Source organism: Klebsiella sp. 4_1_44FAA, assembly GCF_000238715.1.
Taxonomy (GTDB): domain Bacteria; phylum Pseudomonadota; class Gammaproteobacteria; order Enterobacterales; family Enterobacteriaceae; genus Klebsiella; species Klebsiella pneumoniae.
In genome coordinates this window covers 131674-187853 of record NZ_JH414806.1, presented here as the reverse complement: position 1 = coordinate 187853, position 56180 = coordinate 131674, and the positions used below count along the sequence as shown (strand labels likewise).

Here is a 56180-nt window from a genome sequence, read left to right as displayed (position 1 = left end):
GGTCGACGGCGCAAACCCTGCTGGGACTTATCGGCAATATTCTTGATATCGACAAGATTGAATCGGGAAAATACCAGGTTACCCCGCAGTGGAGCGATGTCGCACAGTTAGTGTCGCAGCAGTGTCATACCTTCGACGCGCTGGCGCAGCAAAAGGGCATCGATCTGCACTACCATAACGCGCTGCAGGAAGGGACCATGCTGTGGGTCGACCCGCAGGCGCTACGGCAAATCCTCAATAATCTCATTGGCAATGCGCTGAAGTTTACCGTCGAAGGCGCAATTCAGGTCTCCTGCCGGCTGACGCCGGCGAATGAGACACAGGGAGAGTTGGCCCTCATGGTTAGCGACAGCGGCTGCGGGATCAGTGAAGCAGAGCAGGCCACCCTCTTCCACCGCTATGCCCAGGCGCGCCAGGGACGCCAGCAGACCGGCTCCGGACTGGGGCTGGTCATTTGCAAAGAGCTGGTTGCGCTGATGCAGGGTCGCCTGGAGATGGTCAGCCGTCCGGGCGTGGGGACCACTTTCACCATCACGCTGCCGGTCAAGGCGAGCCGCTGCGCGATCCACGCGCCGCAGGCGTCGCCCGCCAGACCGCAGGCTCTACCCGGGCTGGCGATACTGATAGCGGACGATCACCCCACCAACCGGCTACTGCTCAAGCGCCAGCTCAGCACTATCGGCTATAGCGTCGATGAAGCCTGCGACGGTGAAGAGGCAGAGAATAAGCTCGCCAGCAAACATTACGATCTGCTGATAACGGACCTCAATATGCCGAAGAAAGATGGCCTGGCGCTGGCGGCCTCGCTACGCCGTCGCTATCCGGGCTTGGTAATTTGGGGCGTGACTGCCAGCGCGCTGCCGCAGTCGCGGGAGGCGTGTCTGGCCAGCGGCATGAATATGTGTCTGTTTAAGCCGGTGTCGGTCCAGACGCTGAGTCATGAGCTCAGCCGTTTAGCGGTGGGCCGCGCATCACCTCACGCTACCCGGCACCTGAAGCTCAGCGTGCTGAGCGAGAATACGGGGGGAGACCAGGCGCTGATGAATGAGATGCTGGAGACGTTCCGCGATGCGTCGGCCGCGGATTTACAGGCTGCCGGACAGGCAATCGCCCGGCATGAGCCGCAGACCTTTCTGCGGGCGCTGCACCGCCTGCACGGTTCAGCACAAATTCTGGGGATTACTGCGCTACAACAACTGTGCGCCCCTTTTGAGGCAAAGCGGCCTGATTCGCTGACGCCGGCAAGCTGTCTGGAGGTGGTACAGCGCATCACCGGCGTCATGCGCGAGATCGATGGCGAAATCGACGCCCTGATCGGCCGCTAGCCGTTCCGCTCGGGCAGTCCGCCTGCCCGAGCGTTAAGGGGACATCCTTGTCAGTTTTTTCCTCTGCGCTCTCTCAGGGTGGAACAAGTATCAGTTGCCTGCCACCAGCATCTCGCTATCCACCACAATGCCCTCTTCAGCGCCCTTCAGCACCAGATTCGCTTCGTAATATTTACCGGCTTTCAGCAGTTCTTGCGCCTGCGCTACCGCCTTACGGGTCTGGTTAAGCGGCATCAGATACTGGTTCTCAATCACGCCAATACCGGCCAGGCGCAGGGTATCGATAGCCCCTTTCTGATCGCCTTTCGCCAGCTTTTCGTTGGCGGATTGGATAGCGCTCTCTTTTTCCGGCGTGGCCACATAGTCTTCAGACAGGGCGATAGAGGCGTTAATGATCACATAGCGATCGGCGATCATTTTGGCTTTAGCATCAGTTTTCACAAACTTCGCCCAGCTGGCATCATCGGCGGCCAGCAGCGCGGCGGCGTCGTCTGTCAGTTTTTTGGCGCTATCCGGCTGGCCATGGAACAGCGCCAGACGGGCGAACTGGATGTCGCGCATCGCATTCGCGCCCTGCACCGCCACCTGCAGCACATCGGCGGCTTCTTTCTGTACCTGCGTCGTGGCTGCCGCGGCTGGCGCGGCTGGCGCTGCCGTCGCGCTATCTGTTGCCCATACCGGAGAGGTACTCATCATGGTTGCCAGCAGGCTCGCCAGAATGACTTTTTTCATCGTTGACTCCTGATTAAAATCGGTAAGCATCACCAAACGCAGCCAGCTTAAAAAATATCGCGGGCATTGAGAATCAGAGCCCGGAAGTAATATTGCGGGCCTGGTCTGACAGCTGTCAGACCAGGCGTATAAAGTGGCCTCGGCGCTCTTATTTACGCCTGCCGATCGCGCGGCCTACTATTTTCCTCAGACCTTTCTTTTGGCCCGCTGAATAAACCCTCACGCTTTTTATTCAGCGTCAGGCCGCCAACCGGGATCTGCGGAGCAATTATGTTTATGTTTAGCCATTACACCTTAAATGCGTTTAGCCCACGCGTCTTCATTCGATATAAACGGCATGCCTGCCTGATGGCGGTATTGCTGTTTATCTGCGGAGCCTGTTGTCTGGCCTGGCCGTTGGTCGCCGGCTGGTATCTCGCCACAGTAACCGGCATGTTATTGATGATCTGCGGCTTCTATTCGCTGTACAGCCTGATTGTCTTCCGCCAGCAGCACTGGAAATCACGCCTGGTGGCGCTGATCTTCGCCATCGCCTGGATCGTGCTCGGCCTGAGCTTTGTCGTCAATCCCCTCAACGGTATGAGCAGTCTGGCCATTTTATTTGGCTTTTTATTTGTTCTCGGCGGTATTTCCCGCATCGTTAACGGATGTCAAACCCGCAAACAAAGCGGCGCTGGCTGGAATATTTTTATCGGCCTGTTGGATTTACTTATCGCCTGCCTGTGGCTGGCCATGAACCCGCAGCAAAGCTGGTTATTTATTACCGCCTTTATCGGCGTTGAAATGATATTTAGCGCCATCGGCTTGTTGGTCCTGCGCAATAAAATGAAGCACGCTCAGGCTTAAGCCCTATTTTGACACTGGAGAAGAAAATGAATTTACCTAAAGCACTCGTATTGACCGTGGCGGCTACCACATTCTGTCTGATGACCAGCCCGGCGTTCGCGGTTGAGGAAACCACGCCGCAGAATATGACCTGTCAGGAATTTATGGATATGAACCCAAAAAGCATGACCCCGGTGGCCTTCTGGGTAGTGAATCGCAACACCGACTTTAGCGGCGGCGACTATGTTGACTGGCATGAAGTCGAGACCGTTTCGGTACCGAAAATGCTGCAGGAGTGCCACAAGAACCCCGCCGCTAAACTTGGCGATCTCAGCGCGGTCATCAAAAAATAACCCCCCCCGGCATCAGGCCGGGGAAACCCGCCGCGCTGCGGCGGGTCCCGCTTTACTCATCGATACCGCATTCGCACGGCAGATGGCGGCCGATAAGCTTGCGATACAAAAACGCCCCGATAATCGCCCCCACCACCGGCGCCAGCAGCGGCACCAGAAAGTAAGGGATCGCTAGGCCACCGGTAAAAGCGATCGAGCCCCACCCGGCCAGACTGGTAAACAGTTTTGGGCCGAAGTCGCGCGCCGGATTCAGCGCAAAGCCGGTTAGCGGCCCCATCGACGCGCCGATCACGGCGATCAGCAAGCCAATCAGCAACGGCGCCAGCGGCCCGCGCGGAATTCCGTTGCCGTCGTCGGTCAGGGCCATGATCATCGCCATCAGGATTGCCGTGATGGTGGTCTCCACGGCAAACGCTTGTATAAAAGTGATATGTGGATGCGGGTACGTGGAAAAGACCCCGGCCAGGTTAAGACTGGCGGCAGTGCCGCGCACGATATGCTGGCTCTGTTCAAGATCGAGAAACAGCTGGCGATAGAGCCCATACACCAGCGCGGCGGCGCAGAAGGCCCCGGCCGTCTGGGCAACAATAAACGGCAGCACCTTGCGGCGTTCAAAACAGGCGAACAGCCACAGGGCAATGGTCACCGCCGGATTAAGGTGCGCGCCGGAGACACCGGCCGTCAGGTAGATGGCCATGGCGACGCCAAGGCCCCAGATAATACTGATCTCCCACTGACCAAAGCTGGCCCCGGCGACCCGCAGCGCAGCGACGCAGCCCGCGCCGAAGAAAATGAGCAATCCGGTGCCAAGAAACTCGGCCACGCACTGCCCGGTTAAGGTAGAAGTCTGGTTCATTATCGGCATCCTGAAATAGCACGTTAAAGAGAGAGGCTGGCGCGAGCGCCCGTTTAATTCGCCTGACCGGCCAGTAGCAGCCCGGTGGCGACCGCATTGCGCGGCCCTTCTGTTCCCCGAATATTGCCCTGCCCGGCGACCACGCCATAGTGCGACAAGGCTTCCGTGATAAGCTGCGGGATCTCAAAGTCCAGCGATGAGCCGCCCACCAGCACCACAAAGGCGATATCGCGAATGGAACCGCCGGGTGAGACCTGGCGCAGCGCGCGCAGGCAGTTGGTGACAAACACTTTCTCTTTCGCCTGCCGGCGCACGAGACGAATTTTTTCCAGCGGGCTGGCGTTATCGATCGGCACCAGTTCGCCCTCCTTGATGTACACCACTTTGGCGAACACCGCCGGGCTGAGGGCTTCCCGAAAGAACTCCACCGCGCCATTCTCGTGACGAATACTGAACAGGCTTTCCACTTTGGCCAGCGGGTATTTTTTTATCGCTTCCGCCAGCGAAAGATCCTCGAGGCCCAGCTCGGTTTTAATCAACAGGCTGACCATATTCCCCGCCCCGGCGAGATGGACCGCCGTTATCTGCCCCTCCGCGTTGACGATCGCCGCATCCGTCGAGCCGGCGCCGAGATCGAGGATCGCCAGCGGCGCCGCACAGCCGGGAGTGGTTAACGCCCCGGCGATGGCCATGTTGGCCTCCACGCCGCCCACCACCACCTCGGTCTGCAGTCGGGCGCTCAGTTCGCGGGCGATAACCTGCATTTGCAGACGATCCGCTTTCACCATCGCCGCCATCCCGACGGCATTTTCCATGGCGCACTCGCCGGCCATCCCGCCCTGCACCTTGCGCGGAATAAACGTATCCACCGCCAGCAGATCCTGGATGTATATCGCGCTCATCTCATGGTCGGTCAGGGACGCCATTACCTTGCGCACCCGCTCAAGCATGCCGCCGGCGTGAGTGCCCGGTTCGCCGCGGATGTCGCGTACCGGAGCACAGGCGCTCATCGCCTGCATGATGGCTTCCGCGCCCTCGGCGACATCGGCCTCTCCGCGGCGCTTTTCGCCGCTAATGTAGAGGTTGCCCGCCGGGATCACCCGCGACTGCACGTCCCCCTGCGGGGTCTTGAGCACCACCGCGGAACGGTTGCCAATCAGGGCGCGGGCGATGGGGACGATGGCCTGGGTCTCTTCCGGGCTTAGCCCGAAGAAGGTGGCGATCCCGTAGGGATTCGACAGGATCCGCACCACCTGGCCCGGCGCGGCCACTTCCACCGCCGCCATCACCCCCTCGGGGACCTGCTCCAGCAGCGTCACTTCATCTACCACCGGCAGGGTTTTACGCAGGCGGTTGTTCACCAGCACGCCGTCGTCCTTTTTGAGGATCGCCGCCACCACGTTGATCCCCCGGTCGAGCGCCTCATTGAGCCACCACACGGCGTCAAGGAAATCGACGGCGTCGTCAATCAGTACGATCCACCCCTCGGCATACTGCGCCGCCGGCAGCGTCGCCAGCCGCCCGAGGGCGATAGTCGTCCCCACGCCAACGCCCACCCCGCCCGGCGTCTGCGGGTTATGACCGATCATGGTCGATTCGGTGATAATGGTCTCGGTGATGGTCTCCATCGCCACATCGCCAATCACCGGCGCGGCTTCGTTAAGATAGATGCGAGAGACATCGCTCATCGACCACGGTGTTTTCGCCAGGGCCTGCTCCAGCGCGGCGAGGGTCCCGGCGATATTGTCCCGCGTCCCTTTCATGCCCGTCGTCGCGACGATCCCGCTGGCAACAAACGCCCTCGCCTGCGGGTCGTCGGACGCCAGCGCCACCTCGGTGGTGGCGTTGCCGATATCAATCCCGGCTATTAACGGCATGCTGACCTCCGCTTAGCTTCCTTTACGCAGCTTATGCCGCTGCTGATACACTTCCGCCGACTCCCGGACAAAGGCGGCATTCACTGTCGCATGCCAGGTGTGCTCCAGCTCGTCGGCGATCGCCAGCAGCTCCGCCTGCGAGGAGCGGAACGGGCGCAGCGCGTTATAGATAGCCAGAATGCGCTCGTCAGGAATGGCGATAAGCTCCGCCGCGCGGCGGAAATTGCGCGCCACCGCATGGCGCTGCATCTGCTCGGCAATCTGCGCCTGGTACTCAAGGGTCTGGCGGGAGATCCGCACATCCTGCGGGCCCACCTCGCCAGAGAGCACCTTCTCGAGGGTAATATCGGTCAATGGTTTGCCGGTAGGCGTCAGGATATGCTCCGGGCAGCGGGTGGCTAACGGATAATCCTGCACGCGCATGGTTTTCTCGCTCATGGTCACTCCCTTACTAAGTCGACGTGCAGGGTGATGGGCTCGGCGTCCTGCACCACATGTTTGGTCTCTTTGATATGAAATAGCGCGGCTTTGGCCATAAATTTCGGCCGCACCATCTGATCGTTCACCACCGGCACCGGCGAAGGTGACTCTTTGCGCGCATAGCGCGCGGCATTTTTGCCAATCTGCCGGTAGGTCTCCAGCGTCAGCAGCGGCGCCTGGGAGAACAGCTCCAGGTTGCTGAGCGGCAGCAGATCGCGCTGATGGATGACCGTGGTCCCCTTCGACTGGATACCGATGCCGATCCCCGAGCCGCTCAGGTTGGCCGCATCCCAGGCCATAAAGGAGACGTCGGACGTGCGCAGAATGCGCACCACCCGGGCGTGAAGCCCCTCTTCTTCCACCCCGGCAATCAGCTCTTTGAGGATCGCGCCATGGGGCATATCGATCAGAGTGTGATGCTGGTGTTTATCGAAGGCAGGGCCGACGCCGATCACCACTTCATCGGCACGTTCATCGGCAGAAGCTACCCCGCCCTCGCGGGTTTTCAGGGTAAAAGAGGGCTGAATTTGGGTTGTCTGTTGCACAGGAATACCGCCTTATTCAATGGTGTCAGGCTGAACCACGCCCGGAATATTTTTGATCTCCGCCCAGCGTTCGGCAGAGATGCGATAGCCGGTGCCCGGCCCCTGATAGTCATTGATGTCGTTGACCGCACTCACCACCTCGAACTGCCGATCGAGAATGGCCGAGGTCTGCAGGTAATCGCCGGTGACCCGCTGGCGCAGCATATTGAGAATATTGCTGGCGATATCCTCAAAGCCGCTGCGGCTCAGCGCGCCGACAATATCGAGGCCGGTGATGTTGCGCTTCATCATCTCTTCCACCGCACTCAGATCCTCCACCACGTTACGCGGCGGCATCTCGTTGCTGCCGTGCGCGTAGGTGGCGGCCTCCACCTCCTCGTCGGCGATTGGCGGCAGCCCCAGCTCGCGGAAAACCGCCTGGATCGCCCGCGCAGCTTTCTGGCGAATGGCAATGGTTTCCGCCTCGGTCACCGGACGCAGGCCGCCGTCAACCATCAGGTCACGCTGCAGAATGTTGTAATCATCAAAATCTTCCGCATCGAAGTTCGAGCCGGCGAACATGTTGTCGTAGTTCGGCACCGCGCTGTAGCCGGAGAAAATAAAGTCGGTGCCCGGCAGCATCTGCATCAGGGTGCGCGCGGTGCGGCGAATATCCGAGTGGGAGAAAGTCTGGTCGTTGGCGGACGCCACTTCGAGGTCGAGCATAGAGGCGATCAGGTTTTCCGCCAGCACCGCCCGAATGCCCGACGGCACAGCGCCGGTCATGCCGATACAGCTCACCGCGCCGTTTTGCAGTCCCTGAACCCCGGCGCCTTTGGTAATGAAGATGCAGCGCGATTCGAGGTAGAGCATCGACTTGCTCTCCGAATAGCCCATCAGCGCTTCGGATCCGGTGCCGGAGGTGTAGCGCATTTTCAACCCGCGGGAGGCGTAGGCCGAGGCGAGGAACGCCTTTGACCACGGAGTATCATCGCCGTCGGTAAATACCGCTTCGGTGCCGTAGACCGACACCGTCTCGGCGTAGCTGGTTAAGCCACGCATGCCCAGCTCCAGCTCGGTGGCCTCTTCCACCGAGCACTGCGTCAACACGCCGGGACGGCCGCACTGCGAACCGACCAACAGCGCCAGGGCGTTAAACGGCGCATAGCGCGCGATACCGACCGTGGTCTCCTGTTCTGAGAAGCCGCGGATCCCGGCCTCGGCGGCGTCAGCGGCAATCTGCACCGGATTATCTTTGAGATTGGTGACGTGGCACTGGTTGGAGGGGGTCCGGCGGGCACGCATCTTCTGCAGCGCCATCATCATCTCCACCACGTTCATCTGCGCCATCACCTCGACCGCTTTGGCCGGCGTGATGGCGGTAGTGATGGCAATGATCTCCTCCCGGCTGACGTGAATATCCACCAGCATGCGGGCTATTTCCACCGCCTCCAGGCGCATTGCCTGCTCTGTGCGCTCAACGTTGATCGCGTAATCGGCGATAAATCGGTCGATCATGTCAAACTGGTCCCGGCGTTTGCCGTCCAGTTCGACGATCAGACCGTTGTCCACTTTTACTGAAGAGACCGGGTCAAAGGGGCTGTCCATGGCGATCAGCCCCTCTTCAGGCCACTCGCCAATCAGCCCGTCCTGATTGACGGGGCGCTGGGCCAGTACTGCAAATCGTTTTGATCTTTTCATTGTTCATCGGCTCAAAAGGTGAAATCCGCAGACGGTAGCGAATACGCCGGGCCAGCGTCGTTGCCGCCCGGCCATTACCGGCAATAGCGGAACTTTAAATGAGCCAGTGGTGAAAAAAATAAATTTAATTTCGTTTCAATTTGGCACACGAAATCTACCGACAGTTTCACTATGAAACTTTACTCCGGCGGCAAAAATAAAAAATGTGATCGCCCGCAATGATATAAATCAATTAATAAAAAACGCCCTTAATTACGTTTTGCCGACGCTATTTTAACCCTATTGACTAAATCATGGCGGGCGACAAAATAACGCTGACAAAAATAAAGCAAGCCAACCGAATGGTAATAGTTTTTTACTATCGCCCCCTACTGACTATTCGCGCCAGCGTTATCCTGGTGCGGGAGAGAATGATGAACAAGAGCCAACAAGTTCAGACAATCACCCTGGCCGCCGCCCAGCAAATGGCGGCGGCGGTGGAAAAAAAAGCCACTGAGATCAACGTGGCGGTGGTGTTTTCCGTGGTTGACCGCGGAGGCAACACGCTGCTTATCCAGCGGATGGACGAGGCCTTCGTCTCCAGCTGCGATATTTCTCTGAATAAAGCCTGGAGCGCCTGCAGCCTGAAGCAAGGTACCCATGAAATTACGTCAGCGGTCCAGCCAGGACAATCTCTGTACGGTCTGCAGCTAACCAACCAACAGCGAATTATTATTTTTGGCGGTGGCCTGCCAGTTATTTTTAATGAGCAGGTAATTGGCGCCGTCGGCGTTAGCGGCGGTACGGTCGAGCAGGATCAATTATTAGCCCAGTGCGCCCTGGATTGTTTTTCCGCATTATAACCTGAAGCGAGAAGGTATATTATGAGCTATCGTATGTTTGATTATCTGGTGCCAAACGTTAACTTTTTTGGCCCCAACGCCATTTCCGTAGTCGGCGAACGCTGCCAGCTGCTGGGGGGGAAAAAAGCCCTGCTGGTCACCGACAAAGGCCTGCGGGCAATTAAAGATGGCGCGGTGGACAAAACCCTGCATTATCTGCGGGAGGCCGGGATCGAGGTGGCGATCTTTGACGGCGTCGAGCCGAACCCGAAAGACACCAACGTGCGCGACGGCCTCGCCGTGTTTCGCCGCGAACAGTGCGACATCATCGTCACCGTGGGCGGCGGCAGCCCGCACGATTGCGGCAAAGGCATCGGCATCGCCGCCACCCATGAGGGCGATCTGTACCAGTATGCCGGCATCGAGACCCTGACCAACCCGCTGCCGCCTATCGTCGCGGTCAATACCACCGCCGGCACCGCCAGCGAGGTCACCCGCCACTGCGTCCTGACCAACACCGAAACCAAAGTGAAGTTTGTGATCGTCAGCTGGCGCAACCTGCCGTCGGTCTCTATCAACGATCCGCTGCTGATGATCGGTAAACCGGCCGCCCTGACCGCGGCGACCGGGATGGATGCCCTGACCCACGCCGTAGAGGCCTATATCTCCAAAGACGCTAACCCGGTGACGGACACCGCCGCCATGCAGGCGATCCGCCTCATCGCCCGCAACCTGCGCCAGGCCGTGGCCCTCGGCAGCAATCTGCAGGCGCGGGAAAACATGGCCTATGCCTCTCTGCTGGCCGGGATGGCTTTCAATAACGCCAACCTCGGCTACGTGCACGCCATGGCGCACCAGCTGGGCGGCCTGTACGACATGCCGCACGGCGTGGCCAACGCTGTCCTGCTGCCGCATGTGGCGCGCTACAACTTGATCGCCAACCCGGAGAAATTCGCCGATATCGCTGAACTGATGGGCGAAAATATCACCGGACTGTCCACTCTCGACGCGGCGGAAAAAGCCATCGCCGCTATCACGCGTCTGTCGATGGATATCGGTATTCCGCAGCATCTGCGCGATCTGGGGGTAAAAGAGGCCGACTTCCCCTACATGGCGGAGATGGCTCTAAAAGACGGCAATGCGTTCTCGAACCCGCGTAAAGGCAACGAGCAGGAGATTGCTGCGATTTTCCGCCAGGCATTCTGAGTGTAAACGAGGGGACCGTCATGTCGCTTTCACCGCCAGGCGTACGCCTGTTTTACGATCCGCGCGGGCACCATGCCGGCGCCATCAATGAGCTGTGCTGGGGGCTGGAGGAGCAGGGGGTCCCCTGCCAGACCATAACCTATGACGGAGGCGGTGACGCCGCTGCGCTGGGCGCCCTGGCGGCCAGAAGCTCGCCCCTGCGGGTGGGTATCGGGCTCAGCGCGTCCGGCGAGATAGCCCTCACTCATGCCCAGCTGCCGGCGGACGCGCCGCTGGCTACCGGACACGTCACCGATAGCGACGATCATCTGCGTACGCTCGGCGCCAACGCCGGGCAGCTGGTTAAAGTCCTGCCGTTAAGTGAGAGAAACTGAATGTATCGTATCTATACCCGCACCGGGGATAAAGGCACCACCGCCCTGTACGGCGGCAGCCGCATCGAGAAAGACCATATTCGCGTCGAGGCCTACGGCACCGTCGATGAACTGATATCCCAACTGGGCGTCTGCTACGCCACGACCCGCGACGCCGGGCTGCGGGAAAGCCTGCACCATATTCAGCAGACGCTGTTCGTGCTGGGGGCTGAACTGGCCAGCGATGCGCGGGGCCTGACCCGCCTGAGCCAGACGGTCGGCGAAGAGGAGATCACCGCCCTGGAGCGGCTTATCGACCGCAATATGGCCGAGAGCGGCCCGTTAAAACAGTTCGTGATCCCGGGGAGGAATCTCGCCTCTGCCCAGCTGCACGTGGCGCGTACCCAGTCCCGTCGGCTTGAACGCCTGCTGACGGCCATGGACCGCGCGCATCCGCTGCGCGACGCGCTCAAACGCTACAGCAATCGCCTGTCGGATGCCCTGTTCTCCATGGCGCGTATCGAGGAGACTAGGCCTGATGCTTGCGCTTGAACTGGCTGGCGTCAATATCGTACTGCTTCATTTTGCGCCACAGGGTGGTGCGGCCGATATTGAGCAGCTGCGACATCTCCTGCACCCGCCCGCTGGTCACCCGGGCGGCGTGAATAATAGCTTCCTTTTCGATGGCGCTAAAAGTCAGGCTGGCCGGCAGCAGCGATGACGCGCTATCCCCGCCCGGCCGCTCGGAAAAGAGATATTCCGGCAGATTACTCAGGCGAATGTGGCCGTTGTCGCTGCTGATGGCGATATTCTCAATGACGCTATTGAGCTCAAAATCATTCCCCGGCCACGAGTAGGCCACCAGCTGCGCCAGCGCGTCATCGTCCACTTTCAGTCGCGAAGAGAAACGCTTCTCCAGGCTCTTCAACCGGTTATGCACCAGCGACGGAATACTGTTGCGTCGGGCGCGCAGCGGCGGGATGACGATCTCAAAGGAGTGCAACGCATAGTACAGCTGGCGGCTAAAGCGGTTCTGTTCCACCAGATTGGCCAGATCGACGGTGGTGGTGGCAATCACCTTCACATCCACCGGGATCAGGCGCCGGGCGTCGAGGCGGGTGAGCACGCCCTGCTTAATGACCTGCAGCAGGGCCGACTGCAGCTCCGGCGCCAGATACTCGATCTTTTCCAGAAACAGGGTGCCGCCGTTGGCCAGCTCAAGGCGGCTCAGGCGGCCATTTTCATCGTCGGTAGGGGCGCTGCCCATAAAATCCTGGCCCAGCACGCTGTCGGCATACAGCTGGCAGTTGACGGCGATATAGGGGCCGCCCGCCCGTTCGCTTTCATTGTGGATAGCCTGGCTCAGCAGCTCTTTCCCAACCCCCTCTTCACCGCACAGCAGCACCGGGAAGCCACCGCGCGCCGCCTGGCGGCCAAAGTGGATCAGGCGTCGGGTTTCCGGATCGTCGGCAGACATCTGCTCAAAGGTGTGGCTCACTTTACCGAGCTGGCTGGTCATCAGCTGCCGCATCTGCTCCACCGGGTGCAGCAGCAGAATAAAACTGTTGCCTTGCGCCTCGACAATCGGTTTTAAGGTGATCACCGCGTCGACAAACTGATGCTGACTTTCAAAGGTGACTTCGACGTGATTCAGGCCGCGGGCGTGTTTGATGGCGCGGCGCAGCAGCGCCGGGAGGGTCACCAGATCGGCGATATTTTTCCCCTGGCTGGCCTGAGCATCAAGATGCAACAGTCTCGCCGCCTGAACATTGAGAAACTGCAGCACGCCCTGTTCGTTCCACGCCATCACCCCATCGTCCATGCTCTCCAGCAGGCCGTACATCTGATTGAGGTGGCGGTTGGATTCCGCCAGCAGGCTGTCGGTGAGCAGGGAGTTACCCACCTCGCGGGCGATGGCCAGCGTCAGGGAGAGGTCGGCGCTGGACTGGTGCTCGACCAGACAGCAAAGCGAAATAGAGCCGAACAGCCGCCCGTGGTTATCAAACACCGGCGTCGAGCAAAAACTCCATGGCTGTAGCGCCTGCTTAAAATGCCGATCGCCGGCGGTGTTGATCGGCTGGCCCTGCATCGCGGCCAGCGACAGCGCGCAGGTGCCGATAATGCTCTCCGCACAATAGCTGCCGTCGCGAAATCCCAGGGCAGCCAGCTGGGCCAGGGTTTGCGGCTCGCCGCAACGGCTGAGGATGCAGGCAGACTCATCAAGAATAAACAGCGCGCAGGGGCGACCGTCCATAAACTCCCAGGCGTCTTCCAGCGCCGCCTGACCGATGGTCAGCAGCGCGGTTTTACGCCGACAGATGGAGTCGAAGGTCAGGCCCTGGGCCTGGTGCGGCGTTTGCCAGGTTTCGCGCTGCATAAACTTGCTGCAGCGGTGCCATGACTGGGCGATGACGGAAGAGACCGCCTTCCCGGTTTCCTGAGTCTGAACAGTCATATCCTTTTCCGCGTTGTACCATAGAGAACCCCTCCGGCAGCGACTGCCGGAGGGGAGAAAGAAAAACCGCTGACCTGGGCCAGCGGTTTAGCCACCGCGATTTAACGCGCCAGCCACTGCTGGCCTAACAGATCGGCGGTGAGGATAGCGGCATGGACGCTCTCCGGGGTCACCGCAAACGGCATATTGTGGATGGTTTCCCCTTCCGCGCAGGTGGCTTTCGCCACCGCGGCGATTTTCTCGTCGATCCCCTCTTTGACGCCCATCTGCGCGAGCGTCACCGGCAGGCCGACGCGCTGGCAGAAGCCCAGCACCGTTTCAATCTCGTCCATCGGGCTGTTCTGCAGCACCAGCTGCGCCAGGGTACCGAAGGCCACTTTCTCACCGTGATACAGATGGTGGCACTCTTCAAGAATGGTGAAACCGTTGTGGATTGCATGGGCAGCGGCCAGGCCACTGCTTTCAAAGCCAATGCCGCTGAGGTAAGTGTTCGCCTCGATGATGCGCTCCAGCGCTTCGGTCACTACCCCGGCCTGCGCCGCCAGCCGGGCCTTTTCGCCCTCCGCCAGCAGCGTATCATAGCACAGGCGGGCGAGGCTCAACGCCGCCTCGGTGGACTGTCCTCCGGCCATGCTGGTGGCGCGCGCATCGTAGCAAGCTTTGGCCTCGAACCAGGTGGAGAGCGCATCGCCCATGCCGGAGACCAGCAGGCGTACCGGCGCTTTGGCGATAATCGCCGTGTCCATCACCACCATATCCGGGTTTTTCGGATAGATCAGATACTCTTCAAACTCGCCCGCTTCGGTGTAGATCACCGACAGCGCGCTGGTCGGCGCATCGGTCGAGGCGATGGTCGGGATCACCACCACCGGCAGCTTCTGGTAGTAACCGATCGCCTTCGCGGTATCGAGGGTTTTACCACCGCCGATCCCGACCACGCCGCGGCAGCCCTGTTTTTGCAAGATCGCCATCAGACGGTTGATTTCCGCATGGCTGCATTCGCCGTTAAACCGTTCCGCATGGCAGCGAATATCGTGGCTCTGCAGGCCATTCACCACTTTCTCTCCCGCCAGCTTCATTACGAAATCGTCGGCGATGACGAAGAAGCTCTCCGCCAGGTTTTTGGCATATTGACCGAACAGAACAGCAGCATCAGGACCCTGAAGATATTTGGCTGGAGATTGAATAACTTTTAGCATTCCTTTCACCCTCAAATAAGTGCGCATGTAAACATGATGAGCCCTGGCGTTATCCGCGCCGGCCAGTGAAGCGCGGCCTGAACGGAGCGTACCGGAGCAGTGCGATCACTGTAGGGCCGGCAGGGAACAAAAAAATCTTTCGCCTTTTTGTTCTGATATGAAACACAGGTTAATTTTTTACGTTCCATATTGGAACAAAAAACCCTAATCTCTGTCAGGATTGCGATCCCGATCCGCTACTTTGCCGCATAATGCCCTTGCAATCCTCCGTGTTTGACCGCCTTTTCTCCCGCAGTCGGCAGAAAATCAGCAAAAAATTTTTTTCCACCCGCTTCGCCAGCTATCCTGACCGCCGCTTATGGCAGAAGAAAAAAAGCGCGCCAGCTCGCATTTTCACCATATCCTCAGCAAAAACGTTCCATAAAGAAACAAAATCAGGAAGCAATGTTTCGTAATGAAACCCGATCGTCGGGGCATTCTTTTTTTCGTCCGCTCAGCCAGAATCATCATATCGCCAGGCACGCTCCACCGTCAGACGATACCCCTACGCGATGACCGCCTCCGCCAGCAGAGAGGCGGCATCGAACCTTCTCCAACGGAGCACTGAATAATGAAAAAGCTGATTAACCGTGTTGAAGATGTACTGAATGAACAATTACAGGGGCTGGCTAAAGCCCATCCGCAGCTGACCCTGCATCAGGACCCGCTGTATGTGACCCGCACCGACGCGCCGGTGGCTGGCAAGGTGGCCCTGCTCTCCGGCGGCGGCAGCGGACATGAACCGATGCACTGCGGCTATATCGGCCAGGGCATGCTCTCCGGCGCCTGTCCGGGGGAAATCTTCACCTCGCCGACGCCGGACAAAATGTTTGAATGCGCGATGCAAATTGACGGCGGCGAAGGCGTCTTGCTGATTATCAAAAACTATACCGGCGACATCCTGAATTTTGAGACCGCCACCGAGCTGCTGCATGAGAGCGGCATTAAAGTCACCACCGTGGTGGTCGACGACGACGTGGCGGTGAAAGACAGCCTCTATACCGCCGGTCGTCGCGGCGTCGCCAACACCGTACTGATCGAAAAACTGGTCGGCGCCGCCGCCGAGCGCGGCGACTCGCTGGAAGCCTGCGCTGAACTGGGCCGCCGCCTGAACAATCTCGGCCACTCGATTGGTATCGCCCTTGGCGCCTGCACCGTACCGGCTGCCGGGCAGCCATCCTTTACGCTGAAAGATGACGAGATGGAGTTCGGCGTCGGCATTCACGGCGAGCCGGGCATCGACCGCCGCCGCTTCAGCTCGCTGGACCAAACCGTCGATGAGATGTTCGATACCCTGCTGGAAAACGGCGCTTACAGCCGCACGCTGCGCCAGTGGGATACCGTCAAGGGCGCGTGGCAGGAAGTGCAGCAGAGCAAAACCGCGCTGCAAAACGGCGACCGGGTTATCGCGCTGGTTAATAACCTCGGCGCCACTCCGCTTTCCGAACTGTATGGCGTGTATAACCGCCTCGCCCAGCGCTGCGAAGCGTCCGGCATCATCATCGAACGCAACCTCATCGGCAGCTACTGTACTTCGCTGGATATGGCGGGCTTCTCCATCACTCTGCTGAAAGTGGATGACGAGACGCTGACGCTATGGGACGCCCCGGTTCACACCCCGGCGCTGAACTGGGGAAACTAAGGAGCACGACATGTCACTGAACAGAACGCAAATCGTCGACTGGCTGTACCGCTGCGGCGATATTTTCACCAAAGAGAGCGATTTTCTCACCGGCCTCGATAAAGAGATTGGCGACGCCGACCACGGTCTCAATATGCACCGCGGTTTCAGTAAAGTGGTCGAAAAGCTGCCGTCGATTGCCGATAAAGATATTGGCTTTATCCTCAAAAACACCGGCATGACGCTGCTCTCCAACGTCGGCGGCGCCAGCGGCCCGCTGTTCGGCACCTTCTTCATTCGCGCCGCGCAGGTGACCCAGGCCCACCAGAGCCTGACGCTCGACGAGCTGTACCTGATGATCCGCGAAGGTGCGGACGGTGTCGTCAACCGCGGCAAAGCGGAGCCAGGGGATAAAACCATGTGCGACGTCTGGCTGCCGGTGGTGGACTCCCTGCGCCAGTCCAGCGAGCAGCACCTGTCGATCGCCGCCGCGCTGGATGCCGCCTGCGAAGTGGCCGAGCGTGCGGCCCACGCTACCATCACTATGCAGGCGCGTAAAGGCCGCGCCAGCTATCTCGGCGAGCGCAGCATCGGACATCAGGATCCCGGCGCGACCTCGGTGCTGTTTATGGTTCAGATGCTGGCCGCCGCCGCCAAAGAGTAAGGAAATTGCGATGGTAAACCTGGTTATTGTTTCTCATAGCGCCCGGCTGGGCGAAGGTGTCGGAGAACTGGCCCGGCAGATGTTAATCAACGATGGCTGCAAACTGGCGATCGCCGCCGGGATCGACGATCCCGACAGCCCGATCGGCACCGATCCGCTTAAAGTCATGGAGGCGATCGAATCCGTGGCCGATACCGATCACGTGCTGGTGATGATGGATATCGGCAGCGCGTTGCTCAGCGCCGAAACCGCCCTCGATCTGCTCGATCCGGCGATTGCCGCGAAGGTGCGACTGTGCGCCGCGCCGCTGGTGGAAGGGACGCTGGCGGCCACCGTCAGCGCTGCCTCCGGCGCCGGGATCGACAAGGTGATCGCCGACGCCATGAGCGCCCTGGAGGCCAAGCGGGTTCAGCTGGGTTTACCTTCGCCAACTTCTGACGCCGCGCCGGCGCCGATGCTTGCCGACGACGGCGACACAAAATCGGTTTCAGTCATTATTAACAATCACAACGGCCTGCACGTGCGTCCGGCGTCGAAGCTGGTCGCCGCGCTGGCGGGCTTTAACGCCGATCTGCTGCTGGAGAAAAACGGGAAGTGCGTCAAACCGGACAGCCTCAACCAAATCGCGCTATTGCAGGTCCGCCGCAACGATAAGCTGCGCCTGCTGGCCCGCGGTCCGGATGCCGACGCGGCGCTGGCGGCGTTTCAGGCGCTGGCCGCCGATAACTTCGGTGAATCGCCTGCGGCGCAACCGGCAGCGGCTCCGGCAACGCCCGAGCGCGTCGAAGGCGCTGCCCTGCGCTATCCGCTGGCCCTGATCCAGCCGCTCCGCCCGGCTGCCGCCGATGCCGCCCGCGAGCAGCAGCGCCTGCGCCAGGCCATTGACCAGACGCTGGCGGATCTTATCGCCCTGACCGAGCTGGCGGAAAATAAATTTCACGCCGATATCGCGGCGATCTTCGCCGGGCACCACACCCTGCTCGACGATGACGATCTGTTTGATGCCGCCAACGATCGCCTGCTCACCGAACAATGCTCGGCGGAATGGGCATGGCATCAGGTGTTGATGGAGCTCAGCCAGCAGTATCGCCAGCTGGATGACCCCTACCTGCAGGCGCGCTATATCGATATCGAAGATATTTTGCAGCGCACCCTGCGCCATCTGCAGGGCGTTCAGGAGAAAGTGCCGACGCCCGGCGAGCCAACAATTATTATTGCCGACAACATTTATCCCTCAACCGTCTTACAGCTGGATGCCAGCTTCGTTAAAGGCCTGTGCCTGCGCGATGGCAGCGAACAGGCTCACGGCGCGATTATCGCCCGCGCGGCGGGGATCGCCTGGCTGAGCCAGCAGGGCGAGGCGCTGAACAGCGTGCAGCCCGGCGAGACTATCGTGCTCGATATGCGCCACCAGCGCCTTATCCGTGACTAAAATTCACGTTGACCGTTACCGCTCCGGGGGCCTGCCTCCGGAGGGTGAGTTTTCGCTTACTCTTCAGGAACCACTATGTCTCAATTCTTTTTTAACCAGCGCGCCAGCCTCGTCAACGATGTGATTGAGGGTACCATTATCGCCAGCCCGTGGAATAACCTCGCCCGTCTGGAGAGCGACCCGGCGATCCGGGTGGTGGTCCGTCGCGATCTGAATAAAAACAACGTGGCGGTGATCTCCGGCGGCGGCGCCGGCCATGAACCGGCGCACGTCGGCTTTATTGGTAAAGGCATGCTGACCGCCGCGGTCTGCGGCGATCTGTTCGCCTCGCCGAGCGTCGACGCGGTGCTCACCGCCATTCAGGCAGTGACCGGCGAGGCGGGCTGCCTGCTGATCGTCAAAAACTACACCGGCGATCGGCTTAACTTCGGTCTGGCGGCGGAGAAAGCGCGCCGACTCGGCTACAACGTGGAGATGCTGATCGTCGGCGACGATATTTCGCTGCCGGATAACAAACAGCCGCGCGGCATCGCCGGGACCATTCTGGTGCATAAAGTGGCGGGCTATTTCGCCGAGCGCGGCTTCAACCTCGCCACCGTCCTGCGTGAAGCGCAATACGCCGCCAGCCATACCGCCAGCATCGGGGTGGCGCTGGCCAGCTGCCACCTGCCGCAGGAAGCCGACAGCGCGCCGCGCCATCAGGCCGGTCACGCCGAGCTGGGAATGGGCATCCACGGTGAGCCGGGCGCCTCGACGATCGCCACGCAAAACAGTGCGGAAATCGTTAACCTGATGGTGGAAAAACTGACCGCCGCCCTACCGGAAACCGGCCGCCTGGCGGTGATGCTCAATAACCTCGGCGGCGTGTCGGTGGCTGAGATGGCGATCCTGACCCGCGAGCTGGCCAACACCCCGCTGCAGGCGCGCATTGACTGGTTAATAGGCCCGGCCTCGCTGGTGACGGCGCTGGATATGAAAGGCTTCTCGCTGACCGCCATCGTGCTGGAGGAGAGTATTGAGAAAGCGCTGCTTTCGGATGTGGAAACCGCCAGCTGGCAGAAGCCGCTGCAGCCGCGGACTATCAACGTCGTGCCGTCCACCCTCGACAGCGCCCGGGTGGATTTTACACCCTCGGCCAACCCACAGGTGGGCGATTACGTGGCGCAGGTGACCGGCGCCCTCATCGATCTTGAAGAACATCTCAACGCGCTGGATGCCAAAGTAGGCGACGGCGATACCGGCTCCACCTTCGCCGCCGGGGCGCGCGAGATTGCCGAGCGGCTCGAGCGTCAGCAGCTGCCCCTGAACGATCTGCCAACGCTCTTCGCGCTGATCGGCGAACGCCTGACGGTGGTGATGGGCGGCTCCAGCGGGGTATTGATGTCTATCTTCTTCACCGCTGCCGGGCAGAAGCTGGGGCAAGGCGCCAGCGTGGCCGAGGCGCTGAACGCCGGTCTGGAACAGATGAAGTTTTACGGCGGCGCCGATGAGGGAGACCGGACGATGATCGACGCTCTGCAGCCGGCGCTGGCGGCGCTGCTGGCCGAACCGGAGAATCTGCAGGCCGCTTTCGCCGCGGCGCAGGCCGGGGCGGATCGCACCTGCCAGTCAAGCAAAGCCGGCGCCGGACGCGCGTCCTATCTCAACAGCGATAGCCTGCTCGGCAACATGGACCCCGGCGCCCACGCGGTGGCGATGGTGTTTAAGGCGCTGGCGGAACGCTAAGCCTTCCCCGGTGGCGCTGCGCTTACCGGGGCGACGTAACACCGCCGAATAGCAGGTCGGGTAAGGCGTAAGCCGCCACCCGACAAAAAACGGCACCGCCGGTAGCCCGGATAAGGCGCGACGCGCCGCTATCCGGGTTTTAGCACGATGGCTTTTTACTTGCTGTGCCAGTACGCCTGGGAACGCACCAGCTGCTGATCGATGCTCTCGTCTTCAAAGCGCGCCAGCAGCGATTTCACCACCGCGCCTTCGCCGGTCAGCCAGATAAAATAATCCTCCGCCGGCACCTTCACCTGCGCCAGACGCTCGGTGACGAAGGCCGGATTGTGGCCCACCACCCACTCGATGTTAAAGCCGTCGAGATCCGCCAGATAATCTTTATACGACGCATCGGCGATAGTAACGATGGCCGTCACCTGCGGCCTCGCCGGCAGCTGGCGTAATCCCAGCAGACGACGGCGCAGCGCCGGCATGCCGGACTCATCGCAAACATACAGCTGCCAGGCATAATCTTCCGGCACCACCAGCGAGCCGCGCGGGCCGCCGATCACCAGCTTATCGCCCACTTTTGCTTCCAGCGCCCAACGGCTGGCGATACCGCCATCGTGGATATAGAAATCGTAAGCCAGCTCGTGACGTTCGGCATCGTACAGCGGCGTATAGTCGCGGGTGGCAGGCCGCACGCCTTCCCCCCAGTCAATCCCCTCCTCGGTCACCTGCGGCGGGGTAAATGCCGCGCCCGGCTCGGGGAAAAAAAGCTTGGTATGGTCGTCAAAGCCGTGAGAGGCGAAGCCTTCCAGCGCCTCGCCTCCCAGCACGATACGCTGGAACGCCGCGCCTGCGCGCTCCACGCGCAGCACCGTCAGCTCACGGAAACGCAGCTCATTGCGGACACGCTGCGGGTACTTGTCTGCTTTAGTTTTTGTCATCATCGATTGCCTTCGTGAACGGTCAATAGATATATCTAAACTTGATGCAAATGATAATGATTGCCAACTAAAAAGAATGCAAGTCTTTTTTTGATATAGTCAAAACAAACCGCATCAAAATCCACATCCAGAAAACAATCACATATATATCAACATCTTAAAAAATAAATAGCAACCAGCATTGCGAACATTCATTTTTTAGATATAAATTAGATATATCAAAAACAGCAGGAGGTAACCATGCGACATCATCATGAAGAAGGGCGTGGGCCACGCGGGCGCCACGGTGATCCCAGCGAACACGGCGACCATGGCCGCCGCGGCGGCGGACGTCGCCAGCGTTTCTTTGGCCACGGCGAACTGCGGCTGATCATTCTGGATATCCTCAGCCGCAGCGCCAGCCATGGCTATGAGCTGATCAAAGAGATCGAAACGCTTACCCAGGGGAACTACAGCCCCAGCCCGGGGGTGATCTATCCGACGCTGGATCTGCTCCAGGACCAGGGCCTTATCAGCGTGGAAGACGACAACGGACGCAAGAAAATCCTTATCAGCGAGGAAGGAAAACAGCTGCACGCCGAGAACCAGGAGCACCTGGCCCATATCCAGGAGCGCCTGCAGGCGCGGATGGTCGGCTGCGAGCTGCGCCGCGATCCGCAGATGAAGCGCGCGCTGGAAAACTTCAAAGCGGTCCTCGACCTGAAAGTGAACCAGCAGGCCAGCAGTGCCGCCCAGCTCAAGCAGATCATCGGCATTATTGACCGGGCGGCGATGGAGATCTCTCAGCTCGACTAAGCCTCTTTTTTCACCACCGGCTGCCCCGCGCTGGGGCAGCCCGCACCACGGCGGATCGCCCCGTCCATTGCCGCCAGGCAGAAAATCTCGTCAGCTCAGGAATAAAACGTGCCAATAGTGGCGCAATGAGATTAAATTTTACACAATTCGTCTTTTGCTTTGCATTTATCCCGATTTTCACCGCTTCTGCCGAACTGGCGTAATCCCTGCAATACTTAATCCAGTATCGTGTGATACGTCCGCCCCAGGAGCACATTTTGAACAGGTTACCTTCCAGCGCATCGGCTCTGGCCTGCAGCGCACACGCACTGAATCTCATTGAAAAGCGCACGCTTGATCATGAGGAAATGAAAGCACTTAACCAGGAGGTCAGGGAATACTTTAAAGAGCATGTGAATCCGGGGTTTTTAGAGTATCGAAAATCGGTCACAGCCGGCGGGGATTACGGAGCCGTAGAGTGGCAAGCGGGAGGGTTAAATACGCTTGTCGACACCCAGGGACAGGAGTTTATCGACTGCCTTGGTGGGTTTGGCATCTTCAATGTAGGGCACCGTAATCCAGTTGTGGTATCCGCCGTCGAGAATCAACTCGCGAAACAACCGCTTCACAGTCAGGAGCTGCTGGACCCGCTACGCGCGATGCTGGCGAAAACCCTGGCAGCCTTAACGCCCGGGAAACTAAAGTACAGTTTCTTCTGCAACAGCGGTACCGAATCAGTAGAAGCGGCGCTGAAGCTGGCAAAAGCCTATCAGTCTCCGCGCGGCAAATTTACCTTCGTCGCCACCAGCGGCGCGTTCCACGGTAAATCGCTGGGCGCGCTGTCGGCCACCGCCAAGTCGACCTTCCGCAAACCCTTTATGCCGCTGCTGCCGGGCTTCCGCCACGTGCCGTTCGGCGATATCAACGCCATGCGCACCATGCTGAGCGAGTGCAAGAAAACCGGCGACGACGTCGCGGCGGTGATCCTCGAGCCGATTCAGGGCGAAGGGGGCGTGATCCTCCCGCCGGCGGGTTACTTACCGGCGGTCCGTAAACTGTGCGACGAGTTTGGCGCATTGCTGATCCTCGACGAAGTGCAGACCGGCATGGGCCGCACCGGCAAGATGTTCGCCTGCGAGCATGAGAACGTCCAGCCGGACATTCTGTGTCTGGCGAAAGCGCTCGGCGGCGGTGTGATGCCGATCGGCGCGACGGTGGCGACGGAAGAGGTCTTCTCGGTGCTCTTCGATAACCCGTTCCTGCACACCACCACCTTCGGCGGCAACCCGTTGGCCTGTGCGGCGGCGCTGGCGACGATCAACGTGCTGCTGACGCAAAACCTGCCGGCGCAGGCGGCGCAGAAAGGCGATATGCTGCTGGACGGTTTCCGCCTGCTGGCGCAGGAGTATCCGGACCTGGTGAATGAAGTGCGCGGGAAAGGCATGCTGATGGCTATCGAGTTTGTTGATAACGAGATTGGCTACGACTTTGCCAGCGAGATGTTCAGACAGCGGGTGCTGGTCGCCGGGACGTTAAACAACGCCAAGACGATCCGCATTGAACCGCCGCTGACGCTCACCCTTGAGCAGTGCGAACAGGTGCTGAAGGCGGCGCGCAAGGCGCTGGCGGCCCTGCGCGTTTCGGTCGAAGAAGCGTAATAAAGTGTCCTTCACCCTCTCCCTCTGAGAGGGTGAAGGATAACCCTCACACCTGCGGTAACAGGCCGATAAAGCTGCGCTTCTGCCGCGGCTGCGACATCATCTCCTCCAGCTTTTCGACGCAGGCTAAATAGTGCGGCGTCTTCTTATGCGCCAGCACCGCCTCATCGTCTTTATAGGCTTCGTAGATAAAAAAGCGGGTTTTCACCTCGGGATCCTGCAGGACATCAAAGCGCAGGTTGCCTGGCTCCCGCAGCGCGCCCTCGTGGTTGGCGCGAAACACCTCGAGAAACTCATCCACCCGCTCGGGTTTAATATTGATCTCCACCAGCGTGACGTTCATTTCAGCTCTCCCTGTTTTTCTTCCTGCCAGAACTGATACGCTTCGCGCGCGTTCAGATTCTCATGCACCACCTTTTTCACCGCCTTCAGCATCGCGCGCGGGGCGCTGGACTGGAAGATGTTGCGCCCCATATCCACCCCGGACGCGCCCTGGTCGATCGCCCGCCAGCACATCTCCAGCGCCTCATGCTCCGGCAGTTTTTTACCGCCGGCGATAACGATCGGCACCGGACAGCTGGCGGTCACTTTTTCAAAGCCTTCCTCAACGAAATAGGTCTTCACAAACTGCGCCCCCATTTCGGCGGCAATCCGGCTGGCCAGCGAGAAGTAGCGCGCATCGCGGGTCATCTCTTTGCCGACGCCGGTAACCGCCAGGACCGGCATACCGTAGCGATTGCCGGCGTCCACCAGTTTGATGATGTTATTGATCGACTGATGTTCGTATTCGCTGCCGATATAGACCTGCGCCGCCACCGCGCATACGTTGAGCCGCAGCGCGTCTTCCATCGCCACCGCCACGCATTCGTTAGAGAGTTCGCTCAAAATCGAATTGCCGCCGGAGGCGCGGAGCACCACCGGCTTATTGGTGGCCGCCGGTACCTGGCTGCGCAGTACGCCGCGGGTGCACATCAGCACGTCGGTGTCGGCAAACAGCGGCGCAATCGACAGGTCGATACGCTCCAGCCCGGTGGTTGGCCCCTGGAAGTAACCGTGATCGAAGGCCAGCATCACCGTGCGGTTGCTGTGCGGATTAAAAATGCGCGCCAGCCGCGACTGCATGCCCCAGTCCAGCGAGCCGCAGCCTTTCAGGGTATACAGCGTATTCTGCTGCGGGCGGTCAATACCGAAGTCCTTCCCCTCTTTGATATCGTCTAAATCTGCCATCTCATCCTCCGTCAGAAGTCGTAGTTGTTGATGTTCTCTTTGCTGAACACCACGCGCTCCGGCAGCAGCACGATACCGTTGCCCTTCGCCTCATACTGGTAGCCCTGCACGCTGTTCGGTTCGACCTTCAGCGAGCCGATATCTTTCACCTCAACGCTGTCGCCCACGTTAAGATCGCCCTTTTTCAGCAATTGATCGGCGACGTTAACCGCAATTTTGCCCTGCTGAACCACATCCCACAGGCCGAACGCTTTCACCGTGCCGCGCTCAACGTACGGACGCATCACGTTCGGCGTACTAAAGCCGACGATCGCCACGCCCTGACGCTTGAGGTTCTCTGCCGCCTGCGCCGCCGCCGGCAGCGCATTGGCATCCGGCGCGATAATGGCGTCGAGATCCGGATAGGCTTTTAAGATCCCCTCGGCGGTTTGTAGCGATTTGGTGGCATCGTTATAGCCAAACTGGGTGGTGACGATTTGCCACTGCGGATGCTCTTTTTCGATTTTGGCTTTGGCTTCCTTCACCCACTGGTTCTGGTCGGTCACCGTCGGGCTGGAGTAGAAAAACGCTACCTTGGCAGTAGGCTTCGTCACCTGCTTTTCCGCCATCTCGACCAGCAGGCCGCCAAGCTGCTGCGGCGTGCCCTGATTGATATAGATGCTGCGGCACTCCGGCCTGGTATCGGAATCCCAGGTCAGGACTTTCACCCCGCGCTGCATCGCCCGCTTCAGCGCCGGACACAGGCCGTCCGGCGAGACAGCGGAAACGATAATCGCGTTGTAGCCCTGGTTGACGAAGTTGTTGATAAGCTGCACCTGGCCGGAGACGCTGGGCTCGGTTGGGCCGTCATAGGTGACATCCACGCCCAGCGCTTTCCCCGCCTCTTTCGCGCCGTTGCCGCCGCTGGTAAAGAAGCCGACGCCGACCAGCTTAGGAATAAAGGCGATGCGGTCCGCCGCCTGCGCGGTAACCACGCTCATCGCCAGCGCCAGCACGATCAGTTTTAATTTCATTTTATGCTCCGATTGTTTTATGCGAGAAAAGACGCCGCCAGGTCGCGCGCACCCATTCACGGTGCAGGCTCAGCGAACGCCCCATCACCACCACAACCAACAGCGCCCCTGACAGCGCGCTCGACACCTGGTTGGGGATGCCGACCATCTGTAAACCCTGTTGCAGATACCCCACCAGCAATGCCGCCAGCGCGGTACCCAGTATCGATCCCGAGCCGCCGTAAATATTGGCCCCGCCGAGCACCGCCGCGGTCAGCGCCGGCATCAGCAGGTCGCGGCCTAAATCCGAACGTGCCGAGCCGAAATAGGAGACCATCACCAGCGCCGCGACCGCCGAGGCGACGCCAACCAGGCCATACAGCACGTACGGGATGCCGTTCACCGACAGCGCGGCATAGCGCGCGGCGCGCGGGTTTTGCCCGAGTAAAAAGAGGTGGCGGCCAAAGCGCCCGCGATGGGTCAGCAGCCAGAAGAAAAAGGTGATAATCGCGAACAGCACCAGCACCAGCGGCAGTCCGGCGAGGGTTAAATTGGCGAAGGCGGTGAAGCTATCGGGAAAACCGCCAATCCCCTCGTAACCGGTCGCGCCGGCCATCCCGGAAAGCAGCAGCGCGCCGCCGCCGTACAGATACAGCGTACCAAGCGTGATCACCAGCGGGCTGATGCCGGTGTAGTGGATCAGCGCGGCGTTGAATAACCCGCACAGCAGTCCCAAGAGCAACGTCAGCGATACCGCGAGCCACAGCGGCCAGCCCGCCTGGGTCATCACCCCGAGGGCGATGGCGCACAGGCCGATGGTCGAGCCCAGCGAAATATCGATCCCGCCGCTGATGATCACCAGCGTCAGCGGCAGCGCGACGATGCCGATGCAGATAAAGTCGCTGGTGCTAAAGAGCAGCATATTGAGATCCAGCATGCGCGGATTCAGCGCGCCGAACAGCAGGATCTCCACGATCAGCAACGCCAGCAGCGCGCTTTCCCAGTTAAGCTTCAGCTTCATTTAAGCCACCTCTTTGCTTTTGCGTTCGGGAAAGCGGGCAACCTGTTTCCCCCCTTTGTTACCGGGCTGGAAACGGCTGTACTTTAGCGCCCGCTGATGGCGGGCCAGCGCTTGGCGCAGGCGGCCATCGAGCACCAGCACACCGAGCAGCACCAGACCGGCGATAAAGTCATTCCACCAGGCGGGAAGGCGGAACAGCACCAGTACGGTGTCGATTTGGGTAAGGAAAAAGGCGCCGAGAAACGCGCCGAGCAGCGTACCGGTACCGCCAAGCAGCGAGATCCCGCCCAGTACGCAGGCGGCGATGGCTTTCATCTCCAGGCCGCTGCCGGTCTGATTAGGCACAAAACCAATCTGCGCGGCGAAGACGATCCCGGCGCAGGCCGCCAGCATACCGTTGAGAGTAAAGGCCAGCATCCGCGTGCGGTTGACCGCCACGCCCAGTTGGCGCGCGGCGGCGAGGTTATCGCCAACGGCGTAAAAATCACGACCAAAGGCGGTGCGCGACAGCAGCCAGCCGCCCGCCAGCAGCAGCGCCAGCACCAGCCAGCCCAGCGGCGACACGCCGATAAACGCGGGCTCCGAGAGCGATTTCAGGCTGTCGGGCAAGCCTTCGATCCATTTCCCGCCGGTCCACAGCAACATCACCCCGCGATACAACCCCAGCGTGCCGAGCGTCGCAACGATCGCCGGAATGCGCAACCCCACCACCAGCAGGCCGTTAAACGCCCCGGCCAGCGCGCCAATCGCCAGCGCGAAGGCGATGGCCGTCGCCAACCCGTAGCCGTTGTTCAGCGCCACGCCGACGGCGATGGCGCATAGCCCAACGGTGGAGCCTACCGACACGTCAATATTGCGGGTCAGCATCACCAGGGTCGCGCCCAATGCCAGCAGGCAGAGGATTTGCGAGCTGGCGAAAATCATCGCCAGGGTCTGCAGGCTGAAATAGGCCGGATTGAGCGCCACCAGCACAACAAAGAGCGCCACGATGGCAAAGAAGGCGCTCAGTTCGCGATTCTTGAGTAACGTTTTCATGCCTGCCCTCCAAAGGCCAGGGTCATCATGCGATCGACGGTCACCGCCTGCCGCGCCAGCTCGCCGCTGTAGCGGCCCTGATGCATCACCAGCACCCGGTCGGCCAGGCCGATGAACTCATCCAGATCGGAGGAGATCATCAGCACTGCCACATTTTGCGCGGCGACGCTTTTCAGCAGCTGATAGATATCGGCGCGGGCGGAGACATCCACGCCGCGCGTCGGCTCATCGACAATTAGCAGCAGCGGGTTGGCCTCCAGACAGCGCGCCAGCAGCACCTTCTGCTGGTTACCGCCAGAGAGAGTGCGCACCGGCTGATCGCCATCGGCCAGCTTGATCCCCAGCGCCCGGTGATAGCGCTCAACCACCGCCGCCTCCCGTTTCCCCTGCTGCCACCACGATGGCTGATTGAACATCACCGTGTTCCAGCGCACCGGCGCATCGAGAAACAGCCCCGAGACCTGGCGGTCTTCCGGCAGATAGACCAGCCCGCTGGCCAGCCGGGCGCGGGTGCTGTCATTGCTAATCTCGCGATTCTCCAGCCAGATCCGCCCGGCGCGCGGTGGACGCAGGCCGTATAAGGTTTCGGCAAATTCGGTGCGCCCGGATCCCACCAGCCCGGCGAGGCCGACGATCTCCCCGGCGCGGATCTCCAGATTGAGATCGATAAAGCCTTCTCCGGTAAGATCCTCCACCCGCAGCACGGGAAAATCCTGCGCCTGGGTGCGGCGGTTGCCCGGCAGCGCCAGCCACAGCTTTTGCGTGTCGCTCAGCGTATGGTCGCGGCTGGCCGGCGTCATAGCGCTAATCAGTTGCTCATCGCGGTAAGTTGCGGTCTCGCCGCTCAGCACTACCGCCCCGTCGCGCATCACCGAAATATGGCTGGCAAGCTGGCGGATTTCGGGCAGTTTGTGCGAGATAAACACGATCCCCACGTCCAGCGCCTGTAACGCGCGGATCTGGCTAAACAACCTCTCCGTTTCGCCCGGGGTTAAAGAGGCGGTGGGTTCATCAAGGATCAGGATCCGCGCTTCGCGCATCAGGCCGCGCAGGATCTCGACCATCTGTTGATCGGCTACCTCGAGCGTGCTGGCGCTGGCATCGAGGTTGATCTGGCAGTTCAGCTGCTGCAGTTTTTCCTGCAGTCGCGCGGCGGTATCCGCCCGCTTCGGCAAACGAAAGAGAATGTTCTCGCGCACGCTGAGGTTGGGAAACAGCATCGGCTCCTGCGGCACCAGATAAATGCCCAGCTGGTGGGCCAGCGCCGGGCTGAGGCGCGCAAACGCGCGGTCGCCGATCGTCAGCTCACCGCTATCCGGGGTTTCGACGCCGGCGATGATCTTCATCAGCGTCGATTTACCCGCGCCATTGCCTCCCATCAGGGCATGCACCTGGCCCGCGCATAGCGTAAAGTCGATGCCCTTCAGCACGGCAACGCCGGAGAACTGTTTGCGGATCTGGCGAGCTTCAAGCAGTGGCTTCATCGTCGCGCCTCGTTTGAACAAATGATTTTTAAATTTAATAATGTTCAAAAGCGTAGACGGTGAACTATATTTACAACCGTGCGAAGATCACAGTTTGGCGCTTTAGATCCTCAGGAAAAAATGGGCCAGCGATGAAAGATCCGTTTTGCCAGTCGGCTCACACTTTCCGGCCGCGCAATAGCGAACATATGATCTAAATTTTTATAAGAGTTCAATTTATGAGCGAAAAACGCATTACGGAAGAGAACCGCTACGCCGGGCTGGCGTTAGCCGAGGAAGAGCTGGTGGCGCGGGTGGCGTGGTGCTACTACCACGACGGCCTGACGCAAAATGACATCGGCGAGCGTTTGGGGCTGCCGCGGCTGAAGATTTCTCGCCTGCTGGAGAAAGGCCGCCAGTCCGGGGTGATCCGCGTGCAGATCAACTCGCGCTATGAGGGCTGTCTGGCGCTTGAAAGTGAACTCCAGCAGCGTTTTGGCCTCAAGATTGCCCGCGTGCTGCCGGCGCTCAACACCCCGCCGATGAATACCCGGCTGGGGATCGGCGCGGCGCAATCGCTGATGGGTATTCTGCAACCGGGGCAATTATTGGCGGTCGGCTTCGGCGAAGCCACCATGAGCTGCCTGCAGCATCTCAGCGGCTTTATCGGCTCGCAGCAGGTGCGGCTGGTGACTCTCTCCGGCGGCGTCGGCCCGTATATGACCGGCATCGGCCAGCTTGATGCCGCCTGCAGCGTCAGCATTATCCCGGCGCCGCTGCGGGTCTCTTCGGCGGAGGTCGCCGAGATCCTGCGCCGCGAGTCGAGCGTGCGCGACGTGATCCTCGCGGCGACGGCGGCGGACGCGGCGGTGGTTGGCATCGGCGCCATCGATCAGCGGCGCGACGCCACCATTTTACGCTCCGGCTATATCAGCGAGGGCGAACAGCTGATGTACGCCCGCAAAGGCGCGGTCGGCGACATTTTAGGTTATTTCCTGCAGGCCGACGGCAGGCCGGTAGAAGGACTGGAGATCCATCGGGAACTGCTCGGCGTGACCCTTGATGAGCTAGCGCAGCTGCCGACCATCGTTGGCGTCGCCGGGGGAGAAGAAAAAGCGCAGGCGATTTATGCCGCTCTGATTGGCAAGCGCATTAATGGCCTGGTAACGGAAGAGACAACAGCACGCGCGGTGCTTACCCTGGCCTCCTGACGGCCTGGCGCCGCGCGACAACAGCGAGGCGCATGTCATGAGTTACCTGTTAGCGTTAGATGCCGGGACCGGCAGCATTCGGGCGGTTATTTTCGATCTTAATGGCCGCCAGCTGGCGGTAGGCCAGGCCGAATGGAAACACCTGAGCGTTGATAACGTCCCCGGCTCGATGGAGTTCGACCTTACCACCAACTGGCAGCTGGCCTGCCAGTGCATTCGCCAGGCGCTCGACGCCGCCCGGCTCTCTGCCGCCGATATTCAGTCCGTCGCCTGCTGTTCGATGCGCGAAGGCATCGTTCTCTATGACCGCAACGGCGAGGCCATCTGGGCCTGCGCCAACGTCGATGCCCGCGCCAGCCGCGAAGTGGCGGAGCTTAAGGAGATCCACGACTATCGCTTCGAATCCGAGGTATACGAGGTCTCGGGACAAACCCTGGCGCTCAGCGCCATGCCGCGCCTGCTGTGGCTGGCGCACCACCGCCCCGATATCTACCGCAAAGCGGCAACCATCACCATGATCAGCGACTGGCTGGCGGCGAAGCTTTCCGGCGAGCTGGCGGTCGACCCGTCAAACGCCGGCACCACCGGCATGCTCGATCTGTTCAGCCGCGACTGGCGTCCGGCGCTGCTGGATATGGCCGGGCTGCGCGCCGATATGCTGTCGCCGGTCAAAGAGACCGGTACCCTGCTGGGCGCCGTCACCGAAGCGGCGGCGCAGCAGAGCGGCCTGCGCGCCGGGACGCCGGTGGTGATGGGCGGCGGCGACGTCCAGCTCGGCTGCCTGGGCCTTGGGGTGGTGCGCGCCGGGCAAACCGCGGTACTCGGCGGCACTTTCTGGCAGCAGGTGGTCAACCTGCCGCAGGTGCGCACCGATCCGCAGATGAATATTCGCGTTAATCCTCACGTGATTCCCGGCATGGCGCAGGCGGAATCGATCAGCTTCTTTACCGGCCTGACCATGCGCTGGTTTCGCGACGCCTTCTGCGCTGAAGAAAAACTGATTGCCGAGCGGCTCGGCGTCGATGCCTATTCGCTGCTGGAGGAGATGGCCAGCCGCGTCCCCGCCGGTTCCCACGGCGTGATGCCTATTTTTTCCGACGCAATGCACTTTAAGCAGTGGTACCACGCCGCGCCGTCGTTTATTAACCTCTCCATCGATCCGGAAAAGTGCAATAAAGCGACCCTGTTCCGCGCGCTGGAAGAGAACGCGGCGATTGTCTCCGCCTGCAACCTCGCGCAGATCTCGCAGTTCTCCGGGGTGACATTCGACAGCCTGGTGTTTGCCGGCGGCGGCTCTAAAGGCGCGCTGTGGAGCCAGATCCTCAGCGACGTCACCGGCCTGCCGGTGCGGGTGCCGGTGGTCCGCGAAGCCACCGCTCTGGGCTGCGCCATCGCCGCCGGAACCGGCGCCGGGCTGTATGACGATATGGCCAGCACCGGAGAGCGGTTAGTGAGCTGGCACCGCGAGTTCACCCCAAATCCGCAGCATCGCGAGCTGTATCAGGAGATGATGAGCAAATGGCAGACGGTGTACGCCGATCAGCTTGGCCTTGTCGATAGCGGACTGACAACGTCGATGTGGCAGGCGCCGGGTCTGGAACGCCGCCAGCGCGTTGCGTCTTCCCCCTCACCCTAACTACCGGTGCCGCTCCGCCTTTCCCCCCTCTCCCTTTGGGAGAGGGCCGGGGTGTGGGGCAACGCTTCGCCGTTCTTTGAATCCCATCACAATCACCGCACTCCCCTTTTCCCTTTTTCTCCACGATGGCTAAATTAGTAACTCATCCGACCACATAACAATAATTTTACATTGGAAGCCACTATGAGCCGCTATCCGTCGCTTTTCGCCCCGCTTGAGCTGGGCTTCACAACGCTCAAAAACCGCGTGTTGATGGGCTCAATGCACACCGGGCTGGAAGAGCTGCCGGACGGCGCGCAGCGGCTGGCGGCCTTTTACGCCGAGCGCGCCCGTCACGGCGTGGCGCTGATCGTCACCGGCGGCATCGCTCCGGCGCCCTCTGGCGTCACCATGGCCGGCGGCGCGGTACTCAACGACGCCAGCCATCTGGCGCATCATCGCCATATTACCGATGCGGTACATCAGGAAGGCGGCAAAATCGCTCTGCAGATCCTGCACACCGGCCGTTACAGCTACCAGCCCGCGCTGGTGGCCCCCTCGGCGCTACAGGCGCCGATCAACCGTTTTACCCCCCATGAACTGAGCCACGATGAGATCCTGACGCTGATCGATGATTTTGCCCACTGCGCCCAGCTGGCGCGCGAAGCGGGCTATGACGGCGTCGAGGTGATGGGCTCTGAGGGCTATCTGATTAACGAATTTCTCGCCGCGCGCACCAACCAGCGCGACGACCAATGGGGCGGCGATTATGCCAGGCGCATGCGTTTCGCCGTAGAGGTGGTTAAGGCGGTGCGCCAGCGCGCCGGCCACGATTTCATTATCATTTACCGTCTGTCGATGCTCGATCTGGTCAACGACGGCAGCACGCTGGCGGAAGTCACTGAACTGGCCAAAGCGATTGAAGCGGCGGGAGCGACCATCATCAACACCGGGATTGGCTGGCACGAAGCGCGCATTCCGACCATCGCCACGCCGGTACCGCGCGGAGCTTTCAGCTGGGTCACCCGCAAGCTGAAGGGCGCGGTGTCGATCCCGTTGATCACCACCAACCGCATTAACGATCCGCAGGTCGCGGAGGATATTCTCGCCCGCGGCGATGCCGATATGGTATCGATGGCCCGCCCGTTCCTTGCCGACGCCGAATTTATATCAAAAGCGCAGGACGATCGCGCCGATCAGATCAACACCTGCATCGGCTGCAATCAGGCGTGTCTCGATCGGATCTTCGTCGGCAAAGTCACCTCCTGTCTGGTCAACCCGCGCGCGTGTCATGAAACCCTGATGCCGGTCCTGCCTGCCAACGCGCCTAAACGGCTGGCGGTGGTCGGAGCCGGGCCTGCCGGTCTGGCCTTCGCCGTAAACGCTGCCGCCCGCGGTCATCACGTCACGTTGTTTGATGCGCTCCCGGAGATCGGCGGTCAGTTTAATATCGCCAAACAGATCCCCGGCAAAGAGGAGTTTCACGAGACGCTGCGTTACTACCGCACCATGCTCGATCTCCATGGTGTCGATCTACGCCTGAACACCCGCGTCACGACAGACGATCTGCTGGCGTTCGATGAGACGATCCTCGCCACCGGTATCGCCCCGCGCCTGCCGGCGATCGACGGGATCGATCATCCAAAAGTGCTGAGCTACCTTGATGTCTTGCGCGATAAAGCGCCGGTTGGCGCGAAGGTGGCGATTATCGGCTGCGGCGGTATCGGCTTCGACACCGCGATGTATTTAAGCCAGTCGGGCGCGGCCACCAGCCAGGATATCGGCGAGTTCTGCCGCGAATGGGGTATCGATACCAGCCTGCAAACGGCGGGAGGGCTGCATCCTGAAGGCCCGCAACTGAGTAAAAGCCCGCGACAGATTGTGATGCTGCAGCGCAAAGCCAGCAAACCGGGCGAAGGGCTCGGCAAAACCACCGGTTGGATCCACCGCGCGACGCTGCTGGCGCGCGGGGTGAAAATGATCCCGGCGGTCAGTTATGAAAAGATCGATGATGAAGGATTACACGTCACTATCGGCGGCGAGCGCCAGCTGTTGGCGGTCGATCAGGTGGTGATCTGCGCCGGTCAGGAGCCGCGCCGCGAGCTGGCGGATCCGCTGCGCGCGGCGGGGAAAACGGTGCATCTCATCGGCGGTTGCGACGTGGCGGCGGAGCTGGATGCGCGCCGGGCGATTGCCCAGGGCACTAAACTGGCGCTGGCGATTTAGCCCTGTCCCGGGGGCGGCGCGATGCGCCTTCCCCGGGCTACCACGATAATCCCGCACGCTAGCCCGGCTAAGGCGACAGCCGCGAGCCGGGGGAAACCGCGACAAGAATCAGCGCTGCTTACGCACCTTGGTTGCTTTCAAAATGACAAACTTATTGTTCGTCGCAATCGTCGTGCAATTACCAAACGCGCGCTTCAGCTTACGGAAGTAATCGAGGTGGCGGTTGCCGACGACGTACAGCTCGCCGCCGTATTTCAGGCTGCGGCGGGCATCGTTAAACATCTGCCAGGCGATATGGTCGGTAATAGCGTGTTGCTGATGGAACGGCGGATTACACAGAATCGCCGTAAAGCGGTCGGGCTCAATGCCGGAGAGCGAGTTGTTGACCATAAATTCACAGCGTGCGATATCGTCCGGCAGATTGCGCTCGACGTTCAACCGGCTGGAAGCCACCGCCATGTGCGACTCATCGGTAAACATGACCCGCGCGTTCGGGTTCTGCGCCAGCGCCTGAAGGCCAATCACCCCATTGCCGCAGCCGAGATCGGCGATCTCGCCTTCTAGATCAGACGGTAAATGCTGCAGGAAGAAACGCGCGCCGATATCCAGCCCGCTGCGGGCAAAAACGTTGGCGTGGTTATGGATGGTCCACGGCGTGCCGTCCAGCTTCCAGCTGTAGGTTTGCGGCGCATCGGCAAGCTCAGGAGCGGTGAAAACGCAGTGGATCAGACGCGCTTTTTTCCAGGCCAGCGAGGTGGTGGTGGTGCCGAGGATTTTTTCAAACAGCGCCAGCGTCGAGTTGTGCACATCACGGGCTTTCGCCGCGGCGATGATGCGGGTTTCCGGCGTGACTACTTCGCGCAGGGCGCGCAGCTGCTGTTCCAGCAGCGCCAGCTGTTTTGGCACCTTAATCAGCACCAGCGCCGGCGCGGCCGGTAGCGGGCTCAGGCTATCCTGAAAGCGCACGCTCTCTTCATCGATACCGTTCATCCGCAGGTTGTGGCGGGTCGCCAGCTCGGAAATAAAGGAGTCGTTGATGCTGACCGGGTTGCGATCCGCCAGCGCGCAGGCGAGCGCGCCGAAGCCGTCGTTGAAGATGAGCGTCAGGCCGTCGACGTCATTCACCTGTTGCAGCAGATATTCATCCGCCGCTTCCCATGCCTGAAGCGCTTCTTCTTCAGCGTTAGGTGGGAACCGCTCTAATGTGAATAACTCACCGTTTAACTCTGCCTGGCTCATCGCCTCTCCGCCTCCGGAATAGTAAAACCCGCGAGTTTATACGCAAATCCTGTCCAGTTGAAGAGAGATCGCTGATCATCGCCGCTCAGCGTAGATCGCCCTCGTCATCGGCTCGGAGCAGCGTTATCGACGCGCGGGCGCCGGGCATCAGCTGCTGCAGATAACCTACCAGCCGCTCTCCCGCCTCATGCAGGGCCGACAACGGCATCGCCGGCAGGCTTTCGAGAATAAACCACATCGTCTGCGCGCCGCTGTCCAGCCGGGTGCGCACGCCCTGTCGCCAGTTCCAGCGTCGGCAGGTTACGCCTATATCATCCCGCCAGATGACTTCGCCCGGCTCCGGATATTCCACTACCGGCTCTGCCGATTTTAGCGTATCGAATGGCTCATCGCCGCGGGCAATGGCCAGCCGCGGTTCGCCACGGTAGGCGGCCAGATTTTCCCCACCGACCGGGACGGCATAGCGAATGCTGATCGCGTTGTAGATATCCACCACCGGATCGATGGCCGGCAGGCTCCCCTCTTTCAGCACCCGCTTGCGCAGCGCCTGCGCCGAACAGGGGGTACGTTTCGCCTTCGCGCCGAAGGCGCTGAACGCTTCATCCCATGCCGCCAGGTGCGCTTGCGCCCAGGGCACATCATCCTGCTGCACCGCCAGGCAGGCCTCGGCCAGCGCCTGCTCCGCGACGGCGGGATCGGCCACCGGCGCGCTCTCCACCACAATACTTAATGCCCGAAAGCCCGGCGCCAGGCGGCTGACCGCAGATTCGATTGACGGCGTTACGCTACGCATTCGATAATCCTGTAATGACCAATTTGTTTCATCATAGTGACCAATGAACGTAAAAGTCAATATAACGACCGATTCAGGATCTGATGTCGACCAGGTAAGTCGCGCCGTCGCCACGCGGCTGAAGGCCTACCGTAAAGCGAAAAAAATGTCGCTGGACGAGCTGTCGCGCCGGGCCAGCATCAGCAAAGGTATGCTGGTCGAGATGGAAAAAGAGGCGCCAATCCCAGCATTGCGATCCTCTGCAAACTCGCCGCCGCGCTGGGCGTATCGGTAGCGGATATTGTCAATGTGGCAAGCGAACCCGCGTTGCATATTATTCCCGCCGAGCAGATCCCCACCCTCTGGCAAGGCCCGCTGGGGGGCAGCGCCAGGCTCCTCGCCGGCACCGCCGGGCCGAATATGATTGAGCTGTGGCGCTGGGAGATGCAGCCCGGCGAAGCCTTTACCTCGCCCGGCCACCCGGCAACAACCTTCGAGCTGCTGCACGTGGAAGCTGGCGCGCTGACGCTGACGCTTGGCGAGACCTGCCGCACGGTGGCGGCCGGGGAATCGGCGGTGGCCCGCACCGAAATAGAGCACGGTTACCGCAATGAGGGTACCGCGCCGCTGGTCTTTACCATGACCGTGGCTGAACTGCCCTCCTGACAGACATAATGATAAGACGATGACAAAACTCATTTATTTACAGGGCTATCCTGAATCGCTGCTGGCGCAGGTGACCACGTTAATCGAGCAAGGCCGCCTCGGCGAGGTGCTGCAAAAGCGCTATCCGCAAGGGCACGACGTTAACAGCGATAAAGCGCTGTATCAGTACACCCAGGACTTGAAAAACCGCTTTCTGCGCGGCGCGGCGCCGATCAACAAAGTGATGTATGACAGTAAGATCCACGTGCTGAACAATGCGCTCGGCCTGCATACCGCCATTTCCCGCGTGCAGGGCGGTAAGCTGAAAGCTAAAGCGGAAATTCGCGTGGCGACGGTATTTCGCGACGCGCCGGAAGCCTTTCTGCGGATGATCGTGGTTCATGAACTGGCGCATCTGAAAGAGAAGGATCACAACAAGGCTTTTTATCAGCTGTGCTGCCATATGGAGCCGCAGTACCACCAGCTGGAGTTCGACACCCGCCTGTGGCTGACGCACCTTTCGTTAAATCGTTCTGCGTAGTGACGCACTGGTTTTGTCATGACGGCATGATAGAGTGGCGGCAGGTTCCCTTTAACGGAGTTCGTCAACGTTTATGATACGTTTCGCAGTTGTTGGCACAAACTGGATCACCAAGCAGTTTGTCGATGCCGCCCATGAAACCGGCAAATATAAACTTACCGCCATCTACTCCCGCAGCCTCGAACAGGCGCAAGCCTTCGCCAAAGACTATCCGGTCGAGCATCTGTTTACCTCGCTCGATGAACTGGCACAGAGCCCTGACGTTGACGCGGTCTATATTGCCAGCCCGAACTCGCTGCACTTTCCGCAGACCCGGCTGTTCCTGAGCCATAAGAAGCACGTCATTTGCGAAAAGCCGCTGGCGTCGAACCTGCAGGAAGTCGAGGCGGCGATAGCGCTGGCGAAAGAAAATAACGTGGTGCTGTTTGAAGCCTTTAAAACCGCCAGTCTGCCTAACTTTCTCCTACTGAAAGAAACGCTCGCTAAAGTGGGCAAACTACGCAAAGCCTTTATCAACTACTGTCAGTACTCCTCGCGCTATCAGCGCTACCTTGACGGCGAAAACCCCAACACCTTTAACCCGGCGTTCTCTAACGGTTCGATTATGGATATCGGCTTCTATTGCCTGGCGTCCGCTGTGGCGCTGTGGGGCGAGCCGCAGGCCGTTCTTGCCACCGCCAGCCTGCTGGACAGCGGCGTAGACGCCCAGGGCACCGTGGTGCTGAGCTATGGCGACTTCGACGTGACGCTGCATCACTCCAAAGTTAGCGATTCCGCGATCCCCAGTGAAATTCAGGGCGAAGACGGCGCGTTAGTGATCGAAAAAATCTCCGAATGTCAGAAGCTGGCGTTTGTGCCGCGCGGCGGTAAAGCCCAGGACCTGACGCAGCCCCAGCACATTAATACCATGCTGTATGAGGCGGAGACCTTTGCGCGGCTGGTGGAGACACAGGATGTGGATCACCCGGGCCTGGCGGTGAGCCGGATCACCGCCAAACTGTCCAGCGAAATTCGTCGCCAGACCGGGGTGATCTTCCCGGCCGATACGCAGCCGCTGGCGTAAAAGAGTGTAAAGGCCTGACCGGCCGCCATTGACGAAAACCGCCCTGTGACATATTTTGTTACGTGCAAAGGGGAGTAACTTCCTTGCCGGTTGATCGTCATTACGATGCGTGCAATACCGCATCCGGTCGCCGGGCAATAACCAAAGCCCATCGCGATGTACTTTGGTTGTTGTAAGTGAGACCTTGCCGGAAGGCGAGGTCTATGCATAAAAGCGCAGCGGCTGCCGTCTTCCGACGTCAGCCGTTTTGTTTTTATGTAAGGAATATCAAATGAATACTGTCGGCACGCCGTTGCTATGGGGTGGATTCGCTGTCGTTGTCGCGATCATGTTGGCAATCGACCTGCTGCTTCAGGGACGACGCGGTTCGCATAGCATGACCATGAAGCAGGCCGCTGGCTGGTCAATCCTCTGGGTCACGCTTTCTCTGCTGTTCAACGCCGCCTTCTGGTGGTATCTGGTGCAAACCCAGGGCCGGGCCGTCGCCGATCCGCAGGCCTTAGCCTTCCTCACCGGTTATCTGATTGAAAAAGCGCTGGCGGTCGATAACGTCTTCGTCTGGTTGATGCTGTTCAGCTATTTCGCCGTACCGCCTGCTCTGCAGCGCCGGGTGTTGGTGTATGGCGTACTGGGCGCGATCGTTCTGCGTACCATTATGATCTTCGCCGGCAGCTGGCTGATTTCGCAGTTCGACTGGCTGCTGTACGTCTTTGGCGCCTTCCTGCTGTTTACCGGCGTGAAGATGGCGCTGGCGAAAGAGGACGACTCCGGCATCGGCGATAAACCGCTGGTGCGCTGGATCCGCAGCCATCTGCGGATGACCGATAAAATCGAGAGCGAGCGCTTCTTCACCCGTAAAAACGGGGTGCTGTTCGCCACCCCGCTGCTGCTGGTGCTGATTCTGGTGGAACTGAGCGACGTGATTTTCGCCGTCGACAGTATCCCGGCAATCTTCGCGGTCACCACCGATCCGTTTATCGTGCTGACCTCGAACCTGTTCGCCATCCTCGGCCTGCGCGCCATGTACTTCCTGCTGGCGGGGGTCGCTGAGCGCTTCTCGATGCTCAAATACGGTCTGTCGGTGATTCTGGTGTTTATTGGCGTGAAGATGCTGATCGTCGACTTCTACCATATCCCGGTTGCCATCTCGCTGGGCGTGGTGGGCGGCATCCTGGCCGTCACGCTGCTGATTAACGCCTGGGTCAACAGGCAGCACGACAAGCAGCGCAAACTGCCAGAGTAATCTGCTACCGCGCCGTCGGCCCTCGCTGGCGGCGCGGTAATCAGCTATAGCAGACGTTCTCGTAACGAGAACACCTGCTCATGTCACAATTATGTTACTACGCAGTTAAAAAATAAGATCCATATTAAAATCACAGTATTTTACGCTTCCCGCCAGTCTTTCTTTCCGTATACTCGACTATGCAAACATCTACTTACATCCTGACATAAACGTAAAAAATAATACGTGGCTGGGATGGCTTGCTACATCACTGGAAGGAATGAATTATGACAACACGCACTCCCTCATCAGGGTGGCTCTCCCGCCTGGCGCAAGGCAGCCTGGTGAAACAAATTTTAATCGGCCTGGTGCTTGGCGTACTGTTGGCGCTGGTCTCTAAGCCTGCGGCTATCGCCGTCGGTCTGCTGGGGACCCTGTTCGTCGGCGCGTTAAAAGCGGTAGCGCCGGTGCTGGTATTGATGCTTGTCATGGCCTCGATCGCCAACCATCAGCACGGACAAAAAACCAGTATACGCCCCATTCTGTTTCTCTATCTGCTGGGCACCTTTAGCGCGGCGCTGACCGCGGTGTTGTTCAGTTTTCTCTTTCCCTCGACCCTGCACTTAACCACCGCCGCCGACAGCATCACGCCGCCGTCGGGGATTGTTGAGGTGCTGCGCGGCCTGCTGATGAGCATGGTGTCCAACCCGATCGACGCTCTGCTGAACGCCAACTATATCGGCATTCTGGTGTGGGCGGTGGGGCTTGGCTTCGCCCTGCGTCATGGTAACGACACCACCAAAAACCTGATCAACGACGTCTCCCACGCGGTGACCTTTATCGTTAAAGTGGTGATCCGCTTTGCGCCGCTGGGGATCTTCGGCCTGGTATCTTCCACCCTGGCGACCACCGGTTTCGAGACCCTGTGGGGCTATGCCCAGCTGCTGCTGGTGCTGGTGGGCTGTATGCTGCTGGTAGCGCTGGTGATTAATCCGCTGCTGGTGTTCTGGAAGATCCGCCGCAACCCCTATCCGCTGGTGCTCACCTGCCTGCGCGAAAGCGGCGTTTACGCGTTCTTCACCCGCAGCTCCGCCGCCAACATTCCAGTGAATATGGCGCTGTGCGAGAAGCTGAATCTGGATCGCGACACCTATTCGGTCTCTATTCCACTGGGGGCGACCATTAATATGGCTGGCGCGGCAATCACCATCACCGTGCTGACGCTGGCGGCGGTGCATACGCTGAATATTCCGGTGGATCTGCCGACGGCGCTGCTGCTGAGCGTGGTCGCTTCGCTGTGCGCCTGCGGCGCCTCCGGCGTGGCGGGCGGCTCGCTGCTGCTGATCCCGCTGGCCTGTAATATGTTTGGGATCCCGAACGATGTGGCGATGCAAGTGGTTGCCGTTGGCTTTATTATCGGCGTGCTGCAGGACTCCTGCGAAACCGCGCTGAACTCCTCCACCGACGCCCTGTTTACCGCCGCGGCCTGCATGGCGGAAGACGACCAGCTGGCGAAAAACGCCCTGCGCGGATAACGCCTTTCCCCTCCGCTATCGGGCGGAGGGACTCTCTTCCTGTACTGCGTTTTCAACCTTAAACGGATCGATACCGCGCTTTTGCATCCGGCGGAAGCGAATGATATTCAGCCCGTTGACGATCAGGAAACTGCCTTCGATCAGCGTCCCGCCAATGGAACCCAACCACAGATTATGCGTGACCCAGCAGGCGGTGGAGCACCACATCACGCAGCGGACGGTTAGCCCTTTACAGCGAAACAGCGCCCAGGTGCTGGCGACGGTGCCAATGATCGGCAGCAGCTCCATGGCATGCTGCAGTTTACCCAGGCCGAGAATCAACGTCAGGAGGATAAAGACTGTCATCACCCACAGGCTACGGGTGCGTAAGGAAATGACCGTGCGAAGCGCATTGAGCCCGGCGCTCATTCCAGCCGGCCCGGCGCCCATCAGGAAAAAATGAACGCCGATAATAGCGCTATAGACCGCCAGCTGTAGCCTGAAACGGCGTTCATCGCGGTTGATAAAGGTGGTAATGCCGATAAGAAAGGCGATGACGCCGACCCCCTGGGCCAGCCAATACGCGGTCATGTAAGCTCCCTGACTGAAAAAAACAAACGGCGCTTCACTGGCTGAAACGCCGCTGTTACGAGCCCGATGGCGCTACGCTATCAGGCCGATACACAAACCAAGCCTCTGGGCGCCAACGCAAATACGCCTTTACAGGGTAACACCGCTTTTAAAGATGGCCAGCTCGCGGAAGTCATTCTGCTCATTACAGGTCGGTTTACCGTTGGCGAAGGCTACAATGACATCCACAAACTCTTCCAGCAGCTGCGGCATCGTTTTGCCGTGGAGCAGCTGCCCGGCATCAAAGTCGATCCAGTGCTTTTTCTTCGCCGCCAGCTCGCTGTTGGTGGCGATCTTCACCGTTGGCACAAAGCCGCCGTACGGCGTGCCGCGACCGGTGCTGAACAGCACCATATGGCAGCCGGCGCCGGCCAGCGCGCTGGTGGCGACCGCGTCGTTGCCCGGCGCGCTCAGTAAATTCAGACCATGAACCTTCAGGCGCTCGCCGTAGCGCAGAACATCCACCACCTGGCTGGAGCCCGCTTTCTGAGTACAGCCCAGCGACTTATCTTCAAGGGTAGTGATCCCTCCGGCCTTATTACCCGGCGAGGGGTTTTCGTAAATAGGCTGGTCGTGAGCAATAAAGTACTGCTTAAAGTCATTGACCATGGTCACCAGCTTGTCGAAGGTCGCTTCGTCGCGGCAGTGGCTCATCAGCAACTGTTCAGCGCCGAACATCTCCGGCACTTCGGTCAGCACGGTAGTGCCGCCGTTGGCGATCACATAGTCTGAGAAGCGGCCCAGCATCGGATTAGCGGTAATGCCCGACAGGCCGTCCGATCCCCCGCACTCGAGGCCAAACTTCAGCTCGCTGAGCTTGCCCGGCTGGCGTTTATCCTGACGCATCACTTCATACAGCTGATGCAGATGCTCAACCCCCGCCTCCACTTCATCGTCCTGATGCTGGCAAACCATAAAGTGCACGCGCTGCGGGTCAAACTCGCCCAGCGTCTCGCGAAAGGCCTCCACCTGGTTGTTTTCACAGCCAAGGCCAACCACCAGCACCGCCCCGGCGTTCGGGTGACGAACCATATTTTGCAGCATGGTGCGAGTGTTGATATGGTCGTCCCCAAGCTGCGAGCAGCCATAGGTGTGGCTGAAGAGATGTACCCCATCGATATCCTCAGCGCCATACGTCTCTTTCAGGAAACGGTTCTGCATTTGTCTGGCCATCGCGTTGACGCAGCCGACGGTCGGCAGGATCCACAGCTCATTGCGCACGCCGACGTCACCGTTGGCGCGACGATAAATCTGCACTTCGCGATCCGCAGGCTGTGGCGGTTGGGCAACCAGGTCCGGTTGATAGCGATACGCGTCAAGGTCGCTGAGATTGGTGCGCGTATTGTGCGCATGAACATGCTCTCCCGGCGCGATATCCGCCAGCGCATGGCCAATCGGCAACCCGTACTTAACGACGTTTTCCCCTTTCGCGATAGCGCGCAGTGCAAACTTGTGGCCGCGAACGATATCCTGGCCGAGGGTGACCGAGTCATTATCAATCGTCACCACGCTACCGGCAGCGATATCCGTCAGCGCGACCGCGACGTTATCCTGCGAATGGATTTTGATGTATTGCATATCAACCGACCTCTGGCCTTAGTTCAGTTCAATGGCGAAATAGTCACGCGCATTGTTAAAGCAAATGTTTTTCACCATCTCGCCCAGCAGCGCGATATCCGCAGGCGCTTCGCCGGCAGCCACCCAACGGCCGATCATCTGGCACAGAATGCGGCGGAAGTATTCGTGGCGCGTGTAGGAGAGGAAGCTGCGACTGTCGGTCAACATCCCGACGAAGCGGCTCAGCAGCCCGAGCTGCGCCAGCTGGGTCATCTGCCGCTCCATACCGTCTTTCTGATCGTTGAACCACCAGCCGGAGCCGAACTGCATCTTGCCTGGCATGCCTTCACCCTGGAAGTTACCGATCATGGTGCCCAGCACTTCGTTATCACGCGGGTTCAGGCAGTAGAGAATCGTTTTCGGCAGCAGGTTTTCTTCGTTCTGCTTGCTCAGCAGCTTAGACAGCTCTTCCGCCATCGGACGATCGTTGATCGAGTCGAAGCCGACGTCTGGCCCTAACAGTTTGAACTGACGGAGGTTGTTGTTACGCAGCGCGCCAATGTGGTACTGCTGGACCCAGCCGCGACGGGCATACTCTGCGCCGAGGAACACCAGCACCGCGGTTTTGAACTGCGCCACTTCATGTTCGCTAAGGGTCTCGCCAGCCAGGCGGCGCGCCAGAATGTCATCCAGCTCGGCGTCGGTCGCTTCGGCAAACAGCACCACGTCCAGCGCATGATCGGAGACTTTGCAGCCGTGTGCGGCAAAATGATCCAGACGTTTGGTCAGGGCGCTTTGCAGGTCAGCGAAGCGGCGAATATCGGTATCGGATACCTCGCCCAGCTTAGCCATATAATCATTGAAGGTCGCCAACTCGATGTTGAAGGCTTTATCCGGGCGCCAGCTCGGCAGCACTTTGATGTCAAAGGAGTTGTCTTTGGCGACAGCCGCGTGGTGCTCAAGAGAATCAATCGGATCGTCGGTGGTACCGACCATCTTCACATTCATCTGCTTCATGATTCCGCGGGCGGAGAAGGCATCCTGAGCCAGCAAATCATTACACTGGTCCCAGATCTCATCGGCGGTGGATGGCGACAACAGCTTACCTGTAATACCAAAAGGTCGACGCAGCTCTAAATGGGTCCAGTGGTATAACGGGTTGCCAATAGTGTGTGGAACCGTGGCCGCCCAGGCGTCAAATTTCTCGCGATCGGACGCATCACCGGTACACAGACGCTCCGGCACGCCGTTAGTGCGCATTGCGCGCCATTTATAGTGATCGCCTTTCAGCCAGATGTCATACAGGTTTTTAAAGCGATAGTTTTCGGCAACCTGCTGCGGCGGAAGGTGGCAGTGGTAGTCGAAAATCGGCTGATCTTTGGCGTAATCATGGTACAGACGGCGGGCAAACTCGGTATCAAGTAGAAAATCTTCAGTCATAAACGATGTCATTCGCGTGTCCTCTTCGCTCCAGTGCGGGAGCCTTTCAGATGATTGACTACAATGCTGACAAAGTTATCACACCAATTTCTACAGACCGAACTGTTTTTCGTGAGTTAGATCAATAAACGTCGATAAAAAAATGACCGCCCTGGAGCAAAACACCTCGCCAGAGCGCGCCATCTCTGGCTTTCCAGGCAAGGGATAAAGACCACACTAACTTTCCCACTTTTGTGACAGCTCTCAACTTTTAAAGTTGTATGACAAGTTATCTTTCTGCCGTCGCAACATATAAACCGACGGAATGCATTACCGGTGCTTATGGCATCGGCTTATACGGAATGGATACCGACTTTCAACATAACAACTGATGGTAAGGTTCAGGCCAGAGGGGACTACCCTCCTGAATCCTCCGTTTCGCTTTCCCGGCCGCTTATTGCGCTCGGTAAAGGCCGCACCTGATGCGGAAAGATAACAGACGATGAGGTTTACATGCGTAAAATTAAAGGGTTACGTTGGTACATGATCGCGCTGGTGACGCTGGGCACCGTGCTGGGCTACCTGACCCGTAACACCGTAGCGGCGGCCGCGCCGACGCTGATGGAAGAGTTACACATTTCGACCCAACAGTACTCCTATATCATTGCAGCCTATTCCGCTGCCTATACCGTTATGCAGCCCGTCGCGGGGTATGTCCTTGATATTCTGGGGACCAAAATTGGCTATGCCTTCTTCGCCATCGCCTGGGCGGTATTCTGCGGCTCAACGGCGCTGGCCGGCAGCTGGGGTGGACTGGCGCTGGCCCGTGGCGCAGTCGGCGCAGCGGAGGCCGCAATGATCCCCGCCGGCCTGAAGGCCAGCTCAGAGTGGTTCCCGGCAAAAGAGCGCTCTATCGCGGTGGGCTACTTCAACGTGGGTTCCTCTATTGGCGCCATGATCGCGCCGCCGTTGGTGGTATGGGCGATTGTCATGCACAGCTGGCAGATGGCGTTCATCATCTCCGGGGTATTGAGCTTCGCCTGGGCTATCGCCTGGCTTATCTTCTACAAACACCCGCGCGACCAGAAAAAATTATCTGACGAAGAACGTGACTACATCATTGGCGGTCAGGAGTCTCAGCATCAGACCAATAACGCGAAGAAAATGTCGCCGTGGCAAATCCTGCGCAACCGTCAGTTCTGGGGTATCGCCCTGCCGCGCTTCCTCGCCGAGCCGGCCTGGGGGACCTTTAACGCCTGGATCCCGCTGTTCATGTTCAAAGTTTACGGTTTTAACCTGAAAGAGATCGCCATGTTCGCCTGGATGCCGATGCTGTTCGCCGACCTCGGCTGCATCGTCGGCGGATATCTGCCGCCGCTGTTCCAGCGCTGGTTTGGCGTCAACCTGATCGTGTCGCGTAAAATGGTGGTCACCATGGGCGCCCTGCTGATGATTGGCCCGGGGATGATAGGCCTGTTCACCAGCCCGTACGTGGCGATTGCCCTGCTGTGCATCGGCGGGTTCGCTCACCAGGCACTGTCCGGGGCGCTGATTACCCTCTCTTCCGACGTCTTTGGCCGTAACGAAGTCGCTACCGCCAACGGTCTGACCGGGATGGCCGCCTGGCTGGCGAGCACCATGTTCGCCCTGGTTGTCGGCGCGCTGGCAGACACCATCGGCTTTAGCCCGCTGTTTGCGGTACTGGCCGTCTTTGACCTGCTGGGCGCGCTGGTTATCTGGACGGTGCTGAAAAACAAACCGGCTGACGATGACTCGACGCCGCTTAGCAGCCGCAAACCGGTCACGCAGAGTTAGATCGAATGGCAAGGTAATCGCCGATCAAGCCGCCTTCTCAGGCGGCTTTTTCATGCCTGCCAGTGGTGGAAAGCGCGTAAAAGTGGTATAACAAATCGAATATTGTCGCCATCTTCCGGGAGCGAATATGGAAATCATTGAACCACGCCGTCTATATCAGCAGCTTGCCGCTGAGCTGAAGACGCGCATCGAACAAGGTGTCTACCTTGTAGGGGATAAGCTGCCCGCCGAGCGCTTCATCGCCGATGAAAAAAACGTCAGCCGCACCGTGGTTCGTGAAGCCATTATCATGCTGGAAGTGGAAGGGTATGTCGAAGTCCGCAAAGGGTCGGGTATCCACGTCATCTCCAACCATCCGAAATACCAGCAGGTGGCCGATGAAAGCCTTGAGTTCGCCAACTATGGCCCCTTTGAACTGCTGCAGGCGCGGCAGCTAATTGAAAGCAATATTGCTGAATTCGCGGCGACTCAGGTGACCAAACAGGACATCATGAAGCTGATGGAGATTCAAGAGAAAGCGCGTAACGAGAAATGTTTCCGCGACTCCGAGTGGGACCTGCAGTTTCACGTCCAGGTGGCGCTGGCGACGCAGAACAGCGCGCTGGCGGCGATCGTGGAAAAGATGTGGACCCAGCGCGTGCATAACCCCTACTGGAAAAAGCTGCATGAGCATATCGACCTGCGTACGGTCGATAACTGGTGCGACGACCACGATCAGATCCTGAAAGCTCTGCTGCGAAAAGATCCCAACGCCGCCAAGCTGGCGATGTGGCAGCATCTGGAAAATACCAAGCAAATGTTGTTCAACGAAACCAGCGATGACTTTGAATTTAATGCCGATCGCTACTTATTTGCCGAAAACCCAGTCGTTCATCTCGATACCGCAGTCAACGGCGCGAAATAAGGCCTTATCCCTCCGGCGCGCCCCCCTGCGCGCCTGTCTGACAGTGAGGCTGGAGTAAGCAAGTCATATATAGTGTCAGCCTGTGTAAATCCTCTCGCCTCCCATCTCCGCAATCAGCAAAATCAACGAGCAACACGTTGCAATTTCTCTGACGGAAAGTCAGGTGATTTGTTACAATTAGATGCATTTTGTCGTTCTGGGGGTAGGTATTTACTTACTTCAGTCTTATACAGGGAAGCGTTCAGAGCGCCTAAGCAGCGACCATAATCTCATAAAAATCTTGTCGCCCTATATGCCGCGCGCTCAGACGTGCCGTTAACCGATGTACCAGGAATCGTGAATGGAACTATTTACCCAGTTATTGAATGCCTTGTGGGCTCAGGATTACGAAACGCTCGCGAATCCCTCCATGATAGGCATGCTGTATTTTGTCTTGTTTATGATTTTGTTCCTTGAGAACGGGTTATTGCCTGCCGCGTTTTTACCGGGGGATAGTCTGCTCGTGCTCGTGGGCGTGCTGATCGCCAAAGGGGCGATGGGTTTTCCGGAAACCTTGCTGCTGCTCACCGCCGCCGCCAGCCTCGGCTGCTGGCTAAGCTATATTCAGGGGCGTTGGCTGGGTAATACGCGGATCGTGCAAAACTGGCTGTCACACCTGCCTTCGCACTATCACCAGCGTGCGCATCACTTGTTTCATAAGCATGGGCTCTCCGCGCTGCTGATCGGCCGCTTTATCGCCTTCGTACGCACGCTGCTGCCCACCATCGCCGGGCTTTCCGGCCTTAATAACGCCCGTTTTCAGTTTTTCAACTGGATGAGCGGCCTGCTGTGGGTGCTCATCCTGACCTCGCTTGGCTATCTGCTGGGTAAAACCCCTGTATTCCTCAAGTATGAAGATCAGCTGATGTCCTGCCTGATGCTCCTGCCGGTTGCCCTGTTGGTCTTCGGACTGATCGGCTCGCTGGTGGTACTGTGGAAGAAAAAATACAGAAGCCGGGGCTAATGATGGTCATGAAACGCCCTTCCCTGCGCCAGTTCAGCTGGCTGCTGGGTGGTTCTCTTCTGCTCGGCGCCCTGTTCTGGCTTTGGCTGGCGGTGCAGCAGCAGGAGGCCACGCTGGCGATACGCCCGGTTGGCCAGGGTATCGGAATGCCGGACGGTTTCTCCGTCTGGCATCATCTCGATGCCAACGGCATCCGCTTTAAAAGCATCACGCCACAGAAGGATGGTCTGCTGATTAAGTTCGATTCCACCGCCCAGGGCGCGGCGGCGAAAGAAGTTCTCGGCCGCGCTCTGCCACATGGTTATATTATTGCCCTTCTGGAGGCCGATAACTCGCCCACCGCCTGGCTATCCCGCCTGCGCGACGCGCCGCATCGCCTCGGGTAAGCTGCCGCCAGACTGCGTTTTTAACCCAGTCTGGTGGTTTCCCGCATTTGTTACTATGCTTAAACCTGCGGGAATCAACGCATTCACGTTCACCAACGGGAACGGGTATATCCTCCGGGTATCCCCTCAGACAATGGAAGGTACTATCCATGAAACACCGCATCGCTCTGCTTCTGGTCCTGACTTCACTTAGCGCCAGCGCCCTAGCCGCCTCTCCCTGCCAGGAAAAAGAGCAGGATATTCAACGAGAGATCAGCTACGCCGAAAAGCATCATAATCAAAGTCGCATTGATGGGCTAAATACCGCGCTACGTCAGGTTCGGGAAAACTGTAGCGACAGTAAACTTAAAGCCGATCATCAGCAAAAAATTGCCAAACAGCGGGAAGAGATCGCTGAACGTCAGCGCGATCTGCAGGAAGCCCGGAAGAAAGGCGATGCGGACAAAATTAACAAACGCCAGCATAAACTCAATGAAGCGCAACAGGAGTTAAAAACGCTGGAGTCTCGGGATTACTAATCACCATTAACTTTCGCAACACGGACCACGCTACAGGAGAACGACATGGCTAAAGAGAATGTGACTGACGACCTTCGTGCAGAACTGAAAACGCTGGCGGATACCCTGGAGGAAGTACTAAACTCCTCGGCGGACAAGTCGAAAGAAGAGATGGGTAAACTGCGCAGTAAAGCCGAGAGCGCGCTGAAAGAGAGCCGCGCTCGTTTGGGTGAAACCAGCGAAGCGATTCTTCGTCAAACTCGTGAGACCGCCGCGCGAGCGGATGATTATGTTCGCGAAAATCCGTGGACCGGGGTAGGAATTGGCGCCGCCGTCGGGCTGGTGCTGGGTGTCCTGCTGTCGCGTCGCTGATTATGGCGAATACTCAACACACGCAGGGACCGGGTCAGCGCGTTTTCTCCATTGGTCAGCGCATCGTCACGCTGCTGGTCGAAATGGTGGAAACGCGGCTGCGTCTGGTCGTCGTGGAGCTGGAGGAGGAGAAAGCCAACCTCTTCCAGCTGCTGATCATGACCGGACTGACGCTGCTGTTTGCCGCGTTTGGCCTCATGAGTCTGCTGGTGCTGGTTATCTGGGCCGTTGACGCTCAGTACCGCCTGCACGTGATGATCGCCACCACCGTTGTGCTGCTCCTCGCCGCCGCGATCGTGGGTATCCTAACCCTACGTAAGGCGCGCCGCTCCACGCTGCTGCGTCTAACGCGTAAAGAGCTGGAGAACGACCGTGCCCTTCTGGAGGAGGATAAATCGTGAATGGCCGACAGGAGCGTGAACGGCAAAAGACGCAGCTGCTGCGCCAGATCCAGCAGCAACGGCTGGAGCTCAGCGCCTGCCGCCGTCACTGGCACGAGGCGACTGCGCCCCTCGACCGCGGCTGGCATACGCTGCTGAGTTTACGTTCGTGGCTGATGGTTGGCAGCGGTCTGATGGCCGTATGGTCCGTACGACATCCGCATTTTTTAATGCGCTGGACCAAACGCGGACTCGGACTGTGGAGCACCTGGCGCCTGGTGCGCGGTATCCTGCGCCAGTCGGCAGTTCGCTAGCAGCCCTGAGCGTGGGCGCGTTCCCTGGCGCCCACGCTCTGCCATTCCCTGTCCCTTACTGCACGCTGTTCGCAGCAACATGCGCCTTTTCCGTAGCGCGCCCTTCTCTACGACGCCCTTTACCTCACGCCATACCAGGACCGGTGGTAGCCCATCGCGTTCGGTACGCTTTCGCCTCCGCGTACTGATTGCTCAGAAACTTTGAAATAGATCTACAGTTTTCCTTGCTGTCAATTCCCTCTCCGCCTCGCTACTATCCTCTCCATCGACAGCAACACCGCGTAACTACGCGGGATTGCACTAAAAAACAAAACCGCCGCCCTTTGGGTTTTCTGGAGTAACAAATGAAAAAATTAGAAGATGTTGGTGTATTGGTAGCGCGTATTCTGATGCCGATTCTGTTTATCACTGCAGGATGGGGCAAAATCACCGGTTATGCGGGAACCCAGCAGTATATGGAAGCCATGGGCGTCCCGGGCGCGCTGCTGCCGCTGACCATCCTCCTTGAGTTCGGCGGCGGTCTGGCGATTCTGTTCGGTTTCCTGACCCGGACCACCGCGCTGTTCACTGCGGGCTTTACGCTGCTGACCGCGTTCCTGTTCCATAGCAACTTTGCGGAAGGCGTGAACTCCCTGATGTTCATGAAGAACCTGACCATTGCGGGCGGTTACCTGCTGCTGGCCATTACCGGACCGGGCGCCTTCAGTATTGACCGTGTACTGAATAAGAAATGGTAAGCGCACTATACTGAATGAATGAAAAAAGCGAGGAGACCACTCCTCGCTTTTGCTATCTGTAGTCTGAAGGAGGAGCAAAGATGGGACAATTAGTTGACGGCGTCTGGCAGGATACCTGGTATGACACAAAATCCACCGGTGGGCGTTTTAAACGTTCCGTTTCCGCCTTCCGTAACTGGCTGACCGCCGACGGCGCGGCTGGCCCCAGCGGTGAAGGCGGTTTTGCAGCGGAAAAGGATCGCTATCATTTGTATGTTTCTCTCGCCTGCCCGTGGGCGCATCGCACGTTAATTATGCGTAAATTAAAAGGTCTGGAGCCTTTTCTCCCCGTATCCGTGGTCAATCCGCTGATGCTGGAAAACGGCTGGACCTTTGACGATAGCTTCCCGGAAGCCACCGGCGATACCCTCTACCAGCATGACTTTCTCTATCAGCTGTATCTGCACGCCGACCCGCACTACACCGGACGCGTGACCGTGCCGGTGCTGTGGGATAAAAAACAGCAGACCATCGTCAGCAATGAGTCGGCAGAAATCATCCGCATGTTTAATACCGCCTTCGATGGCCTTGGCGCCCGGGCCGGGGATTACTACCCGCCAGCGCTGCGGGAACAAATCGATGAGCTGAACGGCTGGATCTATGACAACGTCAACAACGGCGTGTATAAAGCCGGCTTTGCCACCAGCCAGCAAGCTTACGACGAAGCGGTGGATGCGGTCTTTACCTCGCTGGAGCGGCTGGAGCAGATCCTCGGCCAGCATCGCTATCTGACGGGCAATCAGCTAACGGAAGCCGACATTCGCCTGTGGACAACGCTGGTACGCTTCGACCCGGTATATGTGACCCATTTTAAATGCGATAAACGGCGCATCAGCGATTACCTCAATCTGTACGGTTTCCTGCGCGACATCTACCAGATGCCGGGTATCGCCGAGACGGTGAGTTTTCCGCATATCCGTCACCACTATTACCGCAGCCATAAAACCATTAACCCTACCGGTATTATTTCCATTGGGCCGCAGCAGGATCTCAACGAACCGCACGGTCGCGATCAGCGCTTCCGTTGATCTGTCGGGCGCCAGTGATGGCGCCCAATAATTCAGAAAACAGATATTTACCCACCATTCATTCACGTCTATTCTTATTGCGATCGCTTAAAAAACAAGTGATTGACGGTTAATTGAGGCGTAGAAATGGACTGGTATCTCAAGGTATTAAAAAACTATATAGGATTTGGCGGCCGTGCGCGGCGCAAAGAGTACTGGATGTTTATTCTGGTCAACCTCATCCTGACCGGCGTATTGAGCATCATCGATAAAATGCTGGGCTGGCAGCGGGCTGGCGGCGAAGGCATTCTGACCACTATCTATGGCGTACTGGTCTTTTTACCGTGGTGGGCGGTGCAATTTCGCCGTCTGCATGACACCGATCGTTCGGCCTGGTGGCTATTGCTGCTGTTGATCCCGGTCATCGGCTGGCTGGTGATCCTGATCTTTAACTGCCAGCGCGGCACCGGAGGCAATAATCGCTTCGGGCCCGATCCGAAACCCTTTTCCTACTAATCTTCCTGCTCCTCCCGCTAGCGGGAGGAGCGTCTTCATCACTATCTGCCGGCAAACAGCTTGGGGATCTCACGCAGACACCAGGACTTCGCTTCGCCCATACTGTCCCGTCGCCAGGCCATGATAATGTCAATTTCATTGGTGTATTCCGGGCTGACGACCCGCAGGCGACCTTCGGCAATATCCTTCTCCACCAGCGGATAGGGCATAGTCGCCACGCCCAGTCCGGCCAGTAGCGCCTGACGTTTATCTTCTATCGTACTCACCGTTAAACGCGGCTGTTTATCCAGCAGTTGAACGGTGAGAACGGGCCGCTCGCGCGCGGTATCCGCCACCGCGACGCCGCGGTATTTCACGCGGGTAACCTCAGAGAGCGGCTCCGGCTCCTGATGGATCGGGTGATCCGGCGCCGCGACGTACACACTGAGCACCGAATAGAGTTTGCGCGAGTTAATCTCCGAAGAGGAACGAAAATGCATATCCGGTGCGACAACGATATCCGCCCGCCCCTGCTCCAGCCGCTCCCAGGCGCCGGCCAGCACCTCAGTGATAATCGACAGCTGGGTGTTTGATTTAGTCGCCAGTTTCTCAATCAGCGGAAACAGATCCGGAGTGGGCACCAGCGCTTCGGTAACGATCGTCAGGTGGGTTTCCCAACCACGCGACAGGGCTTCAGCATCGGTGGTGAGTTTATCCGCCGCTTCAAGCAGCACGCGCCCGCGCTCCAGCAGCATTCTTCCAACGTTAGTGAACTTCGTGCGATGACCTGAGCGGTCAAACAGCACCACGTCCAGTTCCTCCTCCAGTTTTTGCATGGTGTAGCTCAGGGCGGAAGGCACGCGTCCCAGCTCATCAGCCGCGGCAGCGAAGCTTCCGCGCCGGTCGATCGCATCCATCACGCGTAACGCTTCCAGCGTTAATGCTCTCTCTTTGGCCATCGCTTTCTCATTCAGGAAATTTGAACATACCGGGCAGAATATCTGGCTAACAATACAGCGTCCATACCTTTACCATTGATTTAGTGTAAAGAGAGGTCAAGAACATGATTACTACCCGAACAGCCAAACAATGCGGACAAGCAGACTTCGGCTGGCTGCAGGCCCGCTACACCTTCTCCTTTGGCCACTACTTCGACCCGAAATTACTGGGCTTCGCATCCTTGCGCGTCCTCAACCAGGAAGTGCTGGCGCCCGGCGCTTCCTTCCAGGCCAGAACGTACCCAAAAGTCGATATCCTGAACCTGATTCTGGAAGGCGAAGCGGAGTATCGCGACAGCGACGGCAACCACGTGCAGGCCAAAGCCGGTGAAGCGCTGCTGATCGCCACCCAGCCTGGCGTGAGCTATAGCGAGCATAATCTGAGTAAAGAGCAGTCGTTAACGCGAATGCAACTTTGGCTTGATGCCTGCCCGCAGCGGGAAAACCCGCTGCAGCAGAAAATCAATGTCGCAGACGCGACGCTGCAGCTGCTGGCCTCTCCGGAGGGCGGGGATAACAGCCTCCAGCTTCGCCAACAGGCCTGGGTCTACCATATCGCGCTGGAGAAAGGTGAGCAGATCAACGTGCAATTACATGGTCCACGGGCCTACCTGCAGTCGATTCACGGCTCCGTCCATGCCGTCGCACAGGAACAGCAAAAGCAGGCTCTCACCTGCGGTGACGGCGCATTTATTCGTGACGAAGCTAACATTACCCTCGTCGCCGATACGCCGCTGCGCGCTTTGCTGATAGATTTACCGGTGTAACAACGGAAGTGATGGAGTCTGTCAGTGAGTAAGAAGAAAAACAGAAAAAAGGCGTCACCAACGCCGTTAGCCCCGGTGCAACCGCAAGTCGCCGGGGCCGCCAGCTTTGGTTATGATGAGATGCTTAGCGAACTGGAAGCCATTGTTGCCGAAGCGGAGATCCGCCTGCGGGATGAAGAAAGTCTCGCCTGAAACGGCAAAATGGCTGGGTTGATTTTCATTAATGGCCTGAAGAAGATATCGGCCCCGCGAGGGGCCGATGGCATTATTCACTCAGTGCGTCGGCAAGATCTTTTTTCACCTGCGTGCGCTGCTCCGGCGTCAGTACCTTATTCACCTCAAAATAGTACTTCACGCGGTAATAACGCACCTGCTGATCAATCTTGCTGAAGGCCGCCAGCTGATCGTTGACCGCTTTTTCATCCCATTTACCGGAATCAATCACGTTTATCAGAGCCCCGTCTTTAATTTCCTGTTGGGAAATCTGCTGGACATTACTCTCCAACTGCTGATGCAGGCTTTTAATTTTCGCAACCTGATCGTTGGTAAGTTTTAAGTGCTGAACAATAGGATCCTGCGCCGGTGCTGGCGCCGCCTTAACGTCTGCGGCCTGAGCCGTGATAGAGAAACCGGTGGTCAACAGCGTGGCAAAGGCAATACGGGTTATCAATTTCATTTTTTTTCCTGAAGTAAAGGTGGCAGAAATAGCGGATTATTATTTTACAGGGCGCAGTGAATAAATGTAAAAAATGATAGCCAAACATTATATATATCCACAGCACTAATATACTTCACTAAAACATATAAAATATGAATAGCGTGTTAACTTATATAGTTGACGCCCTAACATCACCAGGTTTTATTTTAATTTCAACAGCAAGCAAAATATTTGACAGTGGTGACTTTTCCTTTAATTTAATTAGCGCATATTACGTTATCCAGCGCATCAAGGATATCATTTAAAAATAGATAAGGAGATTGAGATGTTATTACGTTTTCGCGTATTACCGCTGGTTTTTGTCATCTCGCTGTTAAGCGGCTGCGGCCTGGCTTCTAAAGCCTTTTATTCCGCGGGAGACAAATTATTTCAACCCGGAGATGACGCCGTCGCTTCGATGCAGACGTATTCAGTGGCTCAGTTCCTGCAGCCGTTTACTCTCAACCCGGCGAAGGCCAGCAGCGATTATCTGGGTAAATGGGTCAAGGTACGCGGGGTGATTGTCGACATTCGTCGGAAGAGCGGTATCGCCGGCAGCTACTATTTTATCGTGACCATGCGAGATGAACAGAATAAAACGGATAAACGTCTTACCTTTAATTTTGGCTCGCATAACAGCGCAGACGTAGAGGCTTTAAGCAACGGCAGCGTCGCCACGATCGTCGGCCAGGTTCATCAGGTGCAAGATTCCACGATCCCGACGCTACAGAATCCCAAGGTGGTTAAATAACGGTAGCTGACCGATAAGCCGCGTTCTTTTGGGCGTCGTGGACAGTTATTCATCCTGTCCCCGCTTATTCGAATAGC

57 protein-coding genes and 1 pseudogene (1 of these 58 running past the window's edge) are annotated in these 56180 nt (G+C 58.8%); 36 read left to right on the top strand and 22 right to left on the bottom strand.

The window, feature by feature from the left end; translation table 11 throughout:
* Positions 1–1325: the end of a transporter substrate-binding domain-containing protein gene (locus tag HMPREF1024_RS03275; protein ID WP_009309663.1), read on the top strand. 1918 nt of this gene lie to the left of the window's left edge; the window shows 1325 of its 3243 coding nt (coding positions 1919–3243); its start codon lies off the left edge, out of view; the stop codon is at positions 1323–1325.
* Between the two features lie 90 nt (positions 1326–1415).
* Here the strand turns inward: HMPREF1024_RS03275 and HMPREF1024_RS03280 are convergent, their stop codons facing one another.
* On the bottom strand, positions 1416–2087 hold the full coding sequence (locus HMPREF1024_RS03280; protein ID WP_004188513.1) for a YfdX family protein: 672 nt from the start codon (positions 2085–2087) through the stop codon (positions 1416–1418).
* A gap of 240 nt (positions 2088–2327) precedes the next feature.
* Between HMPREF1024_RS03280 and HMPREF1024_RS03285 the strand changes: the two genes are divergently transcribed.
* Positions 2328–2903 (top strand): HdeD family acid-resistance protein, encoded by a 576-nt coding sequence (locus HMPREF1024_RS03285; protein ID WP_002917651.1) that lies wholly within the window; start codon positions 2328–2330, stop codon positions 2901–2903.
* Positions 2904–2929: 26 nt separating this feature from the next.
* Positions 2930–3235: an acid-activated periplasmic chaperone HdeB gene (hdeB, locus tag HMPREF1024_RS03290; protein ID WP_002917655.1), complete on the top strand. Its 306-nt coding sequence runs from the start codon at positions 2930–2932 to the stop codon at positions 3233–3235.
* A 52-nt stretch (positions 3236–3287) separates the two neighbouring features.
* Here the strand turns inward: hdeB and HMPREF1024_RS03295 are convergent, their stop codons facing one another.
* From HMPREF1024_RS03295 to HMPREF1024_RS03315, 5 genes are read right to left on the bottom strand one after another with little or no spacing between them, the layout of a single operon-like run.
* On the bottom strand, positions 3288–4091 hold the full coding sequence (locus tag HMPREF1024_RS03295; RefSeq protein ID WP_002917658.1) for an MIP/aquaporin family protein: 804 nt from the start codon (positions 4089–4091) through the stop codon (positions 3288–3290).
* Between the two features lie 53 nt (positions 4092–4144).
* Complete coding sequence (locus tag HMPREF1024_RS03300) at positions 4145–5968, bottom strand: diol dehydratase reactivase subunit alpha (RefSeq protein ID WP_004174234.1); 1824 nt, start codon at positions 5966–5968, stop codon at positions 4145–4147.
* Positions 5969–5980: 12 nt separating this feature from the next.
* On the bottom strand, positions 5981–6406 hold the full coding sequence (locus tag HMPREF1024_RS03305) for a glycerol dehydratase small subunit DhaB3 (RefSeq protein ID WP_002917670.1): 426 nt from the start codon (positions 6404–6406) through the stop codon (positions 5981–5983).
* Between the two features lie 2 nt (positions 6407–6408).
* The gene (locus HMPREF1024_RS03310) at positions 6409–6993 is read right to left on the bottom strand and encodes a propanediol/glycerol family dehydratase medium subunit (protein ID WP_009309662.1); all 585 of its coding nucleotides are present in this window, start codon (positions 6991–6993) and stop codon (positions 6409–6411) included.
* A 12-nt stretch (positions 6994–7005) separates the two neighbouring features.
* On the bottom strand, positions 7006–8673 hold the full coding sequence (locus tag HMPREF1024_RS03315; RefSeq protein WP_002917676.1) for a propanediol/glycerol family dehydratase large subunit: 1668 nt from the start codon (positions 8671–8673) through the stop codon (positions 7006–7008).
* Between the two features lie 413 nt (positions 8674–9086).
* Between HMPREF1024_RS03315 and HMPREF1024_RS0127525 the strand changes: the two genes are divergently transcribed.
* The 4 genes from HMPREF1024_RS0127525 to HMPREF1024_RS03330 are packed head-to-tail and all read left to right on the top strand — an operon-like array spanning position 9087 to position 11605.
* Complete coding sequence (locus tag HMPREF1024_RS0127525) at positions 9087–9515, top strand: heme-binding protein (protein ID WP_015875176.1); 429 nt, start codon at positions 9087–9089, stop codon at positions 9513–9515.
* Positions 9516–9536: 21 nt separating this feature from the next.
* Complete coding sequence (gene dhaT / locus HMPREF1024_RS03320; RefSeq protein WP_009309660.1) at positions 9537–10700, top strand: 1,3-propanediol dehydrogenase; 1164 nt, start codon at positions 9537–9539, stop codon at positions 10698–10700.
* Between the two features lie 20 nt (positions 10701–10720).
* Complete coding sequence (locus HMPREF1024_RS03325; protein WP_002917678.1) at positions 10721–11074, top strand: glycerol dehydratase reactivase beta/small subunit family protein; 354 nt, start codon at positions 10721–10723, stop codon at positions 11072–11074.
* Positions 11075–11605, top strand: coding sequence for a cob(I)yrinic acid a,c-diamide adenosyltransferase (locus HMPREF1024_RS03330; RefSeq protein ID WP_004210508.1), 531 nt, complete (start codon positions 11075–11077; stop codon positions 11603–11605).
* Here the strand turns inward: HMPREF1024_RS03330 and dhaR are convergent.
* Positions 11583–13508: a dihydroxyacetone kinase operon transcriptional regulator DhaR gene (dhaR, locus tag HMPREF1024_RS03335; protein WP_009309659.1), complete on the bottom strand. Its 1926-nt coding sequence runs from the start codon at positions 13506–13508 to the stop codon at positions 11583–11585. The two genes, HMPREF1024_RS03330 and dhaR, sit on opposite strands and share 23 nt — an antisense overlap.
* A gap of 101 nt (positions 13509–13609) precedes the next feature.
* The gene (locus HMPREF1024_RS03340; RefSeq protein ID WP_002917681.1) at positions 13610–14707 is read right to left on the bottom strand and encodes a glycerol dehydrogenase; all 1098 of its coding nucleotides are present in this window, start codon (positions 14705–14707) and stop codon (positions 13610–13612) included.
* A gap of 269 nt (positions 14708–14976) precedes the next feature.
* Here HMPREF1024_RS03340 and HMPREF1024_RS0127520 point away from each other — a divergent pair, with 269 nt between their 5' ends.
* The 5 genes from HMPREF1024_RS0127520 to HMPREF1024_RS03360 all read left to right on the top strand — a co-directional run bounded on the left by HMPREF1024_RS0127520 (position 14977) and on the right by HMPREF1024_RS03360 (position 20188).
* On the top strand, positions 14977–15162 hold the full coding sequence (locus HMPREF1024_RS0127520; protein ID WP_032451434.1) for a hypothetical protein: 186 nt from the start codon (positions 14977–14979) through the stop codon (positions 15160–15162).
* 155 nt (positions 15163–15317) lie between these two features.
* Positions 15318–16388 (top strand): dihydroxyacetone kinase subunit DhaK, encoded by a 1071-nt coding sequence (dhaK, locus tag HMPREF1024_RS03345; protein ID WP_002917682.1) that lies wholly within the window; start codon positions 15318–15320, stop codon positions 16386–16388.
* A 10-nt stretch (positions 16389–16398) separates the two neighbouring features.
* Positions 16399–17031, top strand: a complete 633-nt coding sequence (dhaL, locus tag HMPREF1024_RS03350; RefSeq protein ID WP_004181378.1) for a dihydroxyacetone kinase subunit DhaL — start codon at positions 16399–16401, stop codon at positions 17029–17031.
* A gap of 10 nt (positions 17032–17041) precedes the next feature.
* Entirely contained in the window at positions 17042–18463 is a 1422-nt protein-coding gene (gene dhaM / locus HMPREF1024_RS03355; protein WP_009309658.1) for a dihydroxyacetone kinase phosphoryl donor subunit DhaM, read from the top strand.
* A gap of 75 nt (positions 18464–18538) precedes the next feature.
* Positions 18539–20188, top strand: a complete 1650-nt coding sequence (locus HMPREF1024_RS03360) for a glycerone kinase (RefSeq protein ID WP_009309657.1) — start codon at positions 18539–18541, stop codon at positions 20186–20188.
* A 155-nt stretch (positions 20189–20343) separates the two neighbouring features.
* On the opposite strand, the gene HMPREF1024_RS03365 is transcribed toward HMPREF1024_RS03360, so the two are convergent.
* A complete protein-coding gene (locus tag HMPREF1024_RS03365) occupies positions 20344–21120 on the bottom strand; it encodes a siderophore-interacting protein (protein WP_009309656.1) in 777 nt (258 codons plus the stop codon).
* 237 nt (positions 21121–21357) lie between these two features.
* Between HMPREF1024_RS03365 and HMPREF1024_RS03370 the strand changes: the two genes are divergently transcribed.
* Positions 21358–21912 carry a PadR family transcriptional regulator gene (locus HMPREF1024_RS03370; protein ID WP_002917718.1) on the top strand — a complete coding sequence of 185 codons (555 nt, stop codon included), beginning with the start codon at positions 21358–21360 and terminating at the stop codon, positions 21910–21912.
* A gap of 257 nt (positions 21913–22169) precedes the next feature.
* The gene (gene ygjG / locus HMPREF1024_RS03375; RefSeq protein ID WP_009309655.1) at positions 22170–23549 is read left to right on the top strand and encodes a putrescine aminotransferase; all 1380 of its coding nucleotides are present in this window, start codon (positions 22170–22172) and stop codon (positions 23547–23549) included.
* A 46-nt stretch (positions 23550–23595) separates the two neighbouring features.
* Here the strand turns inward: ygjG and lsrG are convergent, their stop codons facing one another.
* Genes lsrG through lsrA form a run of 6 tightly spaced genes read right to left on the bottom strand, consistent with a single transcriptional unit; the run spans position 23596 to position 29308 of the window.
* Positions 23596–23892, bottom strand: coding sequence for a (4S)-4-hydroxy-5-phosphonooxypentane-2,3-dione isomerase (gene lsrG, locus HMPREF1024_RS03380; RefSeq protein ID WP_004181386.1), 297 nt, complete (start codon positions 23890–23892; stop codon positions 23596–23598).
* The gene (gene lsrF / locus HMPREF1024_RS03385) at positions 23889–24776 is read right to left on the bottom strand and encodes a 3-hydroxy-5-phosphonooxypentane-2,4-dione thiolase (protein WP_002917724.1); all 888 of its coding nucleotides are present in this window, start codon (positions 24774–24776) and stop codon (positions 23889–23891) included. The genes lsrG and lsrF overlap by 4 nt, the downstream gene beginning before the upstream one ends.
* Positions 24777–24787: 11 nt before the next feature.
* Positions 24788–25789 (bottom strand): autoinducer 2 ABC transporter substrate-binding protein LsrB, encoded by a 1002-nt coding sequence (lsrB, locus tag HMPREF1024_RS03390; RefSeq protein WP_009309654.1) that lies wholly within the window; start codon positions 25787–25789, stop codon positions 24788–24790.
* A 1-nt stretch (position 25790) separates the two neighbouring features.
* Complete coding sequence (lsrD, locus tag HMPREF1024_RS03395; RefSeq protein WP_009309653.1) at positions 25791–26789, bottom strand: autoinducer 2 ABC transporter permease LsrD; 999 nt, start codon at positions 26787–26789, stop codon at positions 25791–25793.
* The gene (gene lsrC, locus HMPREF1024_RS03400; RefSeq protein ID WP_004174225.1) at positions 26790–27824 is read right to left on the bottom strand and encodes an autoinducer 2 ABC transporter permease LsrC; all 1035 of its coding nucleotides are present in this window, start codon (positions 27822–27824) and stop codon (positions 26790–26792) included. It lies immediately after the preceding gene.
* The gene (gene lsrA / locus HMPREF1024_RS03405) at positions 27821–29308 is read right to left on the bottom strand and encodes an autoinducer 2 ABC transporter ATP-binding protein LsrA (protein ID WP_004889660.1); all 1488 of its coding nucleotides are present in this window, start codon (positions 29306–29308) and stop codon (positions 27821–27823) included. Before lsrA ends, lsrC begins: the two co-directional genes overlap by 4 nt.
* A gap of 218 nt (positions 29309–29526) precedes the next feature.
* Between lsrA and lsrR the strand changes: the two genes are divergently transcribed.
* The 3 genes from lsrR to HMPREF1024_RS03420 all read left to right on the top strand — a co-directional run bounded on the left by lsrR (position 29527) and on the right by HMPREF1024_RS03420 (position 34339).
* Entirely contained in the window at positions 29527–30498 is a 972-nt protein-coding gene (gene lsrR / locus HMPREF1024_RS03410) for a transcriptional regulator LsrR (protein ID WP_004144837.1), read from the top strand.
* 37 nt (positions 30499–30535) lie between these two features.
* Positions 30536–32134 carry an autoinducer-2 kinase gene (gene lsrK / locus HMPREF1024_RS03415; protein WP_004149900.1) on the top strand — a complete coding sequence of 533 codons (1599 nt, stop codon included), beginning with the start codon at positions 30536–30538 and terminating at the stop codon, positions 32132–32134.
* Between the two features lie 183 nt (positions 32135–32317).
* Positions 32318–34339, top strand: coding sequence for an NADPH-dependent 2,4-dienoyl-CoA reductase (locus tag HMPREF1024_RS03420; RefSeq protein ID WP_009309652.1), 2022 nt, complete (start codon positions 32318–32320; stop codon positions 34337–34339).
* A 108-nt stretch (positions 34340–34447) separates the two neighbouring features.
* Here the strand turns inward: HMPREF1024_RS03420 and rlmG are convergent, their stop codons facing one another.
* Together rlmG and HMPREF1024_RS03430 are read right to left on the bottom strand one after the other, a co-directional pair.
* Positions 34448–35578 carry a 23S rRNA (guanine(1835)-N(2))-methyltransferase RlmG gene (gene rlmG / locus HMPREF1024_RS03425; protein ID WP_009309651.1) on the bottom strand — a complete coding sequence of 377 codons (1131 nt, stop codon included), beginning with the start codon at positions 35576–35578 and terminating at the stop codon, positions 34448–34450.
* Positions 35579–35663: 85 nt separating this feature from the next.
* Positions 35664–36371: a B3/4 domain-containing protein gene (locus HMPREF1024_RS03430; RefSeq protein ID WP_002917889.1), complete on the bottom strand. Its 708-nt coding sequence runs from the start codon at positions 36369–36371 to the stop codon at positions 35664–35666.
* A gap of 43 nt (positions 36372–36414) precedes the next feature.
* On the opposite strand from HMPREF1024_RS03430, the pseudogene HMPREF1024_RS0127510 reads away from it, so the two are divergent.
* The 5 genes and pseudogenes from HMPREF1024_RS0127510 (at position 36415) to sstT (ending at position 41356) form a co-directional block, all read left to right on the top strand.
* Positions 36415–37016 (top strand): annotated as a pseudogene (locus HMPREF1024_RS0127510) (helix-turn-helix domain-containing protein).
* A gap of 19 nt (positions 37017–37035) precedes the next feature.
* The gene (locus tag HMPREF1024_RS03435; protein WP_004144843.1) at positions 37036–37536 is read left to right on the top strand and encodes a M48 family metallopeptidase; all 501 of its coding nucleotides are present in this window, start codon (positions 37036–37038) and stop codon (positions 37534–37536) included.
* Between the two features lie 73 nt (positions 37537–37609).
* Positions 37610–38599 carry a Gfo/Idh/MocA family protein gene (locus HMPREF1024_RS03440; protein WP_004181399.1) on the top strand — a complete coding sequence of 330 codons (990 nt, stop codon included), beginning with the start codon at positions 37610–37612 and terminating at the stop codon, positions 38597–38599.
* A 271-nt stretch (positions 38600–38870) separates the two neighbouring features.
* Positions 38871–39842 (top strand): TerC family protein, encoded by a 972-nt coding sequence (locus HMPREF1024_RS03445; RefSeq protein WP_004144845.1) that lies wholly within the window; start codon positions 38871–38873, stop codon positions 39840–39842.
* Positions 39843–40108: 266 nt separating this feature from the next.
* Complete coding sequence (gene sstT, locus HMPREF1024_RS03450; protein WP_002917895.1) at positions 40109–41356, top strand: serine/threonine transporter SstT; 1248 nt, start codon at positions 40109–40111, stop codon at positions 41354–41356.
* Between the two features lie 15 nt (positions 41357–41371).
* Here sstT and HMPREF1024_RS03455 read toward each other — a convergent pair whose 3' ends face one another.
* The 3 genes from HMPREF1024_RS03455 to uxaC form a co-directional block, all read right to left on the bottom strand.
* On the bottom strand, positions 41372–41926 hold the full coding sequence (locus HMPREF1024_RS03455; RefSeq protein WP_002917897.1) for a YgjV family protein: 555 nt from the start codon (positions 41924–41926) through the stop codon (positions 41372–41374).
* Between the two features lie 129 nt (positions 41927–42055).
* Entirely contained in the window at positions 42056–43543 is a 1488-nt protein-coding gene (locus HMPREF1024_RS03460; protein WP_009309648.1) for a UxaA family hydrolase, read from the bottom strand.
* An 18-nt stretch (positions 43544–43561) separates the two neighbouring features.
* Positions 43562–44974, bottom strand: a complete 1413-nt coding sequence (gene uxaC, locus HMPREF1024_RS03465) for a glucuronate isomerase (RefSeq protein WP_002917899.1) — start codon at positions 44972–44974, stop codon at positions 43562–43564.
* 480 nt (positions 44975–45454) lie between these two features.
* Between uxaC and HMPREF1024_RS03470 the strand changes: the two genes are divergently transcribed.
* The 11 genes from HMPREF1024_RS03470 to HMPREF1024_RS03520 all read left to right on the top strand — a co-directional run bounded on the left by HMPREF1024_RS03470 (position 45455) and on the right by HMPREF1024_RS03520 (position 52911).
* A complete protein-coding gene (locus HMPREF1024_RS03470; RefSeq protein ID WP_002917905.1) occupies positions 45455–46756 on the top strand; it encodes an MFS transporter in 1302 nt (433 codons plus the stop codon).
* 127 nt (positions 46757–46883) lie between these two features.
* Positions 46884–47660, top strand: a complete 777-nt coding sequence (gene exuR, locus HMPREF1024_RS03475) for a transcriptional regulator ExuR (RefSeq protein ID WP_002917907.1) — start codon at positions 46884–46886, stop codon at positions 47658–47660.
* A gap of 340 nt (positions 47661–48000) precedes the next feature.
* Positions 48001–48663, top strand: a complete 663-nt coding sequence (yqjA, locus tag HMPREF1024_RS03480; protein WP_002917909.1) for a DedA family general envelope maintenance protein YqjA — start codon at positions 48001–48003, stop codon at positions 48661–48663.
* An 8-nt stretch (positions 48664–48671) separates the two neighbouring features.
* Entirely contained in the window at positions 48672–49049 is a 378-nt protein-coding gene (gene mzrA / locus HMPREF1024_RS03485; RefSeq protein ID WP_073972660.1) for an EnvZ/OmpR regulon moderator MzrA, read from the top strand.
* A gap of 149 nt (positions 49050–49198) precedes the next feature.
* Complete coding sequence (locus HMPREF1024_RS03490) at positions 49199–49567, top strand: DUF1090 domain-containing protein (protein ID WP_004144860.1); 369 nt, start codon at positions 49199–49201, stop codon at positions 49565–49567.
* 45 nt (positions 49568–49612) lie between these two features.
* The gene (locus HMPREF1024_RS03495) at positions 49613–49918 is read left to right on the top strand and encodes a YqjD family protein (RefSeq protein ID WP_002917916.1); all 306 of its coding nucleotides are present in this window, start codon (positions 49613–49615) and stop codon (positions 49916–49918) included.
* Between the two features lie 2 nt (positions 49919–49920).
* Complete coding sequence (locus HMPREF1024_RS03500) at positions 49921–50319, top strand: phage holin family protein (protein WP_002917917.1); 399 nt, start codon at positions 49921–49923, stop codon at positions 50317–50319.
* On the top strand, positions 50316–50612 hold the full coding sequence (locus HMPREF1024_RS03505; RefSeq protein WP_002917918.1) for a YqjK-like family protein: 297 nt from the start codon (positions 50316–50318) through the stop codon (positions 50610–50612). The genes HMPREF1024_RS03500 and HMPREF1024_RS03505 overlap by 4 nt, the downstream gene beginning before the upstream one ends.
* Before the next feature lie 344 nt (positions 50613–50956).
* Complete coding sequence (locus HMPREF1024_RS03510; RefSeq protein WP_002917920.1) at positions 50957–51349, top strand: DoxX family protein; 393 nt, start codon at positions 50957–50959, stop codon at positions 51347–51349.
* A gap of 80 nt (positions 51350–51429) precedes the next feature.
* Positions 51430–52416 (top strand): glutathione S-transferase family protein, encoded by a 987-nt coding sequence (locus HMPREF1024_RS03515; RefSeq protein WP_002917922.1) that lies wholly within the window; start codon positions 51430–51432, stop codon positions 52414–52416.
* 126 nt (positions 52417–52542) lie between these two features.
* The gene (locus HMPREF1024_RS03520) at positions 52543–52911 is read left to right on the top strand and encodes a DUF805 domain-containing protein (RefSeq protein ID WP_009309646.1); all 369 of its coding nucleotides are present in this window, start codon (positions 52543–52545) and stop codon (positions 52909–52911) included.
* A 41-nt stretch (positions 52912–52952) separates the two neighbouring features.
* Here HMPREF1024_RS03520 and HMPREF1024_RS03525 read toward each other — a convergent pair whose 3' ends face one another.
* Positions 52953–53849 (bottom strand): LysR family transcriptional regulator, encoded by an 897-nt coding sequence (locus HMPREF1024_RS03525; protein ID WP_004144865.1) that lies wholly within the window; start codon positions 53847–53849, stop codon positions 52953–52955.
* A gap of 104 nt (positions 53850–53953) precedes the next feature.
* Here HMPREF1024_RS03525 and HMPREF1024_RS03530 point away from each other — a divergent pair, with 104 nt between their 5' ends.
* Both HMPREF1024_RS03530 and HMPREF1024_RS31470 read left to right on the top strand, forming a co-directional pair.
* The gene (locus HMPREF1024_RS03530) at positions 53954–54655 is read left to right on the top strand and encodes a pirin family protein (protein WP_002917925.1); all 702 of its coding nucleotides are present in this window, start codon (positions 53954–53956) and stop codon (positions 54653–54655) included.
* 24 nt (positions 54656–54679) lie between these two features.
* On the top strand, positions 54680–54847 hold the full coding sequence (locus HMPREF1024_RS31470) for a hypothetical protein (RefSeq protein ID WP_002917926.1): 168 nt from the start codon (positions 54680–54682) through the stop codon (positions 54845–54847).
* Positions 54848–54920: 73 nt separating this feature from the next.
* Here HMPREF1024_RS31470 and HMPREF1024_RS03540 read toward each other — a convergent pair whose 3' ends face one another.
* The gene (locus HMPREF1024_RS03540) at positions 54921–55331 is read right to left on the bottom strand and encodes a Spy/CpxP family protein refolding chaperone (protein WP_004149907.1); all 411 of its coding nucleotides are present in this window, start codon (positions 55329–55331) and stop codon (positions 54921–54923) included.
* 307 nt (positions 55332–55638) lie between these two features.
* Here HMPREF1024_RS03540 and HMPREF1024_RS03545 point away from each other — a divergent pair, with 307 nt between their 5' ends.
* The gene (locus HMPREF1024_RS03545) at positions 55639–56103 is read left to right on the top strand and encodes an OB-fold putative lipoprotein (protein WP_004150939.1); all 465 of its coding nucleotides are present in this window, start codon (positions 55639–55641) and stop codon (positions 56101–56103) included.
* Positions 56104–56180 lie beyond the last annotated feature (77 nt).

Coding starts and splice junctions, on each gene's coding strand:
- HMPREF1024_RS03300 (WP_004174234.1), bottom strand. CDS start 5,968: ATGCCGTTAATAGCCGGGATTGATATCGGCAACGCCACCACCGAGGTG.
- lsrR (WP_004144837.1), top strand. CDS start 29,527: ATGAGCGAAAAACGCATTACGGAAGAGAACCGCTACGCCGGGCTGGCG.
- lsrK (WP_004149900.1), top strand. CDS start 30,536: ATGAGTTACCTGTTAGCGTTAGATGCCGGGACCGGCAGCATTCGGGCG.
- lsrG (WP_004181386.1), bottom strand. CDS start 23,892: ATGAACGTCACGCTGGTGGAGATCAATATTAAACCCGAGCGGGTGGAT.
- HMPREF1024_RS03435 (WP_004144843.1), top strand. CDS start 37,036: ATGACAAAACTCATTTATTTACAGGGCTATCCTGAATCGCTGCTGGCG.
- HMPREF1024_RS03455 (WP_002917897.1), bottom strand. CDS start 41,926: ATGACCGCGTATTGGCTGGCCCAGGGGGTCGGCGTCATCGCCTTTCTT.
- HMPREF1024_RS03460 (WP_009309648.1), bottom strand. CDS start 43,543: ATGCAATACATCAAAATCCATTCGCAGGATAACGTCGCGGTCGCGCTG.
- rlmG (WP_009309651.1), bottom strand. CDS start 35,578: ATGAGCCAGGCAGAGTTAAACGGTGAGTTATTCACATTAGAGCGGTTC.
- HMPREF1024_RS03470 (WP_002917905.1), top strand. CDS start 45,455: ATGCGTAAAATTAAAGGGTTACGTTGGTACATGATCGCGCTGGTGACG.
- lsrA (WP_004889660.1), bottom strand. CDS start 29,308: ATGAAGCCACTGCTTGAAGCTCGCCAGATCCGCAAACAGTTCTCCGGC.
- HMPREF1024_RS03445 (WP_004144845.1), top strand. CDS start 38,871: ATGAATACTGTCGGCACGCCGTTGCTATGGGGTGGATTCGCTGTCGTT.
- HMPREF1024_RS03545 (WP_004150939.1), top strand. CDS start 55,639: ATGTTATTACGTTTTCGCGTATTACCGCTGGTTTTTGTCATCTCGCTG.
- HMPREF1024_RS03440 (WP_004181399.1), top strand. CDS start 37,610: ATGATACGTTTCGCAGTTGTTGGCACAAACTGGATCACCAAGCAGTTT.
- lsrF (WP_002917724.1), bottom strand. CDS start 24,776: ATGGCAGATTTAGACGATATCAAAGAGGGGAAGGACTTCGGTATTGAC.
- hdeB (WP_002917655.1), top strand. CDS start 2,930: ATGAATTTACCTAAAGCACTCGTATTGACCGTGGCGGCTACCACATTC.
- sstT (WP_002917895.1), top strand. CDS start 40,109: ATGACAACACGCACTCCCTCATCAGGGTGGCTCTCCCGCCTGGCGCAA.
- HMPREF1024_RS03530 (WP_002917925.1), top strand. CDS start 53,954: ATGATTACTACCCGAACAGCCAAACAATGCGGACAAGCAGACTTCGGC.
- HMPREF1024_RS03330 (WP_004210508.1), top strand. CDS start 11,075: ATGTATCGTATCTATACCCGCACCGGGGATAAAGGCACCACCGCCCTG.
- dhaK (WP_002917682.1), top strand. CDS start 15,318: ATGAAAAAGCTGATTAACCGTGTTGAAGATGTACTGAATGAACAATTA.
- uxaC (WP_002917899.1), bottom strand. CDS start 44,974: ATGACATCGTTTATGACTGAAGATTTTCTACTTGATACCGAGTTTGCC.
- exuR (WP_002917907.1), top strand. CDS start 46,884: ATGGAAATCATTGAACCACGCCGTCTATATCAGCAGCTTGCCGCTGAG.
- dhaT (WP_009309660.1), top strand. CDS start 9,537: ATGAGCTATCGTATGTTTGATTATCTGGTGCCAAACGTTAACTTTTTT.
- dhaM (WP_009309658.1), top strand. CDS start 17,042: ATGGTAAACCTGGTTATTGTTTCTCATAGCGCCCGGCTGGGCGAAGGT.
- HMPREF1024_RS03525 (WP_004144865.1), bottom strand. CDS start 53,849: ATGGCCAAAGAGAGAGCATTAACGCTGGAAGCGTTACGCGTGATGGAT.
- HMPREF1024_RS03340 (WP_002917681.1), bottom strand. CDS start 14,707: ATGCTAAAAGTTATTCAATCTCCAGCCAAATATCTTCAGGGTCCTGAT.
- HMPREF1024_RS03500 (WP_002917917.1), top strand. CDS start 49,921: ATGGCGAATACTCAACACACGCAGGGACCGGGTCAGCGCGTTTTCTCC.
- HMPREF1024_RS03325 (WP_002917678.1), top strand. CDS start 10,721: ATGTCGCTTTCACCGCCAGGCGTACGCCTGTTTTACGATCCGCGCGGG.
- lsrD (WP_009309653.1), bottom strand. CDS start 26,789: ATGAAGCTGAAGCTTAACTGGGAAAGCGCGCTGCTGGCGTTGCTGATC.
- HMPREF1024_RS03520 (WP_009309646.1), top strand. CDS start 52,543: ATGGACTGGTATCTCAAGGTATTAAAAAACTATATAGGATTTGGCGGC.
- HMPREF1024_RS03420 (WP_009309652.1), top strand. CDS start 32,318: ATGAGCCGCTATCCGTCGCTTTTCGCCCCGCTTGAGCTGGGCTTCACA.
- HMPREF1024_RS03540 (WP_004149907.1), bottom strand. CDS start 55,331: ATGAAATTGATAACCCGTATTGCCTTTGCCACGCTGTTGACCACCGGT.
- HMPREF1024_RS03495 (WP_002917916.1), top strand. CDS start 49,613: ATGGCTAAAGAGAATGTGACTGACGACCTTCGTGCAGAACTGAAAACG.
- HMPREF1024_RS03370 (WP_002917718.1), top strand. CDS start 21,358: ATGCGACATCATCATGAAGAAGGGCGTGGGCCACGCGGGCGCCACGGT.
- HMPREF1024_RS03510 (WP_002917920.1), top strand. CDS start 50,957: ATGAAAAAATTAGAAGATGTTGGTGTATTGGTAGCGCGTATTCTGATG.
- HMPREF1024_RS03360 (WP_009309657.1), top strand. CDS start 18,539: ATGTCTCAATTCTTTTTTAACCAGCGCGCCAGCCTCGTCAACGATGTG.
- HMPREF1024_RS03490 (WP_004144860.1), top strand. CDS start 49,199: ATGAAACACCGCATCGCTCTGCTTCTGGTCCTGACTTCACTTAGCGCC.
- dhaL (WP_004181378.1), top strand. CDS start 16,399: ATGTCACTGAACAGAACGCAAATCGTCGACTGGCTGTACCGCTGCGGC.
- lsrC (WP_004174225.1), bottom strand. CDS start 27,824: ATGAAAACGTTACTCAAGAATCGCGAACTGAGCGCCTTCTTTGCCATC.
- HMPREF1024_RS03280 (WP_004188513.1), bottom strand. CDS start 2,087: ATGCTTACCGATTTTAATCAGGAGTCAACGATGAAAAAAGTCATTCTG.
- yqjA (WP_002917909.1), top strand. CDS start 48,001: ATGGAACTATTTACCCAGTTATTGAATGCCTTGTGGGCTCAGGATTAC.
- lsrB (WP_009309654.1), bottom strand. CDS start 25,789: ATGAAATTAAAACTGATCGTGCTGGCGCTGGCGATGAGCGTGGTTACC.
- HMPREF1024_RS03365 (WP_009309656.1), bottom strand. CDS start 21,120: ATGATGACAAAAACTAAAGCAGACAAGTACCCGCAGCGTGTCCGCAAT.
- HMPREF1024_RS03285 (WP_002917651.1), top strand. CDS start 2,328: ATGTTTATGTTTAGCCATTACACCTTAAATGCGTTTAGCCCACGCGTC.
- HMPREF1024_RS0127525 (WP_015875176.1), top strand. CDS start 9,087: ATGAACAAGAGCCAACAAGTTCAGACAATCACCCTGGCCGCCGCCCAG.
- HMPREF1024_RS03515 (WP_002917922.1), top strand. CDS start 51,430: ATGGGACAATTAGTTGACGGCGTCTGGCAGGATACCTGGTATGACACA.
- HMPREF1024_RS03295 (WP_002917658.1), bottom strand. CDS start 4,091: ATGAACCAGACTTCTACCTTAACCGGGCAGTGCGTGGCCGAGTTTCTT.
- HMPREF1024_RS03430 (WP_002917889.1), bottom strand. CDS start 36,371: ATGCGTAGCGTAACGCCGTCAATCGAATCTGCGGTCAGCCGCCTGGCG.
- HMPREF1024_RS03305 (WP_002917670.1), bottom strand. CDS start 6,406: ATGAGCGAGAAAACCATGCGCGTGCAGGATTATCCGTTAGCCACCCGC.
- dhaR (WP_009309659.1), bottom strand. CDS start 13,508: ATGACTGTTCAGACTCAGGAAACCGGGAAGGCGGTCTCTTCCGTCATC.
- HMPREF1024_RS03315 (WP_002917676.1), bottom strand. CDS start 8,673: ATGAAAAGATCAAAACGATTTGCAGTACTGGCCCAGCGCCCCGTCAAT.
- mzrA (WP_073972660.1), top strand. CDS start 48,672: ATGAAACGCCCTTCCCTGCGCCAGTTCAGCTGGCTGCTGGGTGGTTCT.